The 55,645-nt window shown below is 70.8% G+C and carries 54 protein-coding genes (2 of these 54 running past the window's edge); 26 read left to right on the top strand and 28 right to left on the bottom strand.

The window, feature by feature from the left end; all coding sequences use genetic code 11:
• Nucleotides 1-925, top strand: partial view of an amidohydrolase gene (locus ACZ4TR_RS17650; protein ID WP_465287989.1) — the 3' portion only. Its footprint begins 524 nt before the window's first position; 925 of the gene's 1,449 nt are visible here — the last part of the coding sequence; the start codon falls outside the window, past its left edge; it ends in the stop codon at nt 923-925.
• Between the two features lie 125 nt (nt 926-1,050).
• Here the strand turns inward: ACZ4TR_RS17650 and ACZ4TR_RS17645 are convergent, their stop codons facing one another.
• Nucleotides 1,051-2,004: a hypothetical protein gene (locus ACZ4TR_RS17645; RefSeq protein ID WP_465287988.1), complete on the bottom strand. Its 954-nt coding sequence runs from the start codon at nt 2,002-2,004 to the stop codon at nt 1,051-1,053.
• 277 nt (nt 2,005-2,281) lie between these two features.
• Here ACZ4TR_RS17645 and ACZ4TR_RS17640 point away from each other — a divergent pair, with 277 nt between their 5' ends.
• Entirely contained in the window at nt 2,282-4,630 is a 2,349-nt protein-coding gene (locus tag ACZ4TR_RS17640) for a GH92 family glycosyl hydrolase (protein ID WP_465287987.1), read from the top strand.
• A gap of 49 nt (nt 4,631-4,679) precedes the next feature.
• Complete coding sequence (locus ACZ4TR_RS17635; RefSeq protein WP_465287986.1) at nt 4,680-5,255, top strand: TetR/AcrR family transcriptional regulator; 576 nt, start codon at nt 4,680-4,682, stop codon at nt 5,253-5,255.
• Here the strand turns inward: ACZ4TR_RS17635 and ACZ4TR_RS17630 are convergent.
• Nucleotides 5,229-5,387, bottom strand: coding sequence for a DUF397 domain-containing protein (locus ACZ4TR_RS17630; protein WP_465287985.1), 159 nt, complete (start codon nt 5,385-5,387; stop codon nt 5,229-5,231). The genes ACZ4TR_RS17635 and ACZ4TR_RS17630 overlap by 27 nt on opposite strands.
• Nucleotides 5,388-5,398: 11 nt before the next feature.
• On the bottom strand, nt 5,399-6,232 hold the full coding sequence (locus ACZ4TR_RS17625; protein ID WP_465287984.1) for a helix-turn-helix domain-containing protein: 834 nt from the start codon (nt 6,230-6,232) through the stop codon (nt 5,399-5,401).
• 69 nt (nt 6,233-6,301) lie between these two features.
• Here ACZ4TR_RS17625 and ACZ4TR_RS17620 point away from each other — a divergent pair, with 69 nt between their 5' ends.
• The 3 genes from ACZ4TR_RS17620 to ACZ4TR_RS17610 are packed head-to-tail and all read left to right on the top strand — an operon-like array spanning nt 6,302 to nt 7,427.
• Nucleotides 6,302-6,505: an HC3 family zinc finger protein gene (locus ACZ4TR_RS17620; protein WP_465287983.1), complete on the top strand. Its 204-nt coding sequence runs from the start codon at nt 6,302-6,304 to the stop codon at nt 6,503-6,505.
• On the top strand, nt 6,475-6,915 hold the full coding sequence (locus ACZ4TR_RS17615) for a hypothetical protein (protein WP_465287982.1): 441 nt from the start codon (nt 6,475-6,477) through the stop codon (nt 6,913-6,915). The genes ACZ4TR_RS17620 and ACZ4TR_RS17615 overlap by 31 nt, the downstream gene beginning before the upstream one ends.
• A 26-nt stretch (nt 6,916-6,941) precedes the next feature.
• Nucleotides 6,942-7,427: a DUF2127 domain-containing protein gene (locus ACZ4TR_RS17610; protein ID WP_465287981.1), complete on the top strand. Its 486-nt coding sequence runs from the start codon at nt 6,942-6,944 to the stop codon at nt 7,425-7,427.
• Here the strand turns inward: ACZ4TR_RS17610 and ACZ4TR_RS17605 are convergent.
• The 3 genes from ACZ4TR_RS17605 to ACZ4TR_RS17595 form a co-directional block, all read right to left on the bottom strand.
• Nucleotides 7,413-8,951: an ABC transporter substrate-binding protein gene (locus ACZ4TR_RS17605; protein WP_465287980.1), complete on the bottom strand. Its 1,539-nt coding sequence runs from the start codon at nt 8,949-8,951 to the stop codon at nt 7,413-7,415. The genes ACZ4TR_RS17610 and ACZ4TR_RS17605 overlap by 15 nt on opposite strands.
• 20 nt (nt 8,952-8,971) lie before the next feature.
• Complete coding sequence (locus ACZ4TR_RS17600) at nt 8,972-10,966, bottom strand: hypothetical protein (protein WP_465287979.1); 1,995 nt, start codon at nt 10,964-10,966, stop codon at nt 8,972-8,974.
• 116 nt (nt 10,967-11,082) lie between these two features.
• Nucleotides 11,083-11,793, bottom strand: coding sequence for a PP2C family protein-serine/threonine phosphatase (locus ACZ4TR_RS17595; RefSeq protein ID WP_465287978.1), 711 nt, complete (start codon nt 11,791-11,793; stop codon nt 11,083-11,085).
• Nucleotides 11,794-11,905: 112 nt separating this feature from the next.
• On the opposite strand from ACZ4TR_RS17595, the gene ACZ4TR_RS17590 reads away from it, so the two are divergent.
• On the top strand, nt 11,906-12,634 hold the full coding sequence (locus ACZ4TR_RS17590; protein WP_364525770.1) for an AfsR/SARP family transcriptional regulator: 729 nt from the start codon (nt 11,906-11,908) through the stop codon (nt 12,632-12,634).
• Here ACZ4TR_RS17590 and ACZ4TR_RS17585 read toward each other — a convergent pair.
• From ACZ4TR_RS17585 to ACZ4TR_RS17575, 3 genes are all read right to left on the bottom strand, one after another.
• Nucleotides 12,613-13,377, bottom strand: a complete 765-nt coding sequence (locus ACZ4TR_RS17585; RefSeq protein ID WP_465287977.1) for a hypothetical protein — start codon at nt 13,375-13,377, stop codon at nt 12,613-12,615. The genes ACZ4TR_RS17590 and ACZ4TR_RS17585 overlap by 22 nt on opposite strands.
• Before the next feature lie 127 nt (nt 13,378-13,504).
• Nucleotides 13,505-15,355, bottom strand: coding sequence for a glycosyltransferase family 39 protein (locus tag ACZ4TR_RS17580; RefSeq protein WP_465287976.1), 1,851 nt, complete (start codon nt 15,353-15,355; stop codon nt 13,505-13,507).
• Entirely contained in the window at nt 15,355-16,608 is a 1,254-nt protein-coding gene (locus tag ACZ4TR_RS17575) for a bifunctional glycosyltransferase family 2/GtrA family protein (RefSeq protein ID WP_364525776.1), read from the bottom strand. Before ACZ4TR_RS17575 ends, ACZ4TR_RS17580 begins: the two co-directional genes overlap by 1 nt.
• 162 nt (nt 16,609-16,770) lie before the next feature.
• On the opposite strand from ACZ4TR_RS17575, the gene ACZ4TR_RS17570 reads away from it, so the two are divergent.
• On the top strand, nt 16,771-16,980 hold the full coding sequence (locus ACZ4TR_RS17570; RefSeq protein ID WP_465287975.1) for a hypothetical protein: 210 nt from the start codon (nt 16,771-16,773) through the stop codon (nt 16,978-16,980).
• Nucleotides 16,981-17,004: 24 nt separating this feature from the next.
• On the opposite strand, the gene ACZ4TR_RS17565 is transcribed toward ACZ4TR_RS17570, so the two are convergent.
• The 4 genes from ACZ4TR_RS17565 to ACZ4TR_RS17550 form a co-directional block, all read right to left on the bottom strand.
• Complete coding sequence (locus ACZ4TR_RS17565; protein ID WP_465287974.1) at nt 17,005-17,622, bottom strand: hypothetical protein; 618 nt, start codon at nt 17,620-17,622, stop codon at nt 17,005-17,007.
• Nucleotides 17,619-17,891, bottom strand: a complete 273-nt coding sequence (locus ACZ4TR_RS17560) for a hypothetical protein (RefSeq protein WP_364525790.1) — start codon at nt 17,889-17,891, stop codon at nt 17,619-17,621. Before ACZ4TR_RS17560 ends, ACZ4TR_RS17565 begins: the two co-directional genes overlap by 4 nt.
• An 80-nt stretch (nt 17,892-17,971) precedes the next feature.
• Nucleotides 17,972-18,634, bottom strand: a complete 663-nt coding sequence (locus tag ACZ4TR_RS17555; protein ID WP_465287973.1) for a Crp/Fnr family transcriptional regulator — start codon at nt 18,632-18,634, stop codon at nt 17,972-17,974.
• 21 nt (nt 18,635-18,655) lie between these two features.
• A complete protein-coding gene (locus ACZ4TR_RS17550; protein ID WP_465287972.1) occupies nt 18,656-19,273 on the bottom strand; it encodes a nucleotidyl cyclase domain-containing protein in 618 nt (205 codons plus the stop codon).
• A 235-nt stretch (nt 19,274-19,508) separates the two neighbouring features.
• Between ACZ4TR_RS17550 and ACZ4TR_RS17545 the strand changes: the two genes are divergently transcribed.
• On the top strand, nt 19,509-20,558 hold the full coding sequence (locus ACZ4TR_RS17545) for a helix-turn-helix domain-containing protein (protein ID WP_465287971.1): 1,050 nt from the start codon (nt 19,509-19,511) through the stop codon (nt 20,556-20,558).
• The gene (locus ACZ4TR_RS17540; RefSeq protein ID WP_465287970.1) at nt 20,555-21,673 is read left to right on the top strand and encodes a hypothetical protein; all 1,119 of its coding nucleotides are present in this window, start codon (nt 20,555-20,557) and stop codon (nt 21,671-21,673) included. Before ACZ4TR_RS17545 ends, ACZ4TR_RS17540 begins: the two co-directional genes overlap by 4 nt.
• On the opposite strand, the gene ACZ4TR_RS17535 is transcribed toward ACZ4TR_RS17540, so the two are convergent.
• The 3 genes from ACZ4TR_RS17535 to ACZ4TR_RS17525 form a co-directional block, all read right to left on the bottom strand.
• Nucleotides 21,659-22,216: a GNAT family N-acetyltransferase gene (locus ACZ4TR_RS17535; protein WP_465287969.1), complete on the bottom strand. Its 558-nt coding sequence runs from the start codon at nt 22,214-22,216 to the stop codon at nt 21,659-21,661. The genes ACZ4TR_RS17540 and ACZ4TR_RS17535 overlap by 15 nt on opposite strands.
• A gap of 94 nt (nt 22,217-22,310) precedes the next feature.
• Nucleotides 22,311-24,194, bottom strand: coding sequence for an ArnT family glycosyltransferase (locus ACZ4TR_RS17530; protein WP_465287968.1), 1,884 nt, complete (start codon nt 24,192-24,194; stop codon nt 22,311-22,313).
• A gap of 4 nt (nt 24,195-24,198) precedes the next feature.
• Nucleotides 24,199-25,740 (bottom strand): sensor histidine kinase, encoded by a 1,542-nt coding sequence (locus ACZ4TR_RS17525; RefSeq protein ID WP_465287967.1) that lies wholly within the window; start codon nt 25,738-25,740, stop codon nt 24,199-24,201.
• A 187-nt stretch (nt 25,741-25,927) separates the two neighbouring features.
• Between ACZ4TR_RS17525 and ACZ4TR_RS17520 the strand changes: the two genes are divergently transcribed.
• On the top strand, nt 25,928-26,485 hold the full coding sequence (locus ACZ4TR_RS17520; RefSeq protein WP_465287966.1) for a hypothetical protein: 558 nt from the start codon (nt 25,928-25,930) through the stop codon (nt 26,483-26,485).
• Nucleotides 26,486-26,596: 111 nt separating this feature from the next.
• On the opposite strand, the gene ACZ4TR_RS17515 is transcribed toward ACZ4TR_RS17520, so the two are convergent.
• Complete coding sequence (locus tag ACZ4TR_RS17515) at nt 26,597-28,696, bottom strand: fatty acid desaturase (RefSeq protein ID WP_465287965.1); 2,100 nt, start codon at nt 28,694-28,696, stop codon at nt 26,597-26,599.
• Nucleotides 28,697-28,834: 138 nt separating this feature from the next.
• On the opposite strand from ACZ4TR_RS17515, the gene ACZ4TR_RS17510 reads away from it, so the two are divergent.
• The 7 genes from ACZ4TR_RS17510 to ACZ4TR_RS17480 all read left to right on the top strand — a co-directional run bounded on the left by ACZ4TR_RS17510 (nt 28,835) and on the right by ACZ4TR_RS17480 (nt 35,326).
• Nucleotides 28,835-29,425: a TetR/AcrR family transcriptional regulator gene (locus ACZ4TR_RS17510; protein WP_364529152.1), complete on the top strand. Its 591-nt coding sequence runs from the start codon at nt 28,835-28,837 to the stop codon at nt 29,423-29,425.
• A gap of 128 nt (nt 29,426-29,553) precedes the next feature.
• Nucleotides 29,554-30,945: a trigger factor gene (gene tig / locus ACZ4TR_RS17505; protein ID WP_465287964.1), complete on the top strand. Its 1,392-nt coding sequence runs from the start codon at nt 29,554-29,556 to the stop codon at nt 30,943-30,945.
• A gap of 138 nt (nt 30,946-31,083) precedes the next feature.
• The gene (locus ACZ4TR_RS17500; RefSeq protein WP_364529158.1) at nt 31,084-31,689 is read left to right on the top strand and encodes a ClpP family protease; all 606 of its coding nucleotides are present in this window, start codon (nt 31,084-31,086) and stop codon (nt 31,687-31,689) included.
• A gap of 26 nt (nt 31,690-31,715) precedes the next feature.
• Nucleotides 31,716-32,369, top strand: coding sequence for an ATP-dependent Clp protease proteolytic subunit (locus ACZ4TR_RS17495; protein ID WP_364529161.1), 654 nt, complete (start codon nt 31,716-31,718; stop codon nt 32,367-32,369).
• A 229-nt stretch (nt 32,370-32,598) separates the two neighbouring features.
• On the top strand, nt 32,599-33,894 hold the full coding sequence (gene clpX, locus ACZ4TR_RS17490; RefSeq protein WP_155545639.1) for an ATP-dependent Clp protease ATP-binding subunit ClpX: 1,296 nt from the start codon (nt 32,599-32,601) through the stop codon (nt 33,892-33,894).
• 50 nt (nt 33,895-33,944) lie between these two features.
• Nucleotides 33,945-34,352: a hypothetical protein gene (locus ACZ4TR_RS17485; protein WP_465287963.1), complete on the top strand. Its 408-nt coding sequence runs from the start codon at nt 33,945-33,947 to the stop codon at nt 34,350-34,352.
• Between the two features lie 53 nt (nt 34,353-34,405).
• Nucleotides 34,406-35,326 (top strand): anti-sigma factor RsbA family regulatory protein, encoded by a 921-nt coding sequence (locus ACZ4TR_RS17480; RefSeq protein WP_465287962.1) that lies wholly within the window; start codon nt 34,406-34,408, stop codon nt 35,324-35,326.
• A 9-nt stretch (nt 35,327-35,335) separates the two neighbouring features.
• Here ACZ4TR_RS17480 and ACZ4TR_RS17475 read toward each other — a convergent pair whose 3' ends face one another.
• Nucleotides 35,336-36,310, bottom strand: a complete 975-nt coding sequence (locus ACZ4TR_RS17475; RefSeq protein WP_465287961.1) for an alpha/beta hydrolase — start codon at nt 36,308-36,310, stop codon at nt 35,336-35,338.
• A gap of 78 nt (nt 36,311-36,388) precedes the next feature.
• Nucleotides 36,389-37,096, bottom strand: a complete 708-nt coding sequence (locus ACZ4TR_RS17470) for a TetR/AcrR family transcriptional regulator (protein WP_364517224.1) — start codon at nt 37,094-37,096, stop codon at nt 36,389-36,391.
• 73 nt (nt 37,097-37,169) lie between these two features.
• Between ACZ4TR_RS17470 and ACZ4TR_RS17465 the strand changes: the two genes are divergently transcribed.
• Nucleotides 37,170-38,609, top strand: a complete 1,440-nt coding sequence (locus ACZ4TR_RS17465) for a carotenoid oxygenase family protein (protein ID WP_465287960.1) — start codon at nt 37,170-37,172, stop codon at nt 38,607-38,609.
• A 109-nt stretch (nt 38,610-38,718) separates the two neighbouring features.
• Here ACZ4TR_RS17465 and fdhD read toward each other — a convergent pair whose 3' ends face one another.
• Nucleotides 38,719-39,543 carry a formate dehydrogenase accessory sulfurtransferase FdhD gene (gene fdhD / locus ACZ4TR_RS17460; protein WP_465287959.1) on the bottom strand — a complete coding sequence of 275 codons (825 nt, stop codon included), beginning with the start codon at nt 39,541-39,543 and terminating at the stop codon, nt 38,719-38,721.
• Nucleotides 39,544-39,647: 104 nt separating this feature from the next.
• Between fdhD and ACZ4TR_RS17455 the strand changes: the two genes are divergently transcribed.
• The 4 genes from ACZ4TR_RS17455 to ACZ4TR_RS17440 all read left to right on the top strand — a co-directional run bounded on the left by ACZ4TR_RS17455 (nt 39,648) and on the right by ACZ4TR_RS17440 (nt 43,523).
• Complete coding sequence (locus ACZ4TR_RS17455; protein ID WP_364517230.1) at nt 39,648-41,003, top strand: L-lactate MFS transporter; 1,356 nt, start codon at nt 39,648-39,650, stop codon at nt 41,001-41,003.
• Nucleotides 41,003-41,128 (top strand): MFS transporter small subunit, encoded by a 126-nt coding sequence (locus tag ACZ4TR_RS17450; RefSeq protein ID WP_364517232.1) that lies wholly within the window; start codon nt 41,003-41,005, stop codon nt 41,126-41,128. The genes ACZ4TR_RS17455 and ACZ4TR_RS17450 overlap by 1 nt, the downstream gene beginning before the upstream one ends.
• Before the next feature lie 114 nt (nt 41,129-41,242).
• Nucleotides 41,243-42,649 carry an LCP family protein gene (locus ACZ4TR_RS17445; RefSeq protein ID WP_465287958.1) on the top strand — a complete coding sequence of 469 codons (1,407 nt, stop codon included), beginning with the start codon at nt 41,243-41,245 and terminating at the stop codon, nt 42,647-42,649.
• A gap of 298 nt (nt 42,650-42,947) precedes the next feature.
• On the top strand, nt 42,948-43,523 hold the full coding sequence (locus ACZ4TR_RS17440; protein ID WP_465287957.1) for a hypothetical protein: 576 nt from the start codon (nt 42,948-42,950) through the stop codon (nt 43,521-43,523).
• Between the two features lies 1 nt (nt 43,524).
• Here the strand turns inward: ACZ4TR_RS17440 and ACZ4TR_RS17435 are convergent, their stop codons facing one another.
• The 5 genes from ACZ4TR_RS17435 to ACZ4TR_RS17415 form a co-directional block, all read right to left on the bottom strand.
• The gene (locus tag ACZ4TR_RS17435) at nt 43,525-45,831 is read right to left on the bottom strand and encodes an FdhF/YdeP family oxidoreductase (RefSeq protein ID WP_465287956.1); all 2,307 of its coding nucleotides are present in this window, start codon (nt 45,829-45,831) and stop codon (nt 43,525-43,527) included.
• Nucleotides 45,832-45,965: 134 nt separating this feature from the next.
• Complete coding sequence (locus ACZ4TR_RS17430) at nt 45,966-47,276, bottom strand: MFS transporter (protein ID WP_465287955.1); 1,311 nt, start codon at nt 47,274-47,276, stop codon at nt 45,966-45,968.
• Nucleotides 47,277-47,341: 65 nt separating this feature from the next.
• Nucleotides 47,342-47,779, bottom strand: coding sequence for a MarR family winged helix-turn-helix transcriptional regulator (locus ACZ4TR_RS17425; protein WP_465287954.1), 438 nt, complete (start codon nt 47,777-47,779; stop codon nt 47,342-47,344).
• 73 nt (nt 47,780-47,852) lie between these two features.
• Nucleotides 47,853-48,857 (bottom strand): hypothetical protein, encoded by a 1,005-nt coding sequence (locus ACZ4TR_RS17420; protein WP_465287953.1) that lies wholly within the window; start codon nt 48,855-48,857, stop codon nt 47,853-47,855.
• 50 nt (nt 48,858-48,907) lie between these two features.
• The gene (locus tag ACZ4TR_RS17415) at nt 48,908-49,207 is read right to left on the bottom strand and encodes a hypothetical protein (RefSeq protein WP_465287952.1); all 300 of its coding nucleotides are present in this window, start codon (nt 49,205-49,207) and stop codon (nt 48,908-48,910) included.
• A 56-nt stretch (nt 49,208-49,263) separates the two neighbouring features.
• On the opposite strand from ACZ4TR_RS17415, the gene ACZ4TR_RS17410 reads away from it, so the two are divergent.
• Complete coding sequence (locus ACZ4TR_RS17410; protein ID WP_465287951.1) at nt 49,264-51,885, top strand: valine--tRNA ligase; 2,622 nt, start codon at nt 49,264-49,266, stop codon at nt 51,883-51,885.
• 83 nt (nt 51,886-51,968) lie between these two features.
• On the opposite strand, the gene ACZ4TR_RS17405 is transcribed toward ACZ4TR_RS17410, so the two are convergent.
• Nucleotides 51,969-52,856, bottom strand: coding sequence for a LysR family transcriptional regulator (locus ACZ4TR_RS17405; RefSeq protein WP_465287950.1), 888 nt, complete (start codon nt 52,854-52,856; stop codon nt 51,969-51,971).
• Between the two features lie 86 nt (nt 52,857-52,942).
• Here ACZ4TR_RS17405 and ACZ4TR_RS17400 point away from each other — a divergent pair, with 86 nt between their 5' ends.
• Together ACZ4TR_RS17400 and ACZ4TR_RS17395 are read left to right on the top strand one after the other, a co-directional pair.
• Complete coding sequence (locus ACZ4TR_RS17400) at nt 52,943-53,707, top strand: alpha/beta fold hydrolase (RefSeq protein WP_465287949.1); 765 nt, start codon at nt 52,943-52,945, stop codon at nt 53,705-53,707.
• Nucleotides 53,708-53,718: 11 nt separating this feature from the next.
• The gene (locus tag ACZ4TR_RS17395) at nt 53,719-54,504 is read left to right on the top strand and encodes an alpha/beta fold hydrolase (RefSeq protein ID WP_465287948.1); all 786 of its coding nucleotides are present in this window, start codon (nt 53,719-53,721) and stop codon (nt 54,502-54,504) included.
• 18 nt (nt 54,505-54,522) lie between these two features.
• Here the strand turns inward: ACZ4TR_RS17395 and ACZ4TR_RS17390 are convergent, their stop codons facing one another.
• Nucleotides 54,523-55,380 (bottom strand): SGNH/GDSL hydrolase family protein, encoded by an 858-nt coding sequence (locus ACZ4TR_RS17390; protein WP_465287947.1) that lies wholly within the window; start codon nt 55,378-55,380, stop codon nt 54,523-54,525.
• A gap of 72 nt (nt 55,381-55,452) precedes the next feature.
• Nucleotides 55,453-55,645, bottom strand: partial view of a class I SAM-dependent methyltransferase gene (locus ACZ4TR_RS17385; protein WP_465287946.1) — the end only. The gene runs 443 nt beyond the window's last position; only the last 193 of its 636 coding nucleotides appear in the window; the start codon falls outside the window, past its right edge — the gene reads right to left on this strand; its stop codon occupies nt 55,453-55,455.

Here is a 55,645-nt window from a genome sequence, read left to right as displayed (position 1 = left end):
CGACGTCCAGGACGAGTGGGTGAGGGAAGCGGTGTCCGCGGCGGCGGCGCGGGGCGTGACCCAGATCGTCGACTACGAATACGCGGACACGGTGACGGACTGGAGCCGCCGCGGCGCCCCGGCGGCCCGGATCTCGTGCGTGATCGCCCGCCACTTGCTGGACCAGACGATCGAGCGTGGCCACCGCACCGGCGACGTCCTCCCGGATTCGGGCGGGCTGCTGACGGTGGGGCCGTTCAAGCTCTTCGTGGACGGCTCCCTGAACACCCGCACGGCTTATTGCCACGATCCCTACCCGGGTTCGGACTCCTCGGGGCTGCTCGAGCTGCCGCCGTCCGAGCTGGTTCCGTTGATGGAGCGGGCTTTCTCGCACGGGCTGATCCCCGCGGTCCACGCGATCGGCGACCAGGCCAACACGATCGCGCTGGACGCGTTCGCGCAGGTCGGTTGCCCCGGGCGGATCGAGCACGCGCAGTTGCTTTCTCTTGCTGACGTGTCGCGGTTCGCTTCCTTGGGTGTGATCGCGGCGGTCCAGCCGGCGCATCAGCCGGACGACCGCGACGTCGCCGACCGGCATTGGCACGGACGGACTTCGCGGGCGTTCCCGTACCGCTCGTTGCTGGAATCGGGCGCCCGCTTGGAGTTCGGCTCGGACGCGCCGGTGGCACCGTTGGATCCGTGGGACGGAATCGCCTCGGCGGTGTTCCGCACGGACGACGACCGCCCGCCGTGGCACCCGGAGCAGGCATTGTCCTTGCCGGACGCCCTGGCGGCGGCTTCGGGCGGGCGCCGCGGAGTGTCGGTGGGGGACGTGGCGGACTTGACGGTGACGGCGGCGGACCCGTCCACGCTGTCCGCGCCAGACCTGCGTGCGCTTCCGGTAACGGCCACGATCCTCGGTGGGCACGTGACCCACCAGATCTGACCGGCCACGTCCGCCCTCGGCTGGCCCCCAGCGCCCCAATGTGGCGTTGGGTGCGTGCCACGCCCCCAACGCCACATTGGGTGCGTCAGACGCACCGAACGCCACATTGGGGCGCTCGCCGGGGGTTACGGGCGGCGACTGACCGGTGGACGTGGGCGTTGCTTGGCCGCCGCGTACGCGGCACGAAGTTCGGCGATCACGTCGTCAGGGTGGGTCCGGAGCCGGATCGGCAAAGTTTGCAGGAAAGCGATCCCGGCCGCCGTGTAGCGAGCGTTCCGGTCGAGAGTGCTGGAGTAGTCCTCCCACTCGCTGTGCCACCTGCGCGAGTCGATCTCCCAGGCGAACGCGACGTCATCGCACCAGGCGTCCGGCTTGGCGACGAACTTCCCCTGCTCATCGAAAACCCGGACGTTCCACTCCGCGGGAGGCAGCCCCGCGAGTTTCCAGATTTCCCACGCGTCGGCTTCTGCGACCGACTCCGCGCCGCAGAGGATCGCCTGCAGAGCACGGCGCGGCATCGCCGACCCTCGCTGGCTGCCGAGCCGGAGTTCCCGGTCGAGTTGCTCGGCGGTGCAGCGCTTGCGCTGGACCACTTCCGCCAGGATCGCCTGCACGGTATCGAAGTCCCGGATCCGGCGCGTCGCGTCGAGTGCCGCACGATAGGCAGGTGCGACCGGGATGCCGTTTCGCGGGCTCGGAACGGGCAGCCTCGTCGTTCGTTCGACCAGGACGAAGCCGGTGCTGGTGATCTCCCGTTCGTCCGGCACGAGTATGTGCACGTCGTCGGGCTCCGGGCCGTGCCGGAGCCCGTGTCTTCGGAGCGCCCAAAGCCCGGTGAGCATGGCGGATCCGCCACCCCGGATGAGTGCCGCTCGCAGCCTTTGCTCGCTGGTGGGCTCGGTGGGATGTAACAGGATGACTCCGGGCAGAAGCCGCCGCCAAGGGCCGCCGGGCAGGCAGCGTCGATAGACGCTGCTGCGGGGCATGCCGATTTCCTCGAGTTCGGCCGTCCGCACGACGTCCGGATTGTCTTTGTGGCCGGCTACCAGTGGATGCCGTGCCCAGGTTCCCCTCGTCACTTGCCCAGCTTCATCACATCTCTGGGCAAAACGCCAGCTCACGGCGTCGCGAACGGTCCGTTGGCGCCGTTTTCCGGCAGGAATCAGCCACTCGTGGAGCTCCACCCCGAGCGCCCCAATGTGGCGTTCGGTGCGTGGGACGCACCCAATGTGGCGTTCGGTGCGTCCCACGCAACCAACGCCACTTTGGGGCGCTCGAGACCTTGGGGCTTGATTTGTCCACCGGACAACGGAAAGATCTCACCGGATAAGTGACAACGTTGTCAGGAGGAGACGGATGAGACGGTGCATCCCGAAGAGGGGGACGCGCGTCCTTGCCACCCTGCTCGCCGGAGCCACGGCCGCCGCGCTGGCCGGAGCCACCCCGGCCGATGCCCAACCCAGGTTCGCCGACGATCCCACCACCCTCGTCGACACCTCGATCGGCAACAACGGGGACGGCACCACCTTCCCGGGCGCCACCACGCCCTTCGGGATGGTGCAGCTCAGCCCGGACACCCAGCTCAAGAAGTACGCGTCCTACGACTACGCGCAGGACACCACCCTCGGCTTCAGCCACACCCACCTCTCCGGCGTCGGCTGCCAGACCATGGGCAACTTCCGGTTCATGCCCACCACCGGCGCCGTCACCAGCAGTGACCCCGCGCAGTACGGCGCGAAGTTCAGCCACGCCGACGAAACCCGGCAACCCGGGTACTACGGGGTCAAGCTCGGCAACGGCATCGAAGCCGAGCTGACCGCCACCCAGCGCACCGGCCAGCACCGCTACACGTTTCCTGGGGGAACGAGCGAGAACGTGCTCATCGAGGTCGGCGAGAGCAACGGCTACACCTACGCCGGCGACGTCCACGTCGTCGGGGACGACACCGTCGAAGGCTGGCTGCAGGGCGGCAACTTCTGCTGGGAGACGCAGAAAGAGCGCTACAAGGTCTTCTTCTCGGCCAAGTTCGACCGCAAGTTCACCAGCTTCGGCACCTGGACCGACGGCAAGCTCACCCCGAACCAGCGTGACGCGAAGCTCGGCACCCAGCGCGCCGGCGCCTGGCTCACCTTCGGCTCCGACAAGAGCCAGGTCGGCGCCTCGGTCGGCCTCTCCTACACCTCCGTCGACGGCGCCCGGCTCAACCGCACCGCCGAGCAGCCCAAGTCGTTCGACAAGGCGAAGCGACAAGCGCACGACACCTGGGAAGACGAGCTGAACCGCATGCGCGTCGCCGGCGGGACCACCGCCGACCAGCGGACCTACTACAGCGCGCTGTACCGGTCGCTGCTGCACCCGTCCGTCGGGTCCGATGTGGACGGTTCTTACCGCGGCTTCGACGACGAAGTCCACCGAAGCCGTGACACGTACTACCAGATGTTCTCCCTGTGGGACACCTACCGCTCGCAGAACCAGCTCGTCGCGCTGCTGCACCCCGACAAAGCCGCCGACATGACCAAGTCCGTCCTCAAGATCTACCAGGACGGCGGCTGGGTACCGCGCTGGGCGCTGGCCGGCGGCGAGACGAACGTGATGAGCGGCGACCCCGTCACGCCGTGGGTGGTCGACAACTACCGCCGCGGCATCCTCGACGACCGGACCGCGCGCCAGCTGTTCGACGCGCTGTGGCGCAACGCCAACGAAGTCCCGGAGGACCAGTCGATCTTCCGCGGCCGTGACGGCAATCCGACGTACGTCAAGAACGGCTGGATCGGCTACCAGGACCTGCCGGGCTACACCTACGGCGACACCCGCCAGGCCGGTTCGGCGACCCTCGAGTACGCCCTCGCCGACTGCGCGCTCTCGACCATGGCCCAAGGGCTCGGGTACCAGGACAAAGCCCAGACGCTCAGGGACCGCTGCGGCAACTTCGCCAAACTGTGGGACACCAGCGTCGAATCCCACGGCTTCACCGGCTTCCCGCGCACGAAGGCCGCGGACGGCACCGGCGTCGGCGACCCCGACCCGGCGCAGTCCACCGGCTTCCACGAGGGCACGCCGTGGCAGTACCAGTGGCTCGCCCAGCAGGACCCCGCGAAGCTGTTCGGCCTGATGGGTGGCCCGGCGCAGGCGGAGCAGCGGCTCGACACCTTCTTCGACACGCCGCTGCTGCTCACCGACCCGGCGAAGGCCGCCAAGGACTCCTGGGTCCACGGCGCGTACGACTACCACAACAACTTCGCCTTCAACCCGAACAACGAGCCCGACCTGCACGCGCCCTGGATGTACAGCTGGACCGGCGCGCCGTGGAAGACGTCGGCCGTGCTGCGCGCGGCGCGGACGCTCTTCACCGACACACCCTACGGCATGCCCGGCAACGACGACCTCGGCACCATCTCGTCGTGGCTCGTCTTCGGCATGACCGGCGTCTTCGAAGCCCAGCCCGGCTCCGGGACGTACCTGCTCAGCACGCCGATGTTCGAGAAGGTCGAGATCCACCCGGCCGGCGGCCGCAAGATCGAGATCGAGGCCCCCGGCGCGAGCGCGGCGAAGCTGCAGTACACAAAGGACGTCCAGGTCGGACACCGTGGTTACGACCGCAGCTGGATCTCCCACGCGGACCTGCTCCGCGCGGGCAAGATCCAGTTCCGCTTGAGTGACACCCCGACGAACTGGGGGACGAAGTCGCCACCGCCGGCGATGTAGTCGCGTAATGGTCTCCCCGGGAACCCGGGGAGGCCATTACCATCCCCGCATGCCGACGCCGGACGCCCGTGAGCGCATCCTCGGAACCGCCACCCGGCTGTTCGACCGGCACGGCGTGCACGCCGTCGGGCTGCAGCGGATCATCGACGAGTGCGAGTGTGGCAAGAACCTGCTCTACACGCACTTCGCGAGCAAGGACGACCTGGTGGTGGCCTACCTGAGGCGCTGCGCCGCCGGCTGGGACGTCCTCCTGGCCGGGGCGAAGGCGGCCGCGGACACCCCGGAGCGGCGGCTGGTGGAGCTGGTGCGCGCGGCCGGGACGCGGGCGACCGGCTCGCGCGGCTGCCCGTTGCGCGCCACTCTGGCGGAGTTCCCGGAGCCGGGGCACCCGGCCCACCGCGTGGCGGTGGAGTATTTGCTGCGGGCGCGGACGCAGCTGCGAGAACTGACGGCGGAGACGTCGGCGCCCGACCCGGAGCGGCTGGCGGACCGGGTGCTGCTGATCATCGACGGCCTGTACGCCCACGGCCCGATCTTCGGCGACGACGCGGTCAAGGCGGCCGTCGCCTTCGCGGAGGACGTGGTGCGGTCCGAAACCTCAGCGCAGCCGACGGAGGGCTGCTGACCAGGCCTGACGCGAGAGGGTGAGCTGACCGGCGGCCGGCGCCTTGCTGTCCCGCACGCCGACGGTGCGCTCGATCGCCACCTCGACGCAATCGCCTTCATTGCCACTGTGCGAGGACTTGCGCCACGTCATGGGGCCTCCGGCTATCGGGTCGCCTCCGCGATCAGTTCGCGGGAGGCTTCTTCGCTGAGGGCATTGCCGGACACCATCTTAGCGAGTTTGCGGTAGGCAGCGATGTGTTCGCGCTCCGAGAGGAAGACGCTTCCGCTGTAGTTTTCGAGGAAGGCGATGGGCGGCAGGTCCTCGTATTCGTAGATCAGGAAGCTGCCGAGCAGCCCGGGATGGTAGCCCTGGCCCGCGCGCAGGATCCGCAGCGAAACGTTCGGCAGCCGGGACATCGCCAGCAGGTGGTCGCACTGGTCGGACATGATGTCCTCGTCGCCGACCGGCTCGCGGAGCGCGGCCTCGTAGAGCACCGCGTTCAGCCGGATCGGGTCGGGCCGGGTGAGGATCTTCTGCCGGCCGAGCCGGACCTCGAGCCGCGCATCGGCCTGCGCCAGGGTGAGGTTCGAATTGCTCAGCAGCGCGCGGGCGTAATCCGCGGTCTGGAGCAGTCCGGGAATGATTCCGAGCGCCCAGTTGGTCGCCGAGGTGGCGGACCGCTCGCATTCGAGCAGCCCGCTCAAAGGCTCGGGAATTTCGAGCGATCCGGCGCTGACCCAGTCGGGATCGCGGGCTGTCCGCGCCAATTCCAGCAGATATTCCTGCTTTTCTCCTCGCACGTGGAAGAAGCCGAGGATGAGCGCCACGTCCGCGACGGCCGGCAACCTCAACCCCTTCTCCCACAACGACAGCACTTGCGGCGCGAAGCCGAGTATGCGCGCCAGCTGGCGCAACCCCACTCCGTGCGCTTCGCGTACTTCGCGCAGCCCGGCGGCCAACGCGCGAGCGCGCGGCGTGGAAGAAGTCGCTTTCATGAGCCGATGATACGAACTCCGTCCATCACCCTCTCAGTGTGTTGGTGTCAACCGGATCGGACAGATTGAATGGACATCATGTTGAGGTGGCAGCAGGCGGAGGGAAAGCGGCACGCGCTCGACGGCTCATTCCCGCCGCGTCCGGAGGAAACGTTCGTGAGCTTGTGCGGGGAAGAGGTGACCGTCGCGGTGTGCGACGTTCCGCAGCTCGGTGGGCATTGGTTCGATCCGACGTGCACCGGATGCCGGGCGGCGTGGCTGGCCCGGTGCTGACCGGCACCGACCGGGACCGGCGGCTGGTCGAGCGCGTCCACGACCTGCACGGCTCGCTCGGCCTCGACGCCGCCTGGCTGGCGCGCACCCTCGACGACGAGATGCCCCGGCCCGACATCGTCCGCGACCTGGGCGAACGGCTCGCCGAGCTGGGCGCGGACCTCGTCGCCCGGGCGGATGAGCTGGACGCCCGGGTCCGCGCCACCCTCCCGGACCACGGCTGGCTCCCCGAAGCGGGCGCACGGCGGCGCGCACTGGCCGTCGCCCACCAGGTCGGCCCGCACCCCCTCCGGTGCGGGCCGATCTTCCTGGCCGTCTGCGGCGCGGCGTGCTTCCCGTTCTACGGCACGGACCCGACCGGCCGGACAGCCCGGCACGAACGGTGCGAAAGGTGCCTCCAGGTGCGCTGACCTGCCGTTCGTGCTGAGCTGGGAGCATGGCTGAGGCGAAGACGAACGCGACCGAGCGGTTCTTCCGGATCGCGATCGCGATCAAGGGGCTCGACGGCGCGCTGCAGGTCGTCGGGGCGCTGATCCTCGCGTTCATCCCCGCTTCGACCGTCAGCGGGTTCACCCACGCGGTCATCACGCGTGACCTGCTGGGCGACCCCTCCGGCACCCTCGCGCGGCACCTGGAGTCGGCGACGGAGAACTTCCTCCACGGCGACACGAAGACGTTCGCGGTCGCGTACCTGCTCGCCCACGGCCTGATCAAGCTCGGCCTGGTCTGGGCGCTGGCGCGCAAGATCGTCCGGGCGTACCCGGTCGCGGCGGTGATCCTCGCCGCGTTCGTCGTCTACGAGGTCTTCCGGGCCATCCACACCCACTCGGTCGCGCTGCCGTTCTTCGCCGCGCTCGATGCCGTGATCATCGTGTTCGTGCTGCGCGAATACCGGCAGCTCAAGCGGTCACGAGGTGCATGACGGCGACGTGTCCAGCGGCCGGCCCTGCGACCACACGAGGTCGACCGGACGGGCCGAGCCGTCCGCCTCGATGCGCAGGATCGGCAGCACCTTGTCGATCTGGTTGCCGCTGTCCTGCCGGAACGCGATGAACCCGGTGGCGCCGGCCACGGCCGAGTTGCAGTCGATGTTCGCGACGAAGTTCGTCACCGACCGCGGACTGCCCGACGGGTCGTCTTCGGCCGCCTTGACCGCCGTCGCGACGGCGTCGTGCTCGATCATCGCCGCGCCGTCGGACAGGGCGTCCGCCTCGAACTCGTGCGTGCCGGTGAACGCGTTGATGAAGTCCGTGTAGTTCTGCTGGTAGGTCAGCGCGGCGTCGTTGCCGGTGAACATCTTCCACTGGTCCGGGTAGGCCAGCGCGGTGTACAGCGGCGTGACGGCGATGTCGCCGGCCAGCGGGAGCTTCGTCCCGACGAGCGTCGCGGTGTCGTCCCCCGAGATCACCGTGACCGAGCGGAGCTGCTGGCATGCGCCGTCGTTCGAGAGCGCGTAGACGAACGACCTCAGGTCGACCCCGCGCCCGGCGAAGTAGATGACGTCGGGCTGGGCGTTGCAGATGTCGGAGTGCATGCCGCGGAACAGCTTCTGGAGGTACTCGTCGCGGCTCGTGCCGGTGAGCTGTCCTTCCAGGGAGTCGTACTTCTTCGAGAACTGGATCGGCACCAGCTCCTGCTCGGTGAACGCCTTGGCCAGGGTGCCCGCGTAGGTGTCGGCTTCGTTGACGTCCGTCACGAGCATCGTGCGCCGCTTCGGGAGCTTCGCGATGTAGTTCAGCGCGGCGTGCGCCTCGTCGCTGTTGGTCGGCCCGACGCGGAAGAAGTTCTTGATCCGCTTGCCGTTCGCGTCGAAGTTCAGGTCGTCGGCGGTCACCGTCGCGCCGATCGTGACGATGCCCTGGCGGGACAGCTCGGCGATCGCGTCGCGGGTGTTCTGCAGGCTGATGCCGATACCGGTGACGGCGGCGATGTGCCGGCTTTCGGCGTTCGCGACGATCTGGCCGACCGCTTCGCGCCAGTGCTCGGCGTTGCTGCCGAAGTTCGCCAGCAGCAGCTTGACGCCGGTGGTGTCCGGAAGCGGCCACGCCGCGGCGATCGCGCCCTGGACCTCGTGCCGGATGAACTCGATCGGCGTGCTGTCGACGTCCGGGTCCGGTGTCAGGTTTTCGAGCACCACGACGGTCTTGGCGTTCTCGCCCGCCTGGGCGTTGCGGTCGGCGATCAGGGCTTCGAGATCGGCGAGCGGGTCGTCGTCGCGCAGCGGCCCGGAGTCGAGGGAGAGGCCGACGCAGACGTCGTTCTCCTCGGTCAGCCCGGCGCCGCACTGTTGCCACGGCGGGTTCCACCACAGGTAGGCGGCCACGACGAGCACCACGACGACGGTGGCGGCGGTCCAGTGCCGGTGAAGCAGGCTTCGCGGCCGGACGGGCGGCCCGGCGGGCCGGTTCCCCGGGGTGAGGCGGTCGAGCAGCGCGGTGCGGGGCATCGGCGTTCCGTTCCGTCGCATCAGGGCCAGAGGCCGCGGGAAGCGAGCTTGGCGGTGTCGTCGAGCGCTTTGGTGTCCGAGCGCTGCGACTTCGAGGACAAGGCGGTCAGCGCGGTGGCGATGTCGTGGTTCTGGTCCGGGCCGCGTACCGCGAACGGGTTCGCGCTCAGCCAGCTCGCGGCGAGCAGGCGGGCGAGGTTGTTGCGGATTTCGGTGCGGCCGTCCGGTTTCCGCTCGACATCGGCGTCGACGAGCTTGCCGTAGAGGCGCTCGTAGTCCTCGTCGAGCGGTTGGGCGTCCGGCGCGTGCACGACGACGGTGAGCCGGTCGACCCACTCGCGGTGCGGGAGCTCCGGGAAGTCCCGTTCGAACAGGTCCACGACGGCCGGGAAGTCGCCGAGGGCGAGCAGGCAGTACGCGAGCCGGACGTCGTCGGCGCCCGGGGCGCCGCGCAGCGCGGAGAACTGGGCCGCGTAGGACGGGCCCGCGCCGCCGTTGCGCCGCGCCAGCGCCGAGATCAGGTTGCCGGCGAGCCACGGGTGCAGGGTGACGTGGTCGGGGGTGCCGCCACCGTGGCCCGGCGCGTTCACCCACAGCGACGCGCGGAGCTCGGTGAGGATCGGGCCGACGTGCGGCTGGCCGACCAGGCCGTGTTCGGGCAGCGGGACCAGCCACGGCGCGGTGGCGAACGGCGCCGCCGTGACCAGCGCGTCCGTGTCCACGGTGGACAAGCGGAGATCGGTCAGCCAGCTGCGCCACGGGTCGGGGCCGGAGGTGCCGAGCACGTCGCGGGCGCCGGCGCGGACCGGGGTGTCGCGCAGTGTCTCCGCCAGCTGTTTCACCGCCTTCGGCAGGCCGCCACCGGCCCGGTGGACGAACGCGGCCGTCGCGCGGGGGACGTCTTCACCCAGGATGTCCGCGACTTCGTGGACGTCCAGGGGTTCGAGCAGCACGGGGTAGTAGCCCGACGGCCGGGCGGTCTCCGGATGGTCGGCCCAGTCGTCGTAGGAGGCGTCGCGGCAGCTCGGCACGACCCGGGCCGCCGTCCCGTCCGGCTGCCACGGCGGCCGCCAGGCGCGGGCGAGCTCCCGCTCCCACTCGCCGTCCCACCTGCCGCTGGTGGCCACGACCAGCAGCGGATCGCCGGTGCCGCGGTCGCCGTGCTTGCGGCGGTAGGCCTCGCGCGCCGCGGTCAAGGCCTTGAGGAACGCGAGCCCGCCGGGGTGGTCGACGTTGTCGAGCAGCACGACCCAGTTGTGCACGTGGGACTGCTTGCCGGGGTTGTCGCAGTCGCACGGGCTGCGCCGCTCCGGGGCGGACATCCGGCGGTGGTTCTCCCGGACGTCGGCGAGGAACGCCTCGGTGAGCCACGCGGTGACGCCGTCGGGATCGGGTTCGTGCCCGCGCGCCAGCCAGTTGAGGTCGACCAGCGCGTCGAGGGCGTCACCGGTCTTGAACCGGTCGAAGTCGGTCAGCGAACGCAGGATGTGGCGCAGCCGCGGGCGGACGGTCTGGATCAGCGCCGGGACCTCGGCGGCGAACGCGTCACCGAACGGCGTCGGCACGGCGGTGGCCGCGGTTTTCACGAGCACCCGCACCAGGGGGTCGAGCCGGCCCGGCCGGCGGCTGCGCTTGAACTCCACGAGCAGCCGGCGCAGCGTTTCCTTGTCCCGCACGCGGTCGGTGGTGGTGAGTTCCGCGCCGACGGCGATCAGCGCGACGGTGAAGCGCAGGAACCGCGGCTGCGCGCGGTGGCGCCACTTGCGGGAAAGGTTGTAGGCGAGCCGGATCAGGACGTCGACGGGAGCGGGGTCGTCCTCGGCGAAGTCGAACCGCGCGTGCACGACGCCCCAGCCGAGGTGGTCGGCGATCTCCGACAGCGCGTGCGACTTGCCGGAGCCGACCGGGCCCAGCAGGAGCACCACCGGCTGGGGGCGCGGCGGCTTGCCGGTGACGCCGTTCCAGAGCAGGCGGCGGGTCAGCAGGACGGAACCGGAATGATCCGTTTCGATCATCGGTGTGTACTCCCCCAGGTAAACCACGACCACGACCGGTCACCAGGATAAACACTCCGTGACGAATCGGCTACGAGTCTTCCCCGTTCGGCCTAGTCCGGTCGCTGCCCTTCGGCCTACGCGGCGACGGGAAATCGCACCGTCGTGCTGTCGGCCTCCAGGGGTTCGACGTAGACGGCGGTCGCGTTGTCCGAGCCGCCGCGGGCGAGCGCCGCCTCGACGAGCTCGGCCGCGCCCGTGCCCGGCCGGGCCAGGACCGCGCGGATCCCGCTGCCGGTCAACGGCTTGTGGACGCCGTCGCTGGTCAGCAACAGCCCCGCGCTCGACGTCTCCGCCGTGCCGATCTCCTCCGGGCCGGCCGTGCGGACGCTGGTGGTGACCACGTGCTCCATCCGCGGGGTCACCGGCTGGTGGCGGGCGCGGAAGTACTCGGCGAGCGTGTGGTCGGTGGTCAGGCGGCCGAGCGTGGTGCCGTCCCAGTCGTACGCGCGGGCGTCGCCGACCCAGGCGACGCGGTACCCGCCGTGCTCGGCCGGCATGGCGACGACGAGGACGGCGTCCCCGGCCGTCTGCTCGCGAACCGCGCGCTGCGCGGCGAGCACGGCCTCGACCGGTCCTTTGTGGACCGGCGTGCGGGCGGCGGCCGCGGACGCGATGCGGGCGGCCCGCGCGGCGGCCGGGTCATCTCCGACGCCGTCCGCGAGGGCGAACACGATGCCGGGGCCACCGGCCGCGGCGTACGCGCCGACGGCGTCGGCGTTGAGCGAGCGCGGCCCCTGGGCGCTCGCGGTGTGCCAGCGCGGGTAACCCGGTCGTGTCGTGATCATCGCGGCCTCCTCGACTCCTCTGACCTCCATGATCCGCGCTCAACCTGTGGGCCGTCTGAGACTTTCCTGTGCCGGCGGTGTCGGTCCGGGTACCTTGGGAACGGGGTGGGGCATGGAGTTCCGGATTCTCGGTCCGTTGGCGGTGATCCGCGCGGACGGTCACTCGGCGGTGCTCGGCGGGCGGAAGCCGCGCACGCTGCTGGCGGCGCTGCTGCTGGCCCGCGGGCGGGTGGTTCCCGATGAGCGGCTCATTTCGCTGCTGTGGGAAGGCATCCGGCCGTCGACGGTCGACGCGCAGCTGTGCACGTACGTTTCCCGGCTGCGCAAGGGACTCGGGCGGCCCGCGCGGCTCGTCCGGTCGGGGGGAGGGTACCTGCTGGCGCCCGACGGCGGCACGGTCGACGCGGAGGAGTTCGAGCGATTGGCCGCTTCCGGCCACGACGAGCTGCGGGCGGGGTCGGCCGGGCGGGCGGCCGCGTTGTTCGGTGCCGCGTTGGACCTGTGGCGCGGTCCGGTGCTCGCGGGCATCGCCGAACCGCTCCGCGCGGGAGAGTCGGCGCGGTTCGAGGAGCTCCGGCTGGCCGTCCTGGAGAGCCGGATCGAAGCGGAGGTGGCGGCCGGCGACCACCTGCGGGCGGTGCCGGACGCCACCGGCCTCGTGCTCGAACACCCACTGCGGGAACGCGCACGGGCGCTGCTCATGGCCGCGCTCTGCGCGAGCGGGCGGCCGGCGGACGCGGTGGCGGTGTACCACCGGGGCCGGCGGATCCTCGACGAACGGCTCGGGATCGCGCCGGGCCCGGTGCTGCGGGCGGCGTATCAGCGGGTGCTGTCCGGGTAGGGCGACGAACGGAAGTCACGGTCGAGCTCGGCCGTCGAGCGCGGCAGCCAGTACCGGGCCTGCGCGCGGACCTGCTCGCGCGGCAGGCCCGGGTTGACGTGCCGGTGGTCGGGCCGCGCGATCGACTGCAGCGCCCAGGCGAGGCCGAGCATCGGGGTGATCCGTGCCCAGCGCCGGCGGTCGATGTCCAGCACCATCTGCGCGCGCTGAATGGCGTGCCAGAAGTGGTAACCCGACGGCGGATCGCCGTCCATGGTGTGCACTTCGGACTCGACGTCGGCCCGCCGCGGGTCGAACAGGATCCCTTGCCCGAAGGCCGCGAAGGCTCTCGTGAGGCCCTCTTCGTCGCCGCCGTAGAAGCGGTCGAAGTTGCCGAGCTGCAAGGCCGACAGTGTTCTCAGCGGCTGCTCGATCGGCCTGACGAACTCGGCGTAGTTGTGCGGGTAGCCCGGTTCGAGGCTGAGCTCCCGCCACTTCGCGGGCAGGCCTTCCGGGGCGTTCTGCTGGATGAAGGGGAAGAGCACCGCGTAGGCGTCCAGGACCTCCTGGGCGGGGTGGTACAGCGCGATTTCGTCGAGCTGGTACCAGAGTTCGTTGGCTTTCCGGTCACCCAGCATGCCCGGCACGGGCGGCAAGGCGGTCGTCGTCCCGGCTTCGGCCGTGCCGGTCACGAGCCCGGTGCTCGCGACCGCGACGGCCACTCCCGCACCGAGTTTGAGCAGGTTCCTGCGATCGAGCGTCATGGATCCACCCCCGTCGGCGGCCCCCTGCCGCCATCGCCGCCACGGTACGGAAGGTTTCCATACTTTCTCTGTACGATCCGCTGAACCGGAAGGCCCGGGCTCTCCTGAGAAGCCCGGGCCTTCCGGTTCAGCTCTGCAGGTCGTAGACCGTCTGGCCGTCGACCGTGGTGGCGGTGTAGTTCGCCGTCACCCACGCGGTGATCTCCGAAGAGCCGCCGCCCGGGCCGCCGCCGCGGCCGCCGTCGAGGTAGTACTTGATCTCGCCCGCCGCGACGTACGCCTTGAACTCGTCCAGCGTCGGGGCCGGGTCGGAGCCGCTCCAGCCGCCGATGCCGATCACCGCCTTGCCGCCGGCCAGTTCCAAGGACGCCGCGTTCTGCGAGCCCGTCGTCGCCGCGGCCCACTTCGTCGTCGTCTTCGCCAGCAGCTCGCCGACCGCGCTCGAGGTCGACTGGTCGCCGCCCGGACCGCCGCCCATGCCGCCGCCCATCGCGCTCGACGTCGGTCCCGAGGTCGGGATCGAGCCGCTGTGCGCGACCGACGCCGTCTCGACGCCGTAAGCGGCGGTGGAGACACCCAGGGTCAGGACCACGGCCGCGGCCACGATCGTGGCCGCCTTGCGGACGGTGGGCACGCCCATCACCAGCACGGTTCCGGCGAGGACGCCGAGCACCGCCACGGTCCAGCGCAGCGCCGGGAACCAGTCCGGCGTCCGGTCGAGCAGGATGAACGACCACACCGCCGTCGCCACGACCATCCCGGCCAGCGTCACGCGCGGCCCGAGGTTGGCCCGGCCCTGCCACAGCGCGCGGCCCGAGACCGCGACCAGCGCGGCGATCGCCGGGGCGAGCGCGACCGAGTAGTACGGGTGCACGATGCCGCTCATGTAGCTGAACACCACCGCCGTCACGATCAGCCAGCCGCCCCACAGGACCAGCGCCAGGCGCGTCCGGTCGGTCCGCGGCGCGCGGCGGGTGAACCACAGCCCGGCGACCAGGCCGATCAGCGCGGCGGGCAGCAGCCACGAGATCTCCGTGCCGAAGCTCGACCCGAACATCCGGAAGAGACCCGCGGCGCCACCGAAGCCGGTGTTCCCGCCGCCCATGCCGCCGCCGGGGCCGCCACCTTCGCCGCCGCCGAAGATCCGCGACAACCCGTTGTAGCCCAAGGCGAGTTCGAGCAGACTGTCCCCTTCGGACCCGCCGATGTACGGCCGTGACGCCGTCGGCCAGAGGTCGACCAGTGCGATGTACCAGCCCGCCGAGACGACCAGCGCCACCACCGCGCCGCCGAGGTGCAGCAGCCGCTTGCCCGGCGACGTCGGCGCCGCGATCAGGTACACCAGCCCGAACGCCGGCAGCACCAGGAACGCCTGCATCATCTTCGTCAGGAAGCCGAACCCGATCGCGGCGCCGGCCAGCGCGAGCCAGCCGGGGCTCGCCTTTTCCGTGGCGCGCACGACGAAGTAGGCGCCCGCGACCATGAGCAGCACGAGCAGCGCGTCCGGGTTGTTGAACCGGAACATCAGCGCCGCGACCGGCGTGACCGCCAGCACCGCGCCGGCCAGGAGCCCGGCGATCGGGCCCGAAGTCCGTTTCACCGTCAGGTAAAGGATGCCGACGGACGCCACGCCCATCAGCGCCTGCGGGGCCAGCACGGTGAAGCTGGAGAACCCGAAGATCCGCGCGAAGAGCGTGCCGGCCCACAACGCCGCGGGCGGCTTGTCGACCGTCAGCACGTTGCCCGAGTCGAGCGACCCGAACAGCCACGCCTTCCAATCCTGCGTCCCGGACTGCACGGCGGCGGCGTAGAACGAGTTGCCGTAGCCGGACGCGGTGAGGTTCCAGAAGTACAGCACGGCGGTCGCGGCCAGCAGCCCGAACACCGACGGGCGGACCCAGCGCGGTGGCGCGTGTGCCACGGATCCCTTGCGGTGACGCGGTTCCTGCGTCACGGCGCCGGACAGGACGGCGGTCATCAGTACTCCTTCTGGGTAGCCTGGCGGCGTGGGTTGAACACCCAGCCGCGCAGGAGCAGGAACCGGAGCACCGTCGCGGCGAGGTTCGCCAGCACGAGCACGGTGATCTCCAGGACCAGGCCGGGGGTGGTGGATCCGTTGAGCAGGGCGAGCGATCCGCTCGTCAGCGCGAGCCCGAGGCCGAACACGATCAGCCCTTCGAACTGGTGGCGCCCGGCGCCGGTGCGCCCGCGGATGCCGAAGGTGAGCCGCCGGTTCAGCGCGGTGTTCCCGATCGCCGTCACCAGGAGGGCGGCGAAGTTCGCCGGCTGCGCGCCGACCGCCGTCCGCAGCAGCAGGAACAGCACGAGGTAGGCGAGGGTGCTGCTGACGCCGATGGCGGCGAACCGCACGAGCTGCGTCACCAGCCGCGGCGGCACACCGGGCGCTTCGACGCCGATCGGCTGCCGGCCGAGCTGCTCGCGCAGGCGGCTGATCGGGATCTCGCCGGTGAAGGTGGCCTTCGTGACGCGCGCGATGCCCTTGAGGTCCGCGGTGGCGGTCTTGACGATGTTGACCGACGAGTTCGGGTCGTCGACCCAGTCGACGGGTACCTCGTGGATCCGCAGCCCGGCACGTTGCGCGAGCACGAGCAGTTCGGTGTCGAAGAACCATCCGGTGTCCTCGACGTGCGGCAGCAGCTCACGCGCGACGTCGGCGCGGATGGCCTTGAAGCCGCACTGCGCGTCGCTGAACTTCGCGGCGAGCGTCGAGCGCAGGATCAGGTTGTAGGCGCGGGAGATGAACTCGCGCTTCGGCCCCCGCACGACTCGCGCCCCCCGGGCGAGCCTGCTGCCGATGGCGAGATCGGAGTGCCCGGAGAGAAGCGGAGCGACGAGCGGCCCGAGCGCGGCGAGATCGGTGGAGAGGTCGACGTCCATGTAGGCGAGGACGGCGGCGTCGGAGGCCCGCCAGACGGCGTTGAGCGCGCGGCCGCGGCCCTTCTCGTCGAGGTGGTGGACGGCCACCTCGGGGAACTCGCGGGCGAGTCTTTCGGCCACCCGCAGGGTCGCATCGGTGCTCGCGTTGTCGGCGATCGTGATCCGGTAGGCGTAGGAGACGTGTTCGGCCAGGTGCGCGTGCAGCCGGCGGATGCACGGTTCGAGGTCGGCCTCTTCGTTGTAGACCGGGATGACGACGTCGAGGACGGGCTGCGGGCCGGCCAGATCGACCGGGACGGTCCCGGGCCGCGACGCGGAGGCGGTGGCTGTCATGCCTCATACGGTCGCGGGTCCCGCTTTGGTGACGGTGTGATCGCCCTGTGCGGTTGCTGTGCGCCCGCAGCGGCACGACCTCACCGGGCGACACGGCACGACCGGGCTCACGCCGGGCCGCCCTGGTGCAGATGGTCAGCGTGATCAGCGCCGCGGGCGGCGATGGACGTCTCCGACGGCCTGTTCGCCACGGTCCGCACGCTGTGCGAAGCGAACAGTCTCGGCGCGGTGGTCACCGGGGAGTTCGCGCTCGACGGGCCCGTGGCCGAAGTGGTCGCGCAGTGCGGAAGGTGCCCTTCCTTGCAGGTGATGCGAGGAAGGTGCCCTTCCGCTCGCGTAACCACTCGTCCGGTGATCAGCCGCGCCGTGTGACGAACAACTTGCGACGCGCGGGACTCAGCTGTGCGCCCGCAGCGGCACCACGTTGCTGGGCAGGACCGCCCGCTCCCGCGGGGCCTCGGTCGGGCTGATCGTCAGCGTCACGAGGCTCGCGTACCTCGGGTGGCGGTCGACGTACACCTCCGGGACCGCGCACGCCGCCGCGAGGACCGCGCGGTTGCGGTGCAGGTGCTCGAACGCCTCGCGGCCGAACAGCGACACCACGACGTCGCCGCCGCGGGGGCGGGACCACAGGATCGCCGGGAGGCGGCCGCCGGGCAGGCGCAGCAGGGGGAACGCCGCGCGCAGGCGGTGCTGCAGCCGGACCGCCTGGATCCGGGTCCGCACCTGGCGGCGCCGCAGCAGGGCCCACCCCAGCGCCGCGACGAGAGCCGCCGACGTCCACAGCGGGCCGGCCCACAGGGCGAACGTCACCACGAGGTAGGGGAGCAGCGTCACCGCCAGGATCTCCCACCGCCAGTGGTAGAGCCGTGCCGGGAACGACGCTTGCCTGCTGGTCATTTCCGTGTTCCTTCCGGTCAGCCGGCGGCGCAGAAGGCCGCCGAGGTGGAGCGAGAGACGCCCGGCGGCGATGCCGAGCACGAGGGCCGCGACGACCGCCAGCCCGGGGGTCATGTCGGGATCCGGGTCTTCGGGGCGGGCTCGGGCCGGAGGTCGCGGTCCCGGCCGAGTTGCCAGGTCCAGCGCCACCCCGCCCAGATCGCGACGACCGAGCCCAGCAGGACCAGCACGAAGGCCTGGCCGACGAGACCGTCGAGGGGCGCGAGCCGAAGCAGCACCAGCAGCGCCCAGACCTGCGTGGCGGTGAACGGAATGACCAGCCCGGCCGCGTAGACGCCCCGGCGCCAGCGGCTCTGGCGCGGTGCGGTGGTGTAGGGGTCCATGAATGCCCTCCTCTGCCCGTGGATCCAGGAAACCTCCGGCTCGCCGCGCGGTCTGTGTCAGCTGACACAGAAGGCGGGATTCAGCTCGCCAATCGTCGAAGTTCGGCCAGGCGGTGGATCGTCACCTGTCTTCTGCCGGTGCTGATCACGCCCTGGCGCCGCAGTTCGCGCGTCGCGCGGGCCCAGGACTCGCGGGAGATCGCCGCCGTCATCGCCAGCTCGGCCTGCGTGGCGGGGACGGCGATCCGGATGTCCCCTCCGTGGGGAGTCCCGTGCTGGACGGCCAGCTGCATCAGCTGCGCGGCCACCCGCCGCGCCGCGGCGCCGCCCCCGAGCTCCAGCCACTGCCGGCCGACCGATCGCAGCCGCGTCGACAGCACGAGCAGCAGCGCCCAGGAGATCCGGGACCGCGTCCGGCACAGCGTGGCGAAGCGGTCGCCGGGGACCTCCAGGACCTCGACGTCATCGAGCGCTTCGACGGTCGCCGACCGCGGCTGCGCGTCGATCGCGGCCAGTTCGCCGATGACGTCACCCGGGCCGCGCACCCCGACGACGACCTCGCGCCCGTCCGGCGTCCCGTGCACGATCCGCACGTGCCCGGCGAGCAGCACCAGCACGACGCTGGAGCGGTCGCCTTCCCGGCAGAGGGTCCCGCCGCGCGGATGACTGCGCCGCGTGGCGGACTCCGCCAGCACCCGGCGATCGGCCGGGGCCAGGTCGGCCCAGAATCCCGTCGGTTCCACGTCCCCACCTCGTTTCCGGTCCTACGCGGTCATGTCCTCCTGCGGTGCACGGGTTTCGGCGGTGTAGAGCCAGCCGCGAAGCCGCTCTCCGCCGATCTTGATGTGGACGGCCTGGGTGAAGGCCGTGTGGTCGATGCCGGGGTAGCCGTGGCGCACGACCGCGCGGTGGATCTCTTGCGACACCGCGAGCGCCAGCCGTCCGGTGGTCTCGCGCATCCGTCGCTTCAGCTCGGGGGCGTCGACCAGCCGGCAGGCGATGTCGACGTCCTCGCCGTACGGCCCGCGGTTGTCCCGGTGCACTTCACCCGCGTGCACGGCGACGCGAAGCCGGAAGGCGAGGTCGGGCAGGTGGCGGGCGTGCTTCTCGAGAAGATCGGCGAGCGCGGGGACGAAGGTGGCGAGCAGCAGCGTCTTGGGCACCTGGTCGAAGGGCCGCACGAGACACAGCGCGCCGTCGCCGCGGTCGACGAACGGTTCACGGTGCTTGCGGCCGATCCCGCCGATGGTGAAGGCCTCGTCGAGCAGCTGGAAGAGGACGTTCCGGAGCAGGGCGCGCACCGAGTTTGTGTGCTGGGTCGATCCCTCGATGTCGACCGCCACGATGGCCCGGTGCCGGGGTATGTCCGCTGGAGTACTCATAGGCCCGCTCCTGCCTTCAGGTATGAACTGAAGTTCAGTCAACTTCACTGTAGAGCCTGGAGTACCCTGGAACAACCAGGTTGAATCGGCGTTACCCGTTTGGTGCGAGGAAGTTTGGGTACGCGTAACGGTTCAGTCCCGGCTTCATCAGGTCGCCGACCGTGACTTTAGCTACAGGGAGTACTATCACACCACTCTCGGCACTACTGAAATTTACTGAAGGGTGGCGGAGACTGTGTCCCCAGTCGCGCCGCGGGCGCTCGCCCGTCGCCTCAAGGGGCTGCGCGAGGAGCAGTGGCCCGACGCCGGGCTGACTCAAGCGCACCTCGCCGAGGCGTTCGGCGGCGTGAGCGTCTCGCTCATCTCGTCGTGGGAGAACGCCGAAAAGCCGACCCGGCCGCCGGTCAGGCGGCTGGAGGCGTACGCGACGGTCTTCGCGACGCGTCGTTCCTGGGACGGCGGGTACCTGCGGGTCCTCCCAGTCGAAGAACTGACGGACGACGAGCGCGACCAGCGCAAGAAACTGCTGGACGAACTGCTGTGGCTGCGGGACGGCAGGGAGCCGGAGCCGGCAGTGGCCGACCTCTGGACCTTCGAAGAAGTCGACCAGCGGATCACCATCGTCTGCGCGCCGTTGCCGGAGGAGTACCGCCGGAATCTCGTCTACGCCGATCCCGAGAGCGCGGACTTCGTGTCGCTGTACACGTATGCGGATCCCGACGCCCTGATCGAGCTGTTCGGGCACATCCGGGCGCGCAACCCCGACAACCCGGTCACGTTCCGCACCAGCAACGAGCTCACGGCGGACGACTACACCGGCCACCTCGTTCTTCTCGGAGGCGTCGACTGGAATACCGTGACGAAGGTCGTGATCAATCGAGCGGATCTCCCCGTGGAGCAGGTCGGCCGGGCGATCGATGCCGAGCACGGCGGGTTCCGGGTTCAGGAGAACGGCCAGCCGCGGCTCATCGAGCCGCGGCTCGACACCCAGGGGCACCTGGTGGAAGACGTGGCGCACTTCTATCGCGGAGTATCTCCGTTCAACCGAAAGCGCACCGTGACCGTATGCAATGGTATGTACGGTCGAGGAACGCTGGGCGCAGTGAGAGCGCTGACGGACAACCGGTTCTTGGACCGGAACACCGCTTACGTACAGAACCGGTTCGCCGGCGAAGATTCCTTCAGCATCATCAGCCGGGTGCCTGTCGTGGGAGGGCAGGGCTTGACTCCCGACTGGACACTCGAGGAGAACCGCCTGCACGAGTGGCCCGAGGTAGCGAAGTGAAACCGCAGCAGCACAAGTCGCACCAGGATTTGCTGGACCACTTCGACACGGATGGCACACCGCGCGCGGCCGTCGACGCGATCATCGTGCCCAACGGACGTCCGGCGCCCTACCTGAAGCAGGCCATCAACGCGGCGAAACTCCTCGATGCCCACTTGGTGCTCCTGTGCAGCATGCGGGCCAACGCCTCGAACGCGGCGCTGGCGGCGAAGCGGGCGGGCGTCCGGGTGACGGCCGTCGATGTCGACCTCCTGCCCAGCGGGGTCGTCCCCGAGTTCTCCACCGACAATCTGCTCAAGCTCGGGAAGTTCCACCGGAAGGTCGACACGAGCCTGAAACGGAACCTCGGCCTGCTCCTCGCGATTCTCACGGGGTGGGAGCGGATCGTCTTCCTCGACGACGACATCGTCCTGCCCCAGCCGGGTGATCTCGCGGCGGCGGCGGGCCTGCTCACCCACCACGCCGTCGTCGGGCTCGCGAACGCCGGGATGAAGGACAACTCGGTGGTCTGCCACGCGCTGCGTGATGTCGGCGCCACTCAAGACGTGTTCATCGGCGGGGGCGCACTCGTCGTCGGCGAGGCGGCGTTCTCGTCGTTCTTCCCGAACATCTACAACGAGGACTGGTTCTTCCTCCTGGACGGGCTGCGGCTGCGGCCGTCGGCCGTCGTCGGGACCGCGTGGCAGTACGACTACGACCCGTACAACGATCCCCGGCGGGCTCGCGGTGAGGAACTGGGCGACACCCTCGCGGAGGGCGTGTTCGGCCTGCTCGACAACGGGCTGGGCCTGGCCCACGCCGACGAGCGGTACTGGGGCGAGTTCCTGCCCGCGCGGCGCCGGATCATCAGCACGACGATCGAGCAGGTGCTCGCCTCGGACATCGAACGGGGACAGCAAGCCAGGATGGTCTCGGCGCTCAAGGCGTCGATCGGGCGCAGCCACCTGATCACCCCGGAGATGTGCGTCCGCTACCTGCGGGCCTGGCAGGACGACTGCGTGCGCTGGCGCGAGCACATCCGCGAACTCCGCCGCGACCACCGCGGCGGTCTGGGGATCGACGGTGCGCTGGCGACCCTCGAATTGGCCACCACTCGCCGGTCAATACCGGCTTGACGCGCCGATCGCCCGCGGCTCGCCCCGTGGAGCCGGCGTGACCACCGCCAGGTCCTTGACCAGCACGTAGCAGCGTTCCGGCACCTCGAGGACGCCGCCGTTGCGCAAGGTCACCTGGGCGTAGCAGGTCACCGTGCCGTGGCCCCAGTCCCGGTAGCCGAGCCGGTCGTACAGGCGCGCCGCGGCCGGGTTGTCCGTGCGGACCGCCAGCGCGACGCGGTCGTGGCCGAGCTCGGCGAGGTGCTGCTCCACCGCGCCGGCCAGGGCCGCGCCGACTCCGCGGTTGCGCAGCTCCTGGTGAACCTGCAGGTGGGTGAGCAGGGCGACCCCCGGGAGGTGCCGGCGGATCGGGGGCTCCTCGGCCTCCTCCAGCCACAGGTACACCGCCCCGGCAGGACGGGTGCCTAGCCACGCGAAGAAGAGAACTCCCTGATCATTCCGCTGGCGCAGCCAGCGATCGATGAGGAATCCGCCGTCGCCGAGGGCTGCGGCGAACGGGATCAGGTCTGCGGATCGGGCCCGCCATACGTGGGGCTCGGTCATCTGCAGCGACTCCGTTCTCCGGCTGCTTCCATAGTGCCGGAGGCGGCCCGGAGTTGACCAGGTCATCCGGCCCTGACCCTGCTTTCGTCGGTGCTCAGGCGACCGCGGTGAGGTCGTAGACGGTCACGCCGTCCACCGTCGTCGACCGGTACGTCGACGCCACCCACTCGGCGATCCGCCGGGCCGCGTCCGAACCACTGGAACCCTGCATCGTCAGGCCGTCGCCGAGGAAGTAGTGGATCCGTCCGCCGGCCACGTACTGCTGGAACTGCTCCAGCGTCGGATACGGGTCGGTGCCGTTGAAACCGCCGACCGCCAGCACCGGAGCACCGCTCGCCAGCTGGTAGCCCGCGGCCGCGTTCGACAGCACCGTCGCCGCCGTCCAGGTGTAGCGGGACGCGTCCTGCCGCAGCAACGCCGTGAGGGACGCGCCGGGCAGCGTCGTCGACAGCAGGGACCCCGGGCCGCCGCCACGACCGCCGCCGAAGCCGCCGCCCGGACCGCCGAACCCGCCGGGGCGACCGCCGAAGCCCGAAGCCGGGCCCGCCGACGGGATCGCGCCTTCGTGCGCCGTCGCCGCGGTCGCCAGCGTGTAAGCGCCCGTGCCCGACAGCAGCACGACCAGCCCGAGGACCGCGACCGACGAAGCCGCCCATCGCGTCAGGTGGGACGCGAAGAACAGCGCCACCGCCGCCAGCAGCCCGCCGATCAGCACCGTCGGGGCCAGCCACGGCTGCCACGTCGAGTCCGACAGCAGCAGGTACGCGGTCAGGGCCGTCAGCGCCACTCCGCCGCTGAGCAGTCCGGACGCCGAAGGGCGCGCCCGCAGCCGCCACAGCTGGACCGCCGCCGTGCCCACCAGCGCCGCGATCGCCGGCGCCAGCGCGACCGTGTAGTACGGGTGGATGATCCCGCCCATGTAGCTGAACACCAGCGCTGTCACCATTAGCCAGCCGCCCCACAGCAGCAGCGCCGCCCGCGATCGGTCGGTGCGCGGGCCGCGGCGGGTGAACCACAGGCCGGCGCCCAGCGCGAGCAGCGCCGCCGGGACCAGCCACGCGATCCCGCCCGCCATTTCGCTGCCGAACAGCCGGGTCAGGCCGGTCGAACCCCACCCGCGGCCACCACCGCCGCCGACGCTGCCGACCTCGTCACCGGTGATCCGGCCGAAGCCGTTGTAGCCGAAGACCAGCTCCCACAACGAGTTCGTCTGCGACCCGCCGATGAAGGGCCGGTCGGCCACCGGCCAGAGCGCGACGACCACGAGGTACCAGCCCGCCGCGGCCAGCGTCGCCGCCAGCGCGCCCAGCAGGTGCAGCAAGCGCTTGCCAAGTGGCACCGGCGCGGCGACCAGGTACGCCACCGCGAACGCCGGCAGCACCAGGAACGCCTGCAGCATCTTGGCCAGGAAACCGAACCCGACCGCGACGCCGGCCAGCGCGAGCCAGCGCGGGCTCGCCTTCTCGAGCGCGCGGACCACGCAGTAGGCCCCCGCGACCAGCAGCAGCACGAGCAGCGCGTCCGGGTTGTCGAACCGGAACATCAGTGCCGCGGCGGGTGTCAGGGCCAGCACCAGACCGGCGACGAGCCCGGCGGCCGGGCCGGAGGTCCGCTTGACCGTCGCGTGCAGCAGCCAGACCGAGCCGACGCCCATCAGCGCCTGCGGCACCAGGACGCTCCACGCGTTGACGCCGAACACCCGCGCCGACAGGCCCATCACCCAGAGCGCCGCCGGGGTCTTGTCCACCGTGATCGCGTTCGCGGCGTCGCTGGAGCCGAAGAACAGCGCCTTCCAGCTCTCCGAACCGGCCTGCGCGGCCGCGGAGTAGAAGGCGTTGGCCCAGCCGGAAGCGCCCAGCCCCCACAGGTAGAGCACGGCGGTCCCGAGCAGCAGTACGCCGAGCGCGGGCCGGTGCCAAGTCCGGCGAACGGGCGGCGAGGGGGTCACAACGGTTTCGCGCGACGCGAGAGCGGTCATGGGCTCAGCTTCCGGTTTCCAGCTGGGGCAACGTTGTGCCGACGCTGTGCACCCGCTGTGTGGGCACGGCCACGGGCAGGCGCACGGCGAACTCCGTCCGGCCGGGCCGGCTGTGCACCTCGATGGTGCCGTGGTGGGCGACGACGACGGCGCACGCGATCGCCAGCCCGAGCCCGGTGCTGCCGGCGGTCCGGGAGCGCGACGAGTCGCCGCGGGCGAACCGTTCGAAGACGTCCGGCAGCAGGTCCGGTGCGATGCCGGGCCCGTCGTCGGTCACCGTGAGCACGGCGCTGTGGGTGTCCTTCGAACGGCCGAGCGAGGTCGTCACCGTGGTGCCGGGCGGGGTGTGCGTGCGTGCGTTGGCCAGCAGGTTCGCCAGGACCTGGTGCAGCCGCTGGACGTCGCCGAACACCAGCACCGGGTCCGGGGGCAGTTCCAGCAGCCACCGGTGCTCGCGCCCGGCGACCCGGGCGTCGCCGACGGCGTCGGCGACCAGCCGGGTGAGGTCGAGGTCGTGCACGTCCAGCGGGCGGCCGGCGTCGAGCCGCGCCAGCAGCAGGAGGTCCTCGACGAGCGCGCTCATCCGGACGGACTCGGACTGGATCCGGCTCATCGAACGCGCGACGTCCGGCGGCACGAGCGCGCTGCCGCGGGCGGCCAGCTCGGCGTACCCGCGGATGGCGGCCAGCGGCGTCCGCAGCTCGTGGCTGGCGTCCGCGACGAACTGGCGGGCGCGCAGTTCGCTGTCGTGGCGGGCTGCCAGGGCCTGCGCGACGTGACCGAGCATCAGGTTCAGCGCCGAGCCCACCTGGCCGACCTCGGTCCGCGGGTCGGTGTCGGCCTCCGGCACGCGGATGGACAGCGCCACCTGGCCGCGGTCGAGGGGGAGCTCGGTGACGCGCCCGGCGGTGGCCGCGACGCGCTCGAGCGGCCGCAGCGTCCGGCGGACCGCGAACGCGCCGAGGAAGGCCGCGCCGAGCACCCCCGCGGCGGCCACGCCGAACAGGATCAGCCCGACGGTGAGCAGCGTGTCGGTGACCGGCTTCATCGGCAGGCCGGTGACCACGACGGCGGCCGTCCCGGCGACCGGCAGCGCCATCAGGCGGTACTCGCCGAGGTCGTCGAAGGACAGGGTGTGCGGCTGGCCGTCGGTGGGCACGGAAAGCATGACGGCCTGCTGCGCGGCGGTCAGCCGCAGGCGCGAGCCGTGTTCGGAAATGCTGTCGTCGTGGACGAGCCGCTGCCCGTCGAAGGTGCCGCTCACCGTGCCGACGTTCTGCCCCAGCGGGTGTTCGCCCGCCTGGCCGCCGGGCAGCGGGCCCGTGTCCGGGGGACGGGCGTTGCTCGCGAAGACGAGCGAGCGCTCCGCCGCGGCGGACAGCTGCTGGTCGATCTGCCGGGTGAGGAACAGGTCGAGCGCGAGCTCGCTGACCACCCCGACGATCAGGCACACCACGGTGAGCAGCACGACCATCGAGCCGGTCAGCTTCGCGCGCAGCGAAAGGCGCCCCCGGCGGGGGTGCGGTGCAACGGTTCGCGCGGCCATGGGGACAGCGTCCGGCCGGGCCGTGTGTGCGGGTTGTGTGCTGCCTGTGAGGCGGCTGTGGGGCGACCGGCCGGTCGCGGATGTCCGCTTCCTCCGGTCACAGGAACGGCTGACGGCAGGCACAGTGCGCACACAGCCGGCCGCTCCACCGTGGACCGCACCGAAGGAACCTCTCGAGGAGCACACCATGACCACACCGCAGGCACCGTCCACTCCGGACCGGACGTGGGGCGCGCCGCCCGCACCGGGCACGCCGCCGCGGCCGGCCTGGACGCCGGGCAAGAAGATCGCGGCGGGCGCCGTCGCGGTGGCGATCGTGGCCGGCGGGGGAGCGGCGATCTGGGCCGCCTCCTCGTCTTCGGCGTCGACCGGCAGCGCCGCCGGGCCCGGCGGGATGCAAGGCGGTCCGGGAGCTTCGGGTTCGGCGCTGCACGGCGAGTACGTGTCTTCGGACGGAAACGGTGGTTACGTCACGAAGATCATGCAGACCGGCGAAGTCACGGAGCTGAGCGCGACGTCGCTGACCGCGAAGAGCGACGACGGGTTCTCGAAGACGTACACGATCACGTCGGCGCAGGCGACGGGCCTGGCGACCGGGGACACGGTGACGGTGGTGGCGACGGAGTCGGGCGACGCGGCGACGGCGACGTCGGTGACCGACGGCGCGGCCGGCGCGGGTCAGGGCCAGCTGCCGGGCGGCGGCCAGGGAACACCACCCTCGGGAGCCCCGACGCGGACCGGCTGACCCGGGTTCCCCAGCGCCCCAATGTGGCCTTCGGTGCGTCAGACGCACTCAAGGCGGCCTTCGGTGCGTCAGACGCAACCAAGGCCACATTGGGGCGCTTGCAGTCCAGGGTCAGCGGCGGTCGTAGTCGACCGCGACCTCCGGGGTCGTCGCGTGGGAACGGCACGTCAGGATGCGGCCCGCCGCCACGTCGTCGACCGTCAGCGCGTAGCGGACGTCCATGTCGACCTGACCCTGCCGCAGCGTCGCCAGGCACGTGCCGCACGCGCCGCCCGTGCACGAGTACGGCACCTCGAACCCGGCCCGCAGCGCCGCGTCCAGCACCGTCTCGCCGGCTTCCGCCGGGACGCACGTCGTCGTCCCGCCCAGCGTCACCGCCACCGTGGCCGGCGTGCCAGCCGGGTCGCGCAGGGGTGCCGCGCCGTGGAAGAGCTCGAAGTGGACGTTCTCGGCCGGGACGTCCGCGTCGGCCAGCGTCCGGCGGGCCAGGTCCATCAGGCCGCGCGGCCCGCACAGGAACCATTCGTCGACCTTGGCCGGGTGCAGGCGGTTCTGCAGCAGCGCGCGCAGCCGCGTCCCGTCGAGCCGGCCGCGCTGGTACCGCTCGTGCGAGATCGCCAGCGCCTCGCCGACCGTGTCGAACTGCCGGGGCCGGTGCGCGTGCAGGTCCGGGTCGCGTTCGTCGGTCCGGTAGTGGACGACGTGCAGCCGTCCGCCGAACCCGTCGGCGAGCGAGCTCAGTTCCCGCGCGAAGAGCGTCGTCGAGCCCGAAGTGTTGACGTACAACAGGGTCGCGCGGCTGTGCGGCTCGGCGGACAGCGCGCTGACCACGATGGACAGCACCGGCGTGATGCCGCTGCCCGCGGCCAGCGCGACGTAGTGCGCGGTCCGCGAAGGATCGGGTGTGAGCGTGAACCCTCCCGACGGCGGCAGCACGTCGAGGAAGTCGCCCACGGCCAGCGTCGTGGTCGCGAACCCGGAGAACGCGCCGCCCGGCCGCCGCTTCACCGCGATCCGCAGCTCCCCCGACGCCGCGGGCGCGCAGATCGAGTACGTCCGGCGCACCGGCTGCCCGTCGAGCACCGCGCGGACCGCCACGTGCTGGCCCGGCAGGAACCGGAACTCGCTCGTGAGCTGGGGCGGGACGTAGAAGGTGATCGCGACGGCGTCCGCGGTCAGCGGGCTGATCTCGCGCACCCGCAGCCGGTGGAAGCGGCTCGGCCCGAGCGGCGGCGGGGCCGGCGCGGGCACGACGACGTCGGGTTCGGTGTCCAGTCCCGCGGTCATCCGGTACTCCTCCGCGGTCAGGTCCCGGCCCCAGGCGGTGCTGATCGGGACGTCGCGGGCCAGGTAGGCCTCGCGGTTCTCCAGCCAGACCCGCCGGTACTTGTGGAACGGGACGGCCGGGTGCAGGTGGTGCACCAGGTGCAGGTTCTGGGCCAGCAGCACCGGGGTCAGCAGCCGCTCGAGGCCGACGCGCACGCGGGTGGTGCCGAACCGGCCGCGCGGCCCGGCGGCGGGCAGGCCGTGGTGCGGCAGCCAGCCGAACGACCAGGCGAGCAGGCCCAGCCCCAGCCGCTGCGGCAGCAGGTACACGAACAGCAGCTCGAGGCCGTACCCGGCCGAGACGAGCGCCACGGCGGCCGCCACCGCCGCCGCCAGCACCACCACCGTCTCGGCGAGCTCGTGCGGGGGCCGGGACCGCAGCCGGGCGAAGTAGCAGCGCGCGTAGGAGAAGTCGAGCGTCAGCCAGCGCAGCGGGAGCTGCCAGCGCGGGCCGCGGGCGGTCCAGGCGTCCGGGTCCGCGCGGACCGACGCGTTGGTGTGGCGGTGGTGTTCACCGTGGACGTAGCGCAGCGAGGGGAACGACGCGTACGCCGCGACGAACGGGACGGCCAGCCGGCCGAGCACTTCGTTGACCCAGGTCAGCTTCCCGGCGCAGTGGTGCGCCGACTCGTGCACCACCGTGTACATCGCGAAGGTGACGACCGTGTTCAGCAGCACGGTCACGACCGCCGGCACGAGCCCGGCGAGCAGCAGCCAGGTCGCGGTGCCCCACACCGCGGCACCGCCGGCGAACAGCAGCAACGCCGGCACCGAGACGGCGGGCAGCGCGATCCGGGGCGAGGGCACCGCGTGGGCGGCGGCCACCCCCGTCGCCGGCGCCGCCACTGTGACGGAACCGTGCGGCTCGGTGACGGCGACGGACATCGAGCGGTCTCCCCGGTCGAGAAGCTCCTGGTCAGGCGGGAGTCACCGTAGACAACTCAGTCGGGTTTGTAAACGTTGCGGCAGGCTTCGAAAAAAGGTGCCGGCCAGCGGAACGCAACCCGCGGGTAAGCTGACGGTGTGAAGGCGGTCACCCACCCCGTTCCGGCGCGCACCCGGGAGAAGCTGCTGGCCGCGGCGGCCGACGTCATCCGCGCCGACGGCTGGGCCGCCGTGACGATGGGCAAGCTGGCCGCGCAGGTCGGCGTCAGCAGGCAAACCGTCTACAACGAACTGGGCTCCAAGGCCGAGCTCGCCAAGGCCTTGATGCTGAACGAAACCGACCGCTTCGTCGAGCGCGTGAACGACGACGTCGCCGCGCACCCGGACGACCCGGTCGAGGGCGTCACGGCCGCGTTCCGGCACAGCCTCGAAGCCGCCCACGCCAACCCGCTGCTGGAGATCGCGCTCGGCGGCCAGCAGGGCGGCCGCGACGACTTCCTCCCGCTGCTGACCTCGCAGCCCGAGGCGGTGCTCGGGCGGGCGGTCGAGGCCGTCGCGGCGGTGTTCGCGCGCAGCTACCCGGCGGTTCCGCTGACGGCGTCGGAGTGGGCGGTGGCGGTCGAGGCGTTCGTGCGGCTGCTGCTTTCCCACCTGGTGCAGCCCAGCGGCTCGGCCGAGCACGCGAGCGGCCAGATGCGCTGGGTGATCGGCCGGATGCTCGGGTCCTGACGCCGCAGGTGGCCCCCGCCCCGGCGGCGCGGGCCACTGGCCTAGACTCGGACGTCCCGGTCCGCAGGTGGCCGGGGCCATTTCCGCAGGATTGTCCTACACAATCGTTACCGCTCGAGGAGAAGACCTTGAAGAGCACCGTCGAGCAGCTGAGCCCGACGCGAGTCAAGATCAATGTCGAGGTGCCGTTCGACGAGCTGAAGCCGAACTTCGACCGCGCCTACCGCAAGATCGCCCAGCAGGTGCGCATCCCGGGCTTCCGGCCCGGCAAGGCGCCCGCTCGCGTCCTGGAAAGCCGGATCGGGCGCGGCCCGGTGCTCGACGAGGTCGTCAACGAGGCCATCCCGGCCAAGTACATCGAGGCCGTTCGCGAGAACGAGGTCCGCACGCTCGGGAACCCCGAGTTCGACGTGACCAAGCTCGAAGACCGCGACGTCCTCGAGTTCACCGCCGAGGTCGACGTGCGCCCGGAGATCGAGCTGCCCGACCTCGAAGGCTTCGCGGTCACCGTCGACGACGTCGAGCTGACCGACGCGGAGGTCGACGAGCAGCTGGACGAGCTGCGCGCCCGCTTCGGCACGCTGACCGGCGTCGAGCGCCCGGCCGAGACCGGCGACTTCGTCTCGATCGACCTGGCCGCGACCGTCGACGGCGAGGCCGTCGAAGAGGCCGCCACCACCGGGCTGTCCTACGAGATCGGCTCCGGCCAGCTCGTGGACGGCATCGACGAGGCCATCGTCGGCGCGAACGCCGGTGAGACCAAGACGTTCACCACCCAGCTCGTCGCCGGCGACCACGCCGGCAAGGACGCCGAGGTGACCGTGACCGTCCAGTCGGTCAAGCAGCGCGAGCTGCCGGAGGCCGACGACGAGTTCGCGCAGATGGCGAGCGAGTTCGACACGATCGACGAGCTCAAGAGCGACCTGCGCGAGCGCCTCGCCCGCGTCAAGAAGATGCAGCAGGGCGTCCAGGCTCGCGACAAGGTGCTCGACGAGCTCCTGGAGCGCACCGAGGTGCCGATCCCGGAGAAGGTCCTCGACTCCGAGATCGAGAACCGCAAGCACGATGCGATCCACCCGTTCGACCACGACGAGGCCCAGTTCGCGCAGGCCCTCGAGGCCGAAGGCCGCACGCTGGAGGAGTTCGACGCGGAGACCCGCACCGAGTCGGAGAAGGCCGTCCGCACGCAGCTGCTGCTGGACACCATCGCCGACAAGGAAGAGGTCTCGGTCAACGACGGCGAGCTGACCGAGCGGATCATCTACCAGGCCCAGCGCTTCGGGATCAGCCCGGACGAGTACGTCCAGCGCGCCCAGCAGTCCGGCCAGCTGACCGCGATCTACGCCGACGTCCGCCGCGGCAAGGCGCTCGCCTCCGTGGTCCGGAAGGCGACCGTCACCGACGGTTCGGGTGCCGAGGTCGACCTTTCGGAGCTGTTCGGCAGCGACGAGCCGGTCGTCGACGAGGCAACCCAGGAGACGCAGGTCACCGACGAGGCGGCGAAGACTCCGGCGGAGTGAAGCTGTGAGCGAACTTGGGCGGTGTCAGGCATTCTGCACCGCCCAAGTTCGTTAGGGTCGGATACAAGATCTCAAGCATCTGAAACGACAGCGGCGGCCGTCACCACCGGGCCGCCGCCGGCGAAAAGGCAGGCAGACGTGACGCAGCACATGCCCGAGGCGCGGACCGGCACCGCAGGGCTCACCCTCACCGACTCGGTGTTCGAGCGGTTGCTCCAGGAACGCATCGTCGTCCTCGGTTCCGAGGTGAACGACGAGATCGCCAACCGGATCACCGCGCAGCTGTTGCTGCTCGACGCCGACGACGCCGAGTCCGACATCCGCTTCTACATCAACTCGCCGGGCGGTTCGGTCACCGCCGGGTTCGCGATCTACGACACCATGCAGCTGATCCGCCCGGACGTCGCGACCTACGCGATGGGCATGGCGGCCTCGATGGGGCAGTTCCTGCTCTCCTCGGGCACGCCCGGCAAGCGCTACTCGCTGCCGCACGCGCGGATCCTGATGCACCAGCCGTCCGCCGGTGTCGGCGGCACGGCGTCGGACATCGCGATCCAGGCCGACCTCTTCAACAAGTGGAAGCGGGAACTGGCCCAGATCACGGCCGAGCAGACCGGGCAGACGGTCGAGCAGATCATCGCCGACGGCGACCGCGACCGCTGGTTCACCGCGCAGGAGGCGAAGGACTACGGGTTCGTGGACCACGTCCTCACCCGCGACATCGCCCGTCCCGGCTCGAACTGAGCGCGAAGCACACAGGAGACTCGATCATGAGCAACTTCAGGCTCCCGGGTGACTTCCGGGCTCCGACCACACCCCAGTCGCGGTACATCCTCCCGTCGTACGTCGAGCGCACCAGCTACGGCGTCAAGGAGTCGAACCCGTACAACAAGCTGTACGAGGAGCGCGTCATCTTCCTCGGCGTGCAGGTGGACGACGCGTCGGCCAACGACGTGATGGCCCAGCTGCTGCACCTCGAGCACGAGGACCCGGACCGCGACATCCTGATCTACATCAACTCGCCGGGTGGCTCGTTCACCTCGCTGATGGCGATCTACGACACCATGCAGTTCGTCCGCCCGGACATCCAGACGTACTGCCTCGGCCAGGCCGCGTCCGCGGCCGCGGTGCTGCTGTCGGCCGGCACGCCGGGCAAGCGCTACGCGCTGCCCAACTCGCGCGTGCTGATCCACCAGCCGGCCACCGAGGGCACGTACGGCCAGGTCTCCGACCTGGAGATCCAGGCGAACGAGATCCAGCGGGTGCGGCGCCAGATGGAGGTCATCCTGGCCCACCACACCGGCAAGGACGCCGACCAGATCCGCAAGGACATCGAGCGCGACAAGATCCTGACGGCCGAGGAGGCCAAGGCGTACGGCATCATCGACGAGGTGCTGCCGTACCGGAAGGCGTCGGCTCTGTAGATCCGCCGGGCCGGTGTGTGTCGAGGAGACGACATACACCGGCACTCTGGTTTAGGGTCGTCCTCTGACGTGCTCCCGGCGCCTGTGGGTGTTCCCGCCCACGGCATCGGACGGGTACCGTCAGTGGCAATGCGTGAGACTCCGCTCGGTCGTTCGAGACCGGGGGTCGCACCGTCGCAACACACGTCAGGCGCGGAAACCCGCGCCGGAGGGGACGAGGTCAACGGCCATGGCACGGATCGGTGACGGCGGAGACCTGCTGAAGTGTTCTTTCTGTGGGAAGAGCCAAAAGCAGGTGAAGAAGCTCATTGCCGGCCCCGGGGTCTACATCTGCGATGAGTGCATCGACCTCTGCAACGAGATCATCGAGGAGGAGCTGGCCGAGGCCGGCGACGTCAAGCTCGACGAGCTGCCCAAGCCCGCCGACATCCACGAGTTCCTCGAGCAGTACATCATCGGGCAGAACGATGCCAAGCGGACCCTCGCGGTAGCGGTCTACAACCACTACAAGCGGATCCAGGCGGACGACAAGGCCGGGCCGAAGGACTCCAAGGAGGAGTCGGTCGAGCTCGCCAAGTCGAACATCCTGATGCTCGGCCCCACCGGGTGCGGCAAGACCTACCTGGCGCAGACGCTGGCGAAGCTGCTGAACGTCCCGTTCGCGATCGCGGACGCCACGGCGCTGACCGAGGCCGGGTACGTCGGCGAAGACGTCGAGAACATCCTGCTCAAGCTCATCCAGGCGGCGGACTACGACGTCAAGCGGGCCGAGACCGGGATCATCTACATCGACGAGGTCGACAAGATCGCCCGCAAGAGCGAGAACCCGTCGATCACGCGGGACGTCTCGGGCGAGGGTGTCCAGCAGGCGCTGCTGAAGATCCTCGAGGGCACCACGGCCTCGGTGCCGCCGCAGGGCGGCCGCAAGCACCCGCACCAGGAGTTCATCCAGATCGACACGACGAACGTCCTGTTCATCGTGGCCGGCGCGTTCGCCGGGCTGGAGAAGATCATCAACGAGCGGGTCGGCAAGCGTGGCCTCGGCTTCGGTGCGGAGATCCGCACGAAGTCCGAGATCGAGGAGAGTGACGTCTTCTCGGACACCATGCCCGAGGACCTGATCAAGTTCGGGCTGATCCCGGAGTTCATCGGCCGGCTCCCGGTCGTGGCGACGGTCAACCACCTGGACAAGGAATCGCTGGTCAGCATCCTCACCCAGCCGCGCAACGCCCTGGTGAAGCAGTACAAGAAGCTCTTCGAGATGGACAACGTCGAGCTCGAGTTCACCAAGACCGCGCTCGAGGCCATCGCCGACCAGGCGGTCCTGCGCGGGACCGGTGCCCGCGGGCTGCGCGCCATCATGGAAGAGGTGCTGCAGCCGGTCATGTACGACATCCCGAGCCGCGACGACGTGGCGAAGGTCGTGATCACCGAGCAGACCGTCCGGGAGAACGTGAACCCGACGATCGTCGCCCGGCAGCCGACGCGGCGCACGCGCAGCGAGCGCGGCGAGAAGTCGGCCTGAGGCCGGGCGTCTCCGGGCCACCCGGCCCGGAGACCCGACAGGAAAGCTGAATGACTGCTGACTCTATGCCGGTCACCGGCGGGGGCCCCGCCCCCGCCGGTGGTGTGCAGGCACCGCCGCCACCCGAACCGGCGCCGGTGTCCGGCGGCCCGGTCCTCGGGTTCCGCGAGCTGAGCGAACGCGTCATCGCGTCCGTGTTCGACCGGTACCCGTGGCTGAACCGGGTGCTGATGGGTGTGCTGGCCGTCTGCGCCGGCACGTGCGTCGTGGCCGTGGTGTCCCGGCTGTCGCCGTTGCCGCTGATCCCCGTACCGCTCTTCGTCATCGCCGGTTACGCCCTCTGGCGCGCCCGTGGGGTCACCGAACGGCGTCCGCTGGTCAACTGGGTGCTGTTGTTCGGCGTCGCGACGATGGTCGGCTTCTGGCTGATCTCGGTCGTCGGCCGTTGGGTGGAGTGAACTTCCTCCGTTCGTGGCGTTTGCGCCCGGCCGTCTCCGGGTAGCAAGGTCTCGTGGTAGGTGCCCTCAGACCGTTTCGGCATCCGGCACTGTTCTACCGCGGTGACAGTGAGTACCTGACCGGCGTCGTTCCGTTCGTGCTCGACGCTCTCGACCGGGGTGAACCCGTGGCCGTCGCCGTCCCCGCCCCGAATCTCCTGCTCATCGAGAAGGCCCTGGAAGAGCGGGCCCGCGAAGTGCGGCTGACCGACATGTGCCGGGCCGGCCGCAATCCCGGTGCCATCCTGCCGACGGTCCTGCTCGCCTTCGCCGGCGAGCACAGCGGCCCGGTGCGGGTCGTGGCGGAGCAGATGTGGAGCGATCGCTCAGGTGCCGAGTACCCGGCGTGCGTCCTGCACGAGGCGCTCCTCAACCACGCGCTCGCCGGGCGGGACCTGGCGGTGCTCTGCCCGTACGACACCGCGGCGCTGCCGCCGGACGCGCTCGCCGACGCCGAGCGCACCCACCCGGAGGTGTGGGGGCCGGCCGGGCCGTTCGTCAGCCCCCGGTTCGACCCGGACGGAGCGCGCGCGGACTTCATGCGGCCGCTGGACCAGCCGGCGGCCGCGGTCGAGCGGAAGTTCGACATCGGGCAGCTGGCCTCGCTGCGCGGGTTCGCGGAGATCTGGGCCGCGCGCCACGGCCTGCGCCGGCCGAGACGCGACGACTTCACCCTGGCGATCGCGGAGCTGACGACGAACAGCGTGCTCTACGGCGGCGGTGCGGGCGTGCTCCGGCTCTGGGCGGACGAGCGTCAGGTGGTCGGCGAGGTCACCGACACGGGCACGATCACCGAACCCCTGGCCGGCCGGATCCCGCCGGCCGCGGCGGCGCTGGGCGGCCGTGGCCTGCTGCTGGTGAACCGGCTGGCGGATCTCGTCCGCACGTACTGGGTCCCGGGCCGCACGACGACCCGCGTCCACTTCACCTGCTGACCCTCCGGGTCAGTCCTTGCGGGGGACGTGCTTGCCGAGGAAGCTGATCACGCTCGGGACCACCGTCCGGTTGAACGGGTCGCCGTGCTTGCCGTGGGCCGTGTGGGCGACCGCCGGGTGGGCCGCCTCGATGTAGCGGCGGACGCCCGTGATGAACGAGTCCTCGGTGCCGCACCAGATGCCGTTGGCGACGCTCTTCGTCTCGTCGATGTGCTTGAGCGGGTCCAGCGCGGTCCAGTCGTTCAGGCCCGTGAAGATGTGCCGCTTGGCCATCTCCTGCCACGACAGGATGAGCGCGGGGGCCAGCGTCGCGACCGCGGCCGGTGGCTGGCGCCGCTCGACCCGGCGGCGCGTGTACACCAGCGCGCCGAAGCCGCCCATCGAGACGCCGGTGCAGGCGAACGGCTGCCCGGTCTCGCCGGCGAAGCCGCGGGCCCGGAGCCACTGCGGGACCTCCTCCAGCAGCATCGCCATCGGGTCGTCGCCCGGGTGGACCTGGTGCCAGTAGTTGTCGCCGCCGTCGACGGCGACGAAGCCGAACGCCGGGACGGCCTTGCGCGCGACGTCGCTGGAGAGCTGCTTGAGCGTGCCGGTCGGGGCCGCGCTGCGGGCGTTGCCGTGCAGGCCGTGCAGCATCAGCGACATCGGCAGCCCCTTCGGCGGGGTCTTCGACGGCAGGATGAACACCAGGTCGACCATCCGGCCGCGGGCCTGGGAGTAGACGCGCTCGACGCGGGTGCTGCCCAGCTGGGTCGTCGGGTTCGACGACGTCACGCCCAGCGTCCGCTGCAGGGCCTGGCTGAACGGCAGCTTGCCGGTCGCCGTGCCGAGGGCCAGGCCGCCCACGGCCAGCCCGGACGCCCCCGCGATCAGCATCGAGCGGCGGCTGAGCCACCGCCGCGCGTCGCGGACGGCCGCCGCCCCCGCCGGGATCCGGGGCTCGGCCTCGCCGTGCTCCCCGGGATCCCCGTTTTCCTCGTTCACCTGTCTCCGTCCCCCGCCTGCTGCTCCTAGGACGCCGCGCACCCGCTCCGCGTTCCCCCGCGTCCGTCGTTCGCCGGGTTAGTCGTTCCCACCCTGCCCGGCGTTTCCGGTTCTCGCCCGCCAAACCGCCTTCGCGGCCTCGGTCGAGTGTTCCGCCCGCTCCACAGTGTCCCCGAGACCCACCGCCAGGGTGATCCCCAGGGGTATCAAAATGTGGTCGATGCCCTGCTCACCGGCGCCGAAGTGGCCGGACGCCTCGAGCGTGACGAAGCCGTGCAGCGCGCTCCACAGCTGGGCGGCCGCCTGGTACTTGTCGGCGGGCCGGAACCGGCCCGCCTCGATGGCCCGCTCGGTCGCCCGGACGATGTGCTCGAACGCCTCCAGGCCCTCCTGGGCGGCTTCGCGGCCCTCTTCGGTGGTCAGGTCGGACAGCGTCGCCCGCTTGCCGCCCGGCGCGGACTGGCCGAACGTCACCGCGAACAGCTGCGGCTGCTCGGCGACCGCCTGCCGGTAGGTCCGGGCCAGGCCGAAGATGTCCGCCACCGGGTCGTCGGTCTCGGCGACCTCGGCCAGCCACGCGCTGAGCTTCCGGAACCCCGTGCGCGCGACCTCGTCGACCAGCGCGGCCATGCCCCCGAAGTGCGTGTACACGGCCATCGTCGAGACGCCGACCTCCGCCGCCAGCTTGCGGGCCTGCAGGGCTTCGGGGCCGCCCTCGGCGAGCAGCCGGATGGCGGCCTCGACGAGCCGCTCCTTGACGTCGTTCGCGCGCGGTTTCGGGCTCATGCTTGCCAGTATCTCATAACCCTGTTATAAATGGAGTCATAACCGCGTTATAGCAGCCTCGGAGGGGTCAGTCATGGGCACCAAGTTCCTCGAAGGAAACTTCGCCCCGGTGAGCCGGGAGCACACGATCACCGAACTGGCCGTCACCGGGCGGATCCCCGGGTTCCTCGACGGCCGCTACCTGCGCAACGGGCCCAACCCGCTGTCCGAAGTGGACCCGGCGGCCTACCACTGGTTCATGGGCGACGGCATGGTCCACGGCGTGCGCCTGCGCGACGGGAAGGCCGAGTGGTACCGCAACCGGTGGGTGCGCAACCCGGCCGTGGCCGCGACCTTGAACGGCGAGGACGCGAGCCGCTTCTGCGGGCTGGACGCGCTGGGCGCCAACACCAACGTGCTCGGCCACGCCGGCAAGACCCTCGCGCTGATCGAGGCGGGCGCGCCGGTCTACGAGCTGACCGACGAGCTCGACACCGTCGGCCGCTGCGACTTCGACGGCACGCTCCCCGGCGGCTACACCGCCCACCCCAAGCGCGACCCGCGCACCGGCGAGCTGCACGCCGTGTCGTACTTCTTCGGCATGGGCCACAAGGTCCAGTACTCGGTGATCGACGTGCACGGCCGCGCGCGCCGGACAGTCGACGTCGAGGTCACCGGGTCGCCGATGATGCACGACTTCTCGCTGACCGAAAAGCACGTCGTGTTCTACGACCTGCCGGTGACGTTCAACGCGGAGATGGCGGTCGCCGCGAACGTGCCGGGCGCGCTGCGGACGCCGGCGAAGCTCGTGCTCTCGGCCATGGTCGGCAAGGTCCGCGTGCCGGACCCGGTGACGGCGATGATGGCGCGCAAGATCGGCGCGAACGGCGGCCTGCCGTACCGCTGGGACCCGAAGTACCCCGCGCGGATCGGTGTCATGCCGCGCGAAGGCGGCAACGGCGACGTCCGCTGGTTCGAGGTCGAGCCGTGCTACGTCTTCCACCCGCTCAACGCCTACGACGACGGCGACAGCATCGTGCTCGACGTCGTCCGCCACCCGAAGATGTTCGACACCGAGCTGCACGGCCCGGACGAGGGCGGCCCGACGCTGGACCGCTGGACCGTCGACCTCACCGCGGGCAAGGTCCTGGAGGAGCGGCTCGACGACCGCGGCCAGGAGTTCCCGCGCGTGGACGAGCGCCTGGTCGGCCGTCGCCACCGCTACGGCTACTCGATGGCGGCCGACGGCGGCGCGGACCCCGCCGGCTCGCTGTTCAAGCACGACTTCCAGACCGGCTCGAAGCAGGAGCGCGCGTTCGGTGCCGGACGGCAGCCGGGCGAGTTCGTCTTCGTCCCGTCCCACGAGGACGCGGCGGAGGACGACGGCGTCCTGATGGGCTTCGTCTTCGACCCGGCGACGCAGCGCAGCGACCTCACGCTGCTCGACGCGGGCACGCTGGAGACGGTCGCGGCGATCCACCTGCCCGACCGCGTGCCCAACGGCTTCCACGGCAACTGGGTCGAGACCGCCTAGGCCAGAACGCAGGGCGCGGCTCAAGCGCCCGAAGGCGGCCTTGGTTGCGTCTGACGCACCGAAGGCGGCCTTGGTTGCGTCTGACGCACCGAAGGCCACATTGGGGCGTTCAGGTCAGGATGCGGTGGTCGCCGGTGTAGAGGTTCATCGAGTCGCCGCGCAGGAAGCCGATCAGCGTCATGCCGTTCTCCTCGGCCAGCTCGACCGCCAGCGATGACGGCGCCGACACCGCGGCCAGCAGGCCGATTCCGGCCATCGCGGCCTTCTGCACCAGTTCGAACGAGGCGCGCCCGGACACGAGCAGGCCATGCCCGGGGGCGGGGATCCGGCCGTCGAGGACGGCCCAGCCGAGGACCTTGTCGACCGCGTTGTGCCGGCCGACGTCCTCGCGGACGACGGCGAGCTCACCGTCCGGGGTGAACAGTCCCGCCGCGTGCAGGCCGCCGGTGCTGGCGAAGACCTTCTGCCGGGCGCGCAGCGCGTCCGGCAGGCCGGCCAGCGTCTCGCTCTTCACCGCGAAGGCCGCTTCGGCCGGGGAGAAGCGGGTCTTGAGCTTGACCGCGTCGAGTGCGGCCTTGCCGCAGACGCCACACGAAGAGGTGGTGTAGAAGTTGCGCTCGACCCCGGTGTCCGGCGGCGGCACCCCGGGCGCCAGCGCGATGTCCAGCACGTTGTAGGTGTTGCGGCCCTGGTCGTCGACGCCGTCGCAGTAGCGGGCGACCGAGATGTCCTCGCGGCCGCCGATCACCCCTTCGGACAGCAGGAAGCCGTGGGCCAGCTCGACGTCGTGCCCCGGCGTGCGCATCGTGACGGCCAGTGCCTTGCCGCCGACCCGCAGTTCCAGGGGTTCTTCGGCGGCGAGCGCGTCGAGGCGGCGGCGGTCGCCGGCCGCGGAGATCTTCCGCACCGGCCTGCGCACGGTCACCCTGCCCATGGCCCACACCCTTCTTCGCCGGAAAGTTCGACACCCGGATGGTGCAACACCGGCTATTTAGTAATACATTCCCTCCATCATCCCCACTCTAGGAGAGGGATCCGATGGCTCTCGGCTTCCTGGACCGTTCCCGGATCGTGGCACCCCCAGGCTGGACGCGCTGGCTGGTGCCGCCGGCGGCCCTTTCGGTACACCTGTCCATCGGGCAGGCCTACGCGTGGAGCGTCTTCAAGACCCCGCTCGAGAAGACGATGGACCTGAACGGCACGCAGAGCTCGCTGCCGTTCCAGCTCGGCATCGTCATGCTCGGCCTGTCCGCGGCGTTCGGCGGCACGCTCGTCGAGAAGAACGGCCCGCGCTGGGCGATGTTCGTCTCGATGTGCTGCTTCGCCAGCGGGTTCCTCATCTCCGCCCTCGGCGTGGCGACCGGCCAGTTCTGGCTGGTCGTCCTCGGCTACGGCGGGATCGGCGGCGTCGGGCTCGGCATCGGCTACATCTCGCCGGTGTCCACGCTCATCAAGTGGTTCCCGGACCGGCCGGGCATGGCGACCGGCATCGCGATCATGGGCTTCGGCGGTGGCGCGCTGATCGCCTCGCCGTGGTCGTCGTCGATGCTCGGCACCTCGCCGACCACCGGCACGATCGCGACGGCGTTCCTCGTGCACGGCCTCGTCTACGCGGCGTTCATGTCGATGGGCTGGCTGCTCGTGCGCGTGCCGGCCGACGACTGGAAGCCGGCCGGCTGGCAACCGAAGACCGACCACGGCAAGGCGATGATCAGCACCGCGAACGTCTCGGCCGCGAACGCGATCAAGACGCCGCAGTTCTGGTGCCTGTGGGTCGTGCTGTGCTTCAACGTCACCGCGGGCATCGGCATCCTGGAGAAGGCGTCGCCGATGATCCAGGACTTCTTCAAGAACACGTCGACCCCGGTCGGCGCGGCCGCGGCGGCGGGGTTCGTCGCGCTGCTGTCGCTGTGCAACATGCTGGGCCGGTTCGTCTGGTCGTCCACTTCGGACCTGGTCGGCCGCAAGAACATCTACCGCACCTACCTCGGCGTGGGCGCGGTGCTGTACCTGGTGATCGCGCTGACGGAGAACTCGTCGAAGCTCGTGTTCATCCTGTGCGCGATGGTGATCCTGTCCTTCTACGGGGGCGGGTTCGCGACCGTCCCGGCGTACCTGAAGGACCTCTTCGGCACCTACCAGGTCGGCGCGATCCACGGCCGGCTGCTCACCGCGTGGTCGGTCGCCGGGGTGCTCGGCCCGCTGATCGTCAACCGGATCGCCGACAGCGAGAAGTCGGCCGGCAAGTCCGGCCCGGACCTCTACGCGACATCGTTCTACATCATGATCGGCCTGCTCGTGGTCGGCTTCGTGGCCAACGAGCTGGTGCGGCCGGTGAAGGAGAAGTTCCACGAGCCCGTCACCTCGGGCGCGACCGCGAAGAGTGAGGCGTGATGAGCGAGCCGTCGACGAAGCCGAACCGGGTCCCGCTGATCGTGCTGGCCTGGGCGTGGGTCGTGCTGCCCTTCGCCTACGGCGTGTACCAGCTGTTCCTGAAGCTGGTCCAGCTCTTCGGCTAGCCCGAAGTCCGTGAATGTCGCATTGAGGGACTTCAAATCTCTCAATGCGACATTCACGGCTTGTGAGCTGAGTCACCCGTGCAGCAGAAGGCGGCCCGGCGGCGTCGGTAGGGCGTGCACCTACTGGGGAAGATCGCCGTCGCCGGGCTGTCCTTGGCCGTCCTGTGCGGGACGGCTTACGGCTACGAGAACCTCCGCGCCCTCGACGACGTCACGCGCGACAGCGTCATCGACGCCGACGGCGGCACCGCGCCGGGTGAGCAGCCCGCCGACGGTTCGCTCGACATCCTGTTCGTCGGGCGGGACTCGCGGACCGACCAGCAGGACAAACCGCTTCCGCCGGACATCCTGCGTGAGCTGCGAGCCGGCGCCAACGGCGACGACCTCACCGACACCCTCATCGTCCTGCGGATCCCGAACGGCACGAAGGACGTGAAAGCGTTCTCCATCCCGCGTGACAGCTACGTGTCCATGCCCGGCGGGAAGGGCAAGATCAACGCCGCGTTCGGCCGGGCGAAGGCGGCCGAGGGGAAGCGGCTGCGCGACGCGGGGGAAACCGACAAGGCCAAGATCACCAAGGCCGCCCTCACCGCCGGGCGGCGCGGGACGCGGCAGGCCGTCGAGGACCTCACCGGCGTGAAGATCGACCACTTCGCCGAGGTCAACCTGCTCAGCTTCTACGAGATCAGCAAGGCCGTCGGCGGCGTCGACGTCTGCCTCAACGAAGCCACCAAGGACAAGAACTCCGGCGCGAACTTCCCCGCTGGGCCGCAGCGGATCTCGGGCGCGGACGCGCTCGCCTTCGTCCGGCAGCGCGACGGCCTCAAGAACACCGACTTCGACCGCGTCCGGCGCCAGCAGGTGTTCCTCGCCGGGCTGGCCCGGCAGGTGCTCTCGGCGGGGACGCTGGGCGACCCGGGGAAGCTGTCGGACCTCATCGACGCCGTCAAGCGCTCGGTCGTGCTCGACGACGGCTGGAACCTGCTCGACTTCGTCGCGCAGCTGCGCGGGATCAACGGTGGCGGGATCCGGTTCGAGACGATCCCGGTCGGCAACCGCGACTACCGCTACGACCCGCAGAACCCGCGGGCCACGGCCGTGCAGGTCGACCCGGCCGAGGTGAAGGCCTTCGCCGCGGCCCTGATCGGGGCCGCCGCGCCGAAGACGCCGTCCGCCGCCCCGGTCACCGTCGACGTCACCAACGCCGGCCCGAAGGAAGGCCTCGCGACCCGCGTGGCCGGATTCCTGGGGGAGCACGGGTTCGCCAAGGGCGACACCGGGAACACCGCCTCGCGGCGGACGTCGCTGGTCCGCTTCGGCGTCGGCCTCGCGCAGCGCGGCGCGGAGGTCGCGAAGCTGCTGGGCGGGCTGGCGACGCAGGAGTCGGCGGCGGTGCCGGCGGGGCACATCGAGGTGGTGCTCGGGTCGGTCTACTCCGGTCCCGGGGCGACCGGGGGCGGGAGCGCCCCGGCCGCCGGCGACGAGCCGATCACCTCGGACGGGGTCGTCTGCGTGAATTGACCGCGCCCGGCTGTCGAATGTCCGGCTTTCCGCCGGGTTTCGTGAAATTGCGCGAAGAATTTCCGCGAAGCACCGCAAGGTCGTTTTCCGCCGACCGGACCACGGCGGACCACGCGGGTGACTGGTCTTGACGCTGCCTCCCTGGTGAGGCAGTGTGCGGGGACCGTCGGCGGCAGTACCGCACGGCGACCGGAAAAGATCACCGGACCGGTGGCGTTCCGGAAAGTCAATTTCAGGAAATAAGGAAAGTCCGGACCCTATGCGCTACCGCGTTGCCCGCGGGGGGTGGCTCCTTTCGGTGCTCGCTTCCGCTGTTCTGTGCGCCGGGTGCCAGTCGGCGTCCGCTTCGGCGCACTACCCCGACAAGATCGACGCGTGCAAGCTGCCCGCCGCGAACGCGCGCGACCGGCTCGCCCCCGGCACCGTCGAGATCCCGGCCGATTCGGTGAAGACCGCCGACGCCAAGGTCGTTCCCCAGGACCGCTCCACAGAGGACAACGACCTCACCGGCTGCAAGCGCCTGTTCGCCCGCGACCTCGGCGGCGGGAAGCCCAACCTGCAGGACTACCGGCTCGTCACGATCGCCGTCGTGCGGTTCACCACCGCCGACCACGAAGACGCCGCCGCCAAGGCCACCCAGCTGATGACCGACGCGCTCGGTGACCACTCGGGTGTCCGGCTCGCGACCGGCGTCGGCGACGAGTCCGGGTTCTCCGAGCAGTGGGCCGCCGTGCGCTCCGGGAACGTCGTGCTCAGCCTGGCCATCGCCGACGGCGGCACGGAGGCCGCGCTGATCCCGCCGGCGACCCTCGACAACGTCCAGGCCGTGGTCACCGACATGACCACCACCCTGGAGCGCGAGTACCAGGGCTGAATCAGGGGCAGGGCTCGAGCCGCACCACGATCGCCTTCGACACCGGCGTGTTCGACTTCTCCGCCACCGAGTCCAGCGGTACCAGGGCGTTGGCCTCCGGGAAGTACGCCGCCGCGCACCCGCGGGCCGTCGGGTAGGAGACCACGCGGAAGGACGGCGCGCGGCGGTCGCCGTCCCGCCATTCCGAGACCAGGTCGACCATCGAGCCGTCGGTCAGGCCGAGCGCCGCGAGGTCGTCCGGGTTCACCAGGACGACCCGGCGGGCGTTCTCGATGCCGCGGTAGCGGTCGGACAGCCCGTAGATCGTGGTGTTGTACTGGTCGTGGCTGCGCATGGTCTGCAGCAGCAGCCGGCCGTCGGGCACCTGCGGGTACTCCAGCTCCGACACGGTGAAGTTGCCCTTGCCGTTGGCGGTGCCGGTGAACTCGCGGGAGTCGCGCGGCGCGTGCGGCAGCACGAACCCGTCCGGCTCGCGGACGCGGCGGTTGTAGTCCTGGCAGCCCGGCACGACCCGGGCGATGCGGTCGCGGACCAGGTCGTAGTCGGTCTCGAACGTCCGCCACGGCACGGCGTGCCCGGCACCGAACAGCGTCCCGGCCAGCCGGCAGACGATGGCGACCTCCGAGAGCAGGTGCTCGCTCGCCGGCTTGAGCCGCCCGCGCGAGGCGTGCACCTGCGACATCGAGTCCTCGACCGTGACGAACTGCTCCCCGCTCGCCTGGACGTCGCGTTCGGTGCGCCCGAGCGTCGGCAGGATCAGGGCGGTGCGGCCGTGGACGACGTGCGAGCGGTTCAGCTTCGTCGAGACGTGCACGGTGAGCGAGCACGACTCGAGCGCCTTCTCGGTCGCCTCGGTGTCCGGGGTGGCGGAGGCGAAGTTGCCGCCGACGGCGAAGAAGACCTTGCCGCGGCCGTCGCGCATCGCCCGGATCGCATCGACCGTGTCGAAGCCGTGCTCGCGCGGCACCTCGATGCCGAACTCGCCGGCCAGGGCGTCCATGAAGGACTGCGGCATCTTCTCCCAGATGCCCATCGTCCGGTCGCCTTGGACGTTCGAGTGCCCGCGCACCGGGCACAGGCCCGCGCCCGGCTTGCCGATCATCCCGCGCATCAGCGCCAGGTTCGCGATCTCCGAGATCGTCGGCACGGCGTGCTTGTGCTGGGTCAGGCCCATCGCCCAGCAGTAGATCGTGCGCTCGGAGGAGGCGATCATCCGCGCGACGCGCTCGATCTGCTCGCGCGGCAGCCCGGTGGCGCGTTCGACCTCGGGCCAGTCGATCTCGCGCAGGTGCTTCGCGTAGTCGTCGAAGCCGTCGGTCGAGCGGTTCACGAAGTCGCGGTCGACGATCGCGCCCGGCGCTTCCTCGTCCCAGGCCAGCAGCAGGTGCCCGACGGCCTGGAACAGCGCGAGGTCGCCGCCGAGGCGGATCTGGGCGAACTCGTCGGCCAGCGGCGTGCCCTTGCCGACGACGCCGCGGACGTTCTGCGGGTTCTTGAACCGCATCAGCCCGGCCTCGGGCAGCGGGTTCACGGCGATGATCCGCGCGCCGTTCCCCTTGGCCTCCTCGAGCGCCGAGAGCATCCGCGGGTGGTTGGTGCCGGGGTTCTGCCCGACGACGACGATCAGATCGGCCTGGTGGATGTCCGCCAGGCTCACCGAACCCTTGCCGATGCCGGTGGTGGCCGCCAGTGCCGCGCCGGAGGACTCGTGGCACATGTTGGAGCAGTCCGGCAGGTTGTTGGTGCCGAACGAGCGCACCAGCAGCTGGTAGAGGAACGCGGCCTCGTTGCTGGTGCGGCCCGAGGTGTAGAAGATCGCCTCGTTGGGATCGGTCAGCGCCTTCAGCTCACCGGCGACGAGCTCGAACGCGTCGTCCCAGGAGATCGGTTCGTAGTGCGTCGCGCCTTCGCGCAGCACGAACGGCTCGGTGACGCGGCCCTGCTGGCCGAGCCAGTAGTCGGTCTTGCCCCGGAGCTCGCCGATCGGGTGGGCGGCGAAGAACGCGCGGTCCACGCGGCGTTTCGTGGCCTCCTCGGCGACGGCCTTGGCGCCGTTCTCGCAGAACTCGGCCAGCTTGCGCTTCTCGCCGTCGACCTCGCGGGGCTCCGGCCACGCGCAGCCGGGGCAGTCGAAGCCCTCGCGCTGGTTCAGCAGCCGCAGTGCCTTGATCGTCCGGCCGGTGCCCATCTGCTCGACGCTGCGCGCGAGCGACACGGCGACGCCGGGTATCCCCGCCGCCCAGCCCTTCGGCTTCCCCACCTCGAGGCGGGTCTCGTCCACGTCCTGCGCCGGCGCTTCACGGGTCATGTGTTCATCGTGCGCCTCGATGACCACATCCGCGAACAGGGGGTGGGTCACATCGCCGGCGCGCCACTTTCTCCGGGAAAGATGCGTCCCTCACCCCGCCGGCGCGTCACTTTCCCTAGGAAAGATGCATCGCCTCACGCGGACTTCACACTTGCCGAGTGTAGGCCCCGGTCGGCGATGGTGATGGCGAGCAGGGCGACGCTGATCACGACCAGCGCGATCGCCAGCCGGTGCAGCCCCGCCGAGTCGGCGTGCGATCCGTAGCAGAGCGCGATCAGCGTCGACGCCACGATCGCGCCGAGGTACTGGGCCGTGCGGAACAACCCGCTCGCCGTGCCCATCTGCTCGGCCGGCGCCTCGCGGTACAACGTCGTCTGGTTCGCGACGCTCGTCAGACCCTGGGCCAGGCCGAACAACGCGGCCAGCGCCAGCAGTGCGCCGGTCCACGTGCCGTCGTGGACGAGCAGCAGCAGCGCCGAACCGCCGGCCAGCGCGACCGCGACCGTGACGAGCCGCGCGCGGATCCCGGAGCCGCGCCCCGAGAACGCCGCCGCGCAGACGGCCGTGCCCGACATCGGCAGCAGCATCAGCCCGGCCGCCTCCTCGGACAGCTGCCGCGCGGTCTCCAGCCACTGCACGTAGCCGAACATGATCGCGTAGATGGCCATGAAGCTCAGGGCCTGCCGCAGGTAGGTCCGCAGGATCGCGCGGTTGGCCGCCAGCGTCCGCAGGTCGAGGAACGGGTCGTCGCGACGCAGTTCGACCAGCGCGAACGCGACGCCGAAAGCCGCGACGACGGCGAGCAGCCAGGGTTCGGTACCCGGGTCCATCAGGAAGAACAGGAGCGCGAGCAGGGTCGCGGAGAACAGCGCGATGCCCAGGACGTCGATCGGCTTCGCCGTGCGCTCGCCGCGGTCGTCCTTCGGCACCCATAGCAGCGCCAGCACCAGCGACAGCCCGGCGAGCGGGATGTTCACGGCGAAGATCGCCGGCCAGCCGAAGAGGCCGATCAGCAGCCCGCCGAGCGTCGGGCCGATCACCATCACCGTCTGCGCGGACATCGACAGCACGGCGAGCACGCGCGCGGGCACGCCCTGGCCGCTCGCTTCCGCGTGGTGGCGCAGCACGGCCATCGCGGCGGGGAAACCGGCGCACGTGCCGAGACCCAGGACGACCCGCACGCCGGTCAGCCAGCCGACCGAAAGCGGGATCATCCCCGCGATCCCCGCGATGATCACCAGCACCGCCCCGCCGAGCAGGACTCGCCGCGCGCCGTAGCGGTCCACCAGCAGCCCGACCACCGGCTGCCCGACCGCGGTGGCCAGGTAGAGCGCCGAGATCAGCCAGGCCGTCCGGCCGGGGCCGGCGCCGAAGCTCTGCCCGATCGGCACGAGCGCGACGGCGATGAGGGTGGAGTTGATCGGGTTGAGCACCGCGCCGGCCACCAGCGGGGTGACCAGGCGGGTGCCGAACTTCGCGGGGGCGGTGACGGTGCTCGTGAGAAGTCCCTTCAGTGCTGGGCGACGCGCTGCAGCAGCGGCAGCGCGTGGGTGACGGCGTCGAGCTCGGCGGGGGACAGCGCGTCCACCAGCGCCAGGGCCAGCCACTCGTCGCGGTGCTGCAGGATGCCGCGCACGGTGTCGGCGCCGGCCTCGGAAAGGCTGATCACCACGCGTCGCCGGTCGGCCGGATCGGGCGTGCGGGCGAGGTACCCGAGCTCGTCGAGGACGCCGAGGGTCGCGGCCATCGACTGCTGCCGGACGTGTTCGGCGGCCGCGAGCTCACCTTGGGTGGCGGGGCCGTCGCGGTGGAGCCGGTTGAGCACGGCGGACTGCGACGGCGTGAGGATCCCGGCGTTGTCGACCTGGCGCAGCCGGCGGTGCAGCTGCCCGACGACCGCGCGGATCCAGCCGGCGCTCTCGGCTACGTGTGCGGGTACTTCGCCCATACACACAGGTTAACTGTACAGTCCAGACTGTGCATCTGGATGTGACGCACTCCCTGCCGGGAGCGCGGGTGGGTCAGTGGCAGCCGTCGAGGGTCGGCACCGGGTACTTCGGGTCGTAGTAGCCGGGCGCGTCCTGGTCGTCGCCCGTCGACGGGCCGGACGGCGGATTGGCGTAGCCGGGAGCCAGGAAGCCTTCCCGGGCGGCGGCGCAGCCGACCGACGAAGTCGCGCTTTGGCCGCCGTCGAGCCACAGCCCCCGGCTGGACTTCGCGACGCCGGAGCCGGTGACCACCACATACGTCTCATCGACCCGCAGGAAGCTGACGATCTCGTTCGGACTGGTCAGCGATTCGGGGTGGACGTTGTCGAAGGCGTAGGCGACGACGTACTTCGCGTCCACGGCCAGTTCGCCGGGCTTTTCGCCGGCGTGCGCGGTGAGCGTGCCGAAGGTGCGGGGCCCCGCGTCGAGCAGGTGGTAGCCGTCGGCGATCTCGGTCAGGTAGGAGTCGAAGCCGGCTTTGTCCTTCGCCGGTTTCTCGGTCAGCCAGGGCGTCATCTGCTCGCGCTGGTCCGGGGCGAAGAGTGCGAGGTAGGCCTTCGGATCGTGCGAGAACAGCACCGCGGGCTCGAGGTGGGCGGCGGTGATGGCCCGGCGGGCCTGCGCGTACGCGTCGGCGACCGCCTCGGCCTTGAACGGGCCGACCGCTGCCGCGGCGGGCGAAGTGATGCCGCCGACGCCCTTGGTCCAGTTCTGGGCGGGCGTGTTCACGTACGGCTCGGCCAGGTCGACATGGGCGTACTGCGCCACCTGCGTCGGGTTCGGCGTCTCCGGGGCGGCCTCTCGCGCCGGGGCCCGGCGGCCGACGAGCACGATCGCCGTCGTCGTCACGGCGAGGATCGCCACCAGCACGCCGAGTATCCACCAGCGGCGGTGCGGTTTCCGGGCACCGCGCTTGCGCTGCTTGCGGAGCTGCTTGCGGTCCTTCTTGGCCCCCAGCCAGGCATCGGTCCGCGCGTGCTTGCGCCACTCCGGGTCCATCAGGTCCGGGTGCGAGTCGAGCAGGTCGTCGTCGTCCACGTGCTTTCCCCCCCAGTCGATGCCTGATCATCGACAGCGGGGGAAGATCGTTACGACCCGAAGAACAGGAACGGGTCCTCGTTGACGCCGACGCCCTGGATCTGGTGCACGACGATCGCCGCCACGACCAGGACGACGACCAGCGCCAGCGCGAGCACGCCGGGCCACCGGCTGTGTCCCGGCTGGTGACCGCCGGTGCGGCGCTCGTGCTTGCGGCGCTTCTTGAGCTCCTTCTTCGCGCCCAGCCAGGCGTCCCGCTCGGCGTGCTGCTGCCAGTCGGGGTTCATCAGGTCGGGGTGCGTCTCCAAGCGCCGATCGTCCGGATCCTGCGGCTGCTGAGGCTGTGCCATCCCGAGTGCCTTCCCCCTGGGTGACCCGCCGTGACGGGTTCGTAGACTTGTCCATTGTGACCGAGAACGCTCCGCAGCAGACCACCGACCTTCCGGGTGCCTGGGACCCGGCCGCCGAGGAAGCACCGATGTACGACCGCTGGGTAGCGGCCGGGTACTTCACGGCCGACGCCTCGTCGGAGAAGCCGCCGTTCTCGATCGTACTGCCGCCCCCGAACGTCACCGGTTCCCTGCACATGGGCCACGCGCTCAACCACACCCTGATGGACGCGATGAGCCGCCGCCGTCGCATGCAGGGCTACGAGGTGCTGTGGCTGCCGGGCATGGACCACGCGGGCATCGCGACGCAGAACGTCGTCGAGCGCCAGCTGGCCGGCGAGGGCCTTTCGCGCCACGACCTGGGCCGCGAGAAGTTCGTCGAGCGCGTCTGGGAGTGGAAGGCCGAGTACGGCGGCAGGATCCTCGGCCAGATGAAGCGCCTCGGCGACGGCGTCGACTGGTCGCGCGAGCGCTTCACCATGGACGAGAACCTGTCCAAGGCCGTCCAGACGGTGTTCAAGAACTTCTTCGACGAGGGCCTGATCTACCGCGCCGAGCGGATCATCAACTGGTGCCCGCGCTGCCAGACCGCGCTCTCGGACATCGAGGTCGACCACAACGACGACGACGGCGAGCTCGTGTCGATCCGCTACGGCGACGGCGACACCGCGATCGTGGTCGCGACGACCCGCGCGGAGACGATGCTGGGTGACACCGCGGTCGCCGTCCACCCGGACGACGAGCGGTACGCGCACCTGGTCGGCACCGAGGTCGAGCTGCCGCTGACCGGCCGCCGCATCCCGATCGTGGCCGACAAGCACGTCGACCCCGAGTTCGGTACCGGCGCGGTCAAGGTGACCCCGGCGCACGACCCGAACGACTTCGAAATCGGCCGCCGCCACGACCTGCCGATGCTGACGATCATGAACGAGCGCGCGGAGATCACCGCGCCCGGGCCGTTCGAGGGGCTCGACCGGTTCGAGGCGCGCCCGGCGGTCGTCGCCGCGCTGCGCGAGGCCGGCCGGATCGTGGCCGAGAAGCGCCCGTACGTCCACGCGGTCGGGCACTGCTCGCGCTGCGACACGGTCGTCGAGCCGCGGCTGTCGCTGCAGTGGTGGGTCAAGGTCGAGGAGCTGGCCAAGCTGGCCGGCGACGCGGTCCGCGACGGCCGCACGAAGATCCACCCGCCGGAGCTGGGCAAGCGGTACTTCGACTGGGTCGACAACATGCACGACTGGACGATCTCGCGCCAGCTGTGGTGGGGCCACCGGATCCCGGTGTACTACGGCCCGGACGGTGAAGTGGTGTGCGTCGGACCGGACGAGCAACCGCCGTCCGGTGAAGGCTGGACGCAGGACCCGGACGTGCTCGATACCTGGTTCTCCTCGGGCCTGTGGCCGATGTCGACGCTGGGCTGGCCCGCCTCTTCGGAGGATCTGGCCAAGTTCTATCCGACCAGCGTCCTGTCGACGGGCTACGACATCCTGTTCTTCTGGGTCGTCCGGATGATGATGTTCGGCGTGCACCAGATGGACGGCAAGCAGCCGTTCGACCACGTGTACCTGCACGGGCTCATCCGCGACGCGAACGGCAAGAAGATGTCGAAGTCGCGCGGCAACGTGATCGACCCGCTGGAGTGGATGGACGCCTACGGCGCGGACGCCACCCGGTTCACCCTGGCCCGCGGCGCGAACCCAGGTGCGGACATGGCCCTGGCCGACGAGTGGGCGGCGGGCTCCCGCAACTTCTGCACGAAGCTGTGGAACGCGACGAAGTTCGCGATGATGAACGGGGCTTCGGTCACTGCTCCGCTGCCTGCTGCCGCGGATCTGACCGAGGCGGACCGCTGGATCCTGGGCCGTCTCGGCGCGCTGGTGTCCGAAGTGGACGGCCTGTTCGAGGACTTCCAGTTCGCGAAGGTGGCGGGCGCGCTCTACCAGTTCACCTGGAACGAGCTGTGCGACTGGTACCTGGAGCTGGCGAAGGTCCAGCTGTACCAAGGGGATTCCTCCCGGGTCACCGCGACCCGCTCGGTCCTGGGGCACGTGCTGGACACGGTGCTCAGGCTGCTGCACCCGTTCATCCCGTTCATCACGGAGAAGCTCTGGACGGCCCTGACCGGCGGCGAGTCGCTGGTGATCGCCGCGTGGCCTTCACCCGCGGCCGGCTACGCGGACGCGGTGGCCGACGCCCGGATCGCGGACGTCCAGAAGCTGGTGACGGAGATCCGCCGGTTCCGCGCGGACCAGGGGTTGAAGCCGGGCCAGAAGGTGGCATCCCGGCTTGCGGGTTACACGGGTGGTCACGAGTCGGCGATCCGCTCGCTCGTCCGGCTGACCGAGCCCGCGGAGGACTTCGCGGCGAGCGCGTCCCTCGAGGTGGCCCTGGCGGACGGCGTGGTGACGGTGGAGCTGGACCTGTCGGGCACGGTCGACGTGGCGGCGGAGCGCAAGAGGCTGGAGAAGGACCTCGCGGCGGCCCGGAAGGAGCTGACCCAGACGGAGGCGAAGCTGGGCAACGAGGCGTTCATCGCGAAGGCCCCGGAGCACGTGGTCGGCAAGATCAAGACGCGCCAGGAGACGGCGGTGGCGGACATCGACCGCATCACGGCGAGGTTGGCGGCGCTGCCCGCTTCCTGAGGCGCTTGACCGAAGCCCGGCACTCCCTCGCGGAGTGCCGGGCTTTGTCGTACCCCTTCGGTAGCCTGGAAATCGGGGGCTGCTCAGCCCGCCTCGATGGTCCGCGCCGCTTCGATCAACGCCACCAGCTCCGGGGTCAACCGCCGTTCCGACGGTGTCGCCAAGTACGTCTGCATTCGCGGCGAAGGCTCCACCAGCGGCCGGAAGGCCACGCCCGGGATCGGCAGCAGATTCGCGTGCGCCCGGTAGAACACCGTCCAGTGTGGACGGCCGAAACCCAGCGTCCCCAACGTGTCCTGCGCCGTCGTGAACTCCTTGCCCAGTACCGGCTCGAACCCGGCCTCCCGGCAGCACGACACGACCAGGTCGTGCAACGGCTGATTCCGCGAAGGCGAACTGAGCCGCGCGGGAAGTGAAGCCAGCGAAGCAAAGGAAACTTCCGAAGAAGAAGCCAATGGATGAGACGCGGGCAACGCCACCAGCACCTCGTCCATCCACAAGGGAGTGAAGTCGAGGCCGGAAGCGGGCCACGAGCCCCGCACGATGGTCGCGGAAAGCGAACCCTCCCGGACCCGCTGGAGGCGCTGCGCCGTCGGTGCGTGGACCAGCTCCAGCGAAGCCGAAGGCGCCAGCCGGGCGAACGCGCCCAGCAGTACGTCCAGCCGGTCACCCAAGCCCTCGCTCGTCCCCAAGCGGACCGAAGACCCGGAAGAGCGGAACTCGGACACCGAATCCGCCGCCCGGTCGGCCGCCGCCAGCACCGCGAGCGCGTGCGGCAGGAACCGCTGTCCCGCCTCGGTGAGCGCCACCGAACGCGTCGAACGGGCGAACAGCGTCACGCCCAGTGCACGTTCCAGCCGCCGGACCTGCTGGCTCACCGCCGGCTGGACGATGTGCAGGCGCTCCGCCGCCCGGCCGAAGTGCAGCTCCTCGGCCACCGTCACGAAGTACCTCAGCTGGCGAAGCTCCACGGAAGACCCCATTCATCAGCGATCGTGATGAGTGTAGGAGCCGGCTGGCCCTCGATACGGGAACGTCCGGAGGCGACGCTCGGGACATGCCTTACGCAAACGTCAACACCACCCGCCTCTACTACGAAGACGCCGGCGAAGGTCCCGCCCTGCTGTTGCTGCACGGCTGGGGCGCCAGCGGCCGCGTCTGGCAGTCGTGCCTGCCGGACCTCGTGCGCGACCACCGCGTCGTCACCCTCGACTGGCGCGGGTGCGGCCGCTCGGACCGGCCGCTCGAGGGCAACACCATCGAGGGTGCCGTCGGAGACCTCGCCACGGTCATCGAAGAACTGGCGATCAAGCCCGTCGTCGTCGGCTCCAGCATCGCCGGTGTCTTCGCCACCGAACTGGCGCTCGAACGCCCCGAGCTGGTCGAGCACGTCGTCGCGGTCGACAGCCCCGGCTACTGGCCGAGCACCGGCATGCGCGAAACCGTGCACGAGCTGCGGAAGAAGCTCGTCGACGACCGCTTCGGCACCGTCGCCGGCTGGGTGCCGGGCTGGTTCGGCCCGAAAGCCTCGCCCGGCCTCGTCGACTGGACCGTCCGCCAGCTGCTCGACTCGGGCGTCTACATCGACGCGCTGTTCACCGAGATCACCGCCTACGACCCGCGGCCCCGGCTGAAGGACCTCAAGGTCCCGATCACCTACCTGCACGGCGAGGTCGACGCCCAGATCCCCCTCGAAGTCCCGCGGAACTGCGCTGCCGAGACACCCGGCGCCCGGGTGCACGTCCTCGCCGGCTGCGGCCACATCCCGCACCAGGAGGACCCGCGGGCGTTCACGGCCGCCCTCCGCGCGATCACGGCCTGAAGGAGACGACCGTGCCCGAAGTGACCTGTGAAGACACCGTCGTCCACTACGACCGGACCGGCGACGGCCCCGCGCTGCTCCTGCTGCACGGCACCGCCGCCTCCCGCGAGCAGTGGGCGCCGCTGACGGCGAAAGCGACCCGCTTCACCGTCCTGGCCCCGGACTTCCCCGGCTCCGGCCGGACCACCGACCGCGGCGGCCCGATCACCGTCGAGGACCTCGCCGCGCAGGCCGAAGCCGTCCTGGACCACGCGGGAGCCGGCGCCGCCCACGTCGTCGGCCATTCGCTGGGCGCCGTCGTGGCGGCTCACCTGGCCGGTACGCGCCCGAGTCGCGTCCGGAAAGCGGTCCTGCACGCCGCTTGGCCCGTCACCGACACGAGGCAGGACGCCGAGTTCCGGTACTGGCTCGACCTGCTCGAAACCGGGACGTTCGCCCGGATGCTGCCGCTGATGGCGTTCGGCCCGCGTTACTGGGAGCAGGCCACCGCCGAGAGCAACGAACAGCTGGTCAAGACCCTGGGCACGATGATCGAGCCGGGCACGGACCGGCAGATCGAAGCCGACCGGGCCGTCGACCTGCGGGCCGTGCTCCCGAAGATCACCGCACCGGTGCTGGTGCTCGGCAGCGCGCACGACCGGCTGATCACGGCGGAGCAGCAGCGGCAGCTGGTCGCCGCGATCCCGCACGCGCGCGCCGCCGCGATCGACGCCGGGCACGGTGCCCCGGCCGAGCTGCCGGACGAGTTCGCCCGGATCGTGCTGGACTTCGTGACCGACCCCGACCAGATGCTCTGAAGGCCACCTTCAGAGGCGTCAGCGCAGGGACTTGAGGATCACCGCCGCCACCCCGGCCATCCCGGCCTTGAGCGGGTGGTAGGCCGCGGCGACGAAGATGTTCTGGTCCTTGCCGTTGATCCACGCCGAACCGCGCGCGCAGGCGTCGTGGCCGCGCGACGGGCCGAAGGTGTCCACGAACTCCGCGTTCCCGTCCCCGTCCACGGCGTCGGCCAGCATCCGGTTCAGCGCTTCCTCGACGCTGCTCAGCCACGCGTAGTCACCGTCGGCGAACGGCAGCACGTCCGGGCAGTAGCCCTTCTCCGGCGCGATCCGCGGGTAGCCGACCACCAGCACCCGCGCCCGCGGCGACCGCTCGTGGATCGCGGCGAGCACCGCCTCGACCCGCGGCCCGATGTTGTCGATCGACGAGGTGACCGAGCCGGCGAAGTGCTTCTCGCAGGGGTTGCCCGTCGGGTCGCCCGCCCGCAGGCCCGGGCACGTCGAGATCAAGCTGCCGAACACGCCGTAGTCGTTGCCGCCGATGCCGAGCGTGACCAGGTCGGTGTCGATCCGCAGCGCGCCCAGCTGGGGCGGGTTGGTGCCGTTGAACGGCACACCCTGGGACTTGGTCATCGAGCCGGTGTCGGCGCCGGCGCAGCTGACGTCGGTGAACCGCCCGGCGTGCAGCGCCGCGGCCAGCACCGACGGGTAGTTCGCGGTGGACCGCCCGCAGCCCAGGGGGTCGAGCCGCTGGACCGGGATGAAGGGCCCGGAGGTGTAGGAGTCGCCGAGGGCGACGTAGCTGCCGATGCTCGCCGCGGAGGCGGCGGTGGCCGACGCCGGCAGCAGGATGGCTGCCGAGGCGACGGCGATGAGCAGCCGGGTGATGCGCATGAAGACCCCGTTCTCGCTGGTGGAAACGCTGCTTCCACATCTAGCGAGCCCCGGACGGCGAGGGTGCGGACTTCACCCGCCTGTCGGGTCACCTTCGCCGTGCTCACGGTAAGTGATCAGCGTCCGCCAGAAGAGCAACGACCGGACGGTGCTCCCGGGCAGCAGCCGGGCCGCCTCGCGGCGCATCTCGGCCATGGTCGGGAAGTCGTCGACGACCGGGGCCTTCGGGCCGTCCTCGCCGCCGCCGTTCAGCCGCTCGCCGGCG

It is taken from the genome of Amycolatopsis sp. NPDC028719 (assembly GCF_055565395.1).
This window is presented reverse-complemented; position numbering and strand designations above follow the sequence as displayed.

Bases quoted from the DNA above. Each gene is read 5' to 3' on its own strand.
- ACZ4TR_RS17565 (WP_465287974.1), bottom strand. From the start codon at position 17,622: ATGACCCCCGGGCTGGCGGTCGTCGCGGCCCTCGTGCTCGGCATCGCC.
- ACZ4TR_RS17465 (WP_465287960.1), top strand. From the start codon at position 37,170: ATGGGCACCAAGTTCCTCGAAGGAAACTTCGCCCCGGTGAGCCGGGAG.
- ACZ4TR_RS17525 (WP_465287967.1), bottom strand. From the start codon at position 25,740: ATGGCCGCGCGAACCGTTGCACCGCACCCCCGCCGGGGGCGCCTTTCG.
- ACZ4TR_RS17515 (WP_465287965.1), bottom strand. From the start codon at position 28,696: ATGTCCGTCGCCGTCACCGAGCCGCACGGTTCCGTCACAGTGGCGGCG.
- ACZ4TR_RS17450 (WP_364517232.1), top strand. From the start codon at position 41,003: ATGAGCGAGCCGTCGACGAAGCCGAACCGGGTCCCGCTGATCGTGCTG.
- ACZ4TR_RS17535 (WP_465287969.1), bottom strand. From the start codon at position 22,216: ATGACCGAGCCCCACGTATGGCGGGCCCGATCCGCAGACCTGATCCCG.
- ACZ4TR_RS17470 (WP_364517224.1), bottom strand. From the start codon at position 37,096: ATGAGCCCGAAACCGCGCGCGAACGACGTCAAGGAGCGGCTCGTCGAG.
- ACZ4TR_RS17640 (WP_465287987.1), top strand. From the start codon at position 2,282: ATGAGACGGTGCATCCCGAAGAGGGGGACGCGCGTCCTTGCCACCCTG.
- ACZ4TR_RS17435 (WP_465287956.1), bottom strand. From the start codon at position 45,831: ATGACCCGTGAAGCGCCGGCGCAGGACGTGGACGAGACCCGCCTCGAG.
- ACZ4TR_RS17585 (WP_465287977.1), bottom strand. From the start codon at position 13,377: ATGACGCTCGATCGCAGGAACCTGCTCAAACTCGGTGCGGGAGTGGCC.
- ACZ4TR_RS17400 (WP_465287949.1), top strand. From the start codon at position 52,943: ATGCCTTACGCAAACGTCAACACCACCCGCCTCTACTACGAAGACGCC.
- ACZ4TR_RS17630 (WP_465287985.1), bottom strand. From the start codon at position 5,387: ATGACGTGGCGCAAGTCCTCGCACAGTGGCAATGAAGGCGATTGCGTC.
- ACZ4TR_RS17615 (WP_465287982.1), top strand. From the start codon at position 6,475: ATGCCGGGCGGCGTGGCTGGCCCGGTGCTGACCGGCACCGACCGGGAC.
- ACZ4TR_RS17390 (WP_465287947.1), bottom strand. From the start codon at position 55,380: ATGCGCATCACCCGGCTGCTCATCGCCGTCGCCTCGGCAGCCATCCTG.
- ACZ4TR_RS17550 (WP_465287972.1), bottom strand. From the start codon at position 19,273: ATGAGTACTCCAGCGGACATACCCCGGCACCGGGCCATCGTGGCGGTC.
- ACZ4TR_RS17625 (WP_465287984.1), bottom strand. From the start codon at position 6,232: ATGAAAGCGACTTCTTCCACGCCGCGCGCTCGCGCGTTGGCCGCCGGG.
- ACZ4TR_RS17575 (WP_364525776.1), bottom strand. From the start codon at position 16,608: ATGACAGCCACCGCCTCCGCGTCGCGGCCCGGGACCGTCCCGGTCGAT.
- ACZ4TR_RS17425 (WP_465287954.1), bottom strand. From the start codon at position 47,779: ATGGGCGAAGTACCCGCACACGTAGCCGAGAGCGCCGGCTGGATCCGC.
- ACZ4TR_RS17580 (WP_465287976.1), bottom strand. From the start codon at position 15,355: ATGACCGCCGTCCTGTCCGGCGCCGTGACGCAGGAACCGCGTCACCGC.
- ACZ4TR_RS17530 (WP_465287968.1), bottom strand. From the start codon at position 24,194: ATGACCGCTCTCGCGTCGCGCGAAACCGTTGTGACCCCCTCGCCGCCC.
- ACZ4TR_RS17495 (WP_364529161.1), top strand. From the start codon at position 31,716: ATGAGCAACTTCAGGCTCCCGGGTGACTTCCGGGCTCCGACCACACCC.
- ACZ4TR_RS17570 (WP_465287975.1), top strand. From the start codon at position 16,771: ATGGACGTCTCCGACGGCCTGTTCGCCACGGTCCGCACGCTGTGCGAA.
- ACZ4TR_RS17610 (WP_465287981.1), top strand. From the start codon at position 6,942: ATGGCTGAGGCGAAGACGAACGCGACCGAGCGGTTCTTCCGGATCGCG.
- ACZ4TR_RS17560 (WP_364525790.1), bottom strand. From the start codon at position 17,891: ATGGACCCCTACACCACCGCACCGCGCCAGAGCCGCTGGCGCCGGGGC.
- ACZ4TR_RS17455 (WP_364517230.1), top strand. From the start codon at position 39,648: ATGGCTCTCGGCTTCCTGGACCGTTCCCGGATCGTGGCACCCCCAGGC.
- ACZ4TR_RS17635 (WP_465287986.1), top strand. From the start codon at position 4,680: ATGCCGACGCCGGACGCCCGTGAGCGCATCCTCGGAACCGCCACCCGG.
- ACZ4TR_RS17595 (WP_465287978.1), bottom strand. From the start codon at position 11,793: ATGATCACGACACGACCGGGTTACCCGCGCTGGCACACCGCGAGCGCC.
- fdhD (WP_465287959.1), bottom strand. From the start codon at position 39,543: ATGGGCAGGGTGACCGTGCGCAGGCCGGTGCGGAAGATCTCCGCGGCC.
- ACZ4TR_RS17605 (WP_465287980.1), bottom strand. From the start codon at position 8,951: ATGCCCCGCACCGCGCTGCTCGACCGCCTCACCCCGGGGAACCGGCCC.
- clpX (WP_155545639.1), top strand. From the start codon at position 32,599: ATGGCACGGATCGGTGACGGCGGAGACCTGCTGAAGTGTTCTTTCTGT.
- ACZ4TR_RS17590 (WP_364525770.1), top strand. From the start codon at position 11,906: ATGGAGTTCCGGATTCTCGGTCCGTTGGCGGTGATCCGCGCGGACGGT.
- ACZ4TR_RS17620 (WP_465287983.1), top strand. From the start codon at position 6,302: ATGGACATCATGTTGAGGTGGCAGCAGGCGGAGGGAAAGCGGCACGCG.
- ACZ4TR_RS17415 (WP_465287952.1), bottom strand. From the start codon at position 49,207: ATGGCACAGCCTCAGCAGCCGCAGGATCCGGACGATCGGCGCTTGGAG.
- ACZ4TR_RS17600 (WP_465287979.1), bottom strand. From the start codon at position 10,966: ATGATCGAAACGGATCATTCCGGTTCCGTCCTGCTGACCCGCCGCCTG.
- ACZ4TR_RS17520 (WP_465287966.1), top strand. From the start codon at position 25,928: ATGACCACACCGCAGGCACCGTCCACTCCGGACCGGACGTGGGGCGCG.
- ACZ4TR_RS17485 (WP_465287963.1), top strand. From the start codon at position 33,945: ATGACTGCTGACTCTATGCCGGTCACCGGCGGGGGCCCCGCCCCCGCC.